Below are 44649 nucleotides of genomic sequence, written 5' to 3' on the forward strand. Positions count from 1 at the left end.
AACTTTCTCCCCTTTTGAGGTTCCATTTTCAATGACAAAGGTATCGCCATCGATAACGCGCTTTACCCTCGCTTCTTTTTCCTCTCCTTTAAAAGTAAAACCTGTCAATAAAAAACAGATCATACATCCACATACATAAAAATTACTTCGTTTTAGCATAAAATCCAGCGTTTGCCCAAAGGTAGTAAAATACTTTTTTAACAAAACAGTCAAAAAAAACGAAAATATTAATATTAAAAACACATAAATTTAATACAAAAAATACATCAAAAAATTATATAAAAATACAGCGATTTTTAACATAAAAAATAACACTAAAATATAATTTATTATAAAAGAAAAACAACAAAACAAAAACTTAAACAGTTAAACAACAACACAATATAAACATTAAAGCAAAATAAACACTTTAAAAACATTACAAATAAATCACTAAAAATTAATCGAAAAAATAACATAAAAACACATAAAAAAATCATGAAATTAACTCAATATTTATAATAAAAAATTATTTTTTTCTTTGATATTTCAAAAACATTCGTACATTTGAAATGTCAAACAACAACAGGATGAACAGAACATATACATATTTCTATTTTAACTTCTTTTATTTTAAAAATAAGAGCCGGGATTAGATTGTGTATAAATCATAAAAAATACAAACAAGAAGAGTCCCGGTTCAAATGATCGGGACTCTTTTTTTTGGAGACAACATAGCGAACAAAAAAACAATGAGTTTAAAAATTGCAATACAGGGAGCAAAGGCTTCATTTCATGAAGAGGCCGCATTTAAATTTTTCGGAAGAGAAGTTGAGATTGTAGAATGTGATTCATTTAAAAAAACTTGTGAATTGCTGAAGCAAAGAAAAGTCGACTATATCGTTATGGCGATCGAAAATTCAATTGCGGGAAGTCTATTACCGAATTATAATTTATTGAGAGATTACAAGTTCCATATCACTGGGGAAGTTTACCTAAACATTCAACAGAATCTCATGGTATTGCCAGGCGTTAAATTAAAGGATATTAAACACATCGAATCGCATCCAATTGCCATTCGCCAATGTGAAGAATTTCTTTCTGAACTTGAAGGTGTACGTATAACTGAGGGATCTGATACCGCTGCAACTGCGAAAATGATTGCGGAGCGAAAATTAACGGATACTGCTGCAATTGCTGGGACATTGGCCGCTGAAATTTATGGTCTTGAAATATTAGAAAAGAGAATCGAAACCAATAAAAAGAACGCAACGCGGTTCCTCGTATTATCTAATGAAGTTGTCGAACATAAGAATGCCAATAAAGCATCATTATCATTCCAAACAGGAAATACAGTAGGATCTCTGGCGACTATTTTACAATGCTTTGCCGAACAGAATATCAACTTGAGCAAAATTCAGTCAATGCCGGTAATCGGAAAACGCAATGAATATGATTTTTTCGTTGATGTAGAATGGAAAAAACAAACAGACTACGAAGCAGCAATACGTAAAGTACTCAAACATAGTGTCAATTTCAATATTATGGGTGAGTATGTCAAAAACGAAAAACTATAATTAACAATTTACGCATACAATATTAAAATAGATAATCAAACTTAACATGAAAAATACATTAGACATCACTCCTTTAAAATCTTGGTTGGACACAGGAGACAAACCTTTAATTATCGCAGGCCCTTGTAGTGCTGAAACAGAAGAGCAGCTGGTATCGACAGCGCATTTGTTGGCAAATACCGGAAAAGTAAATATTTTACGTGCTGGTATCTGGAAGCCACGTACTCGTCCGGGAGAATTTGAAGGTATCGGTTCAATTGGTTTGGAGTGGTTGAAAAGAGCGAAAGAAGAAACAGGTTTATTAACAGCTACTGAAGTTGCTACTGCAAAACACGTGGAAGAAGCTTTGGCTGCTGGTGTGGATGTACTATGGGTAGGTGCACGTTCAACTGCCAATCCATTTACCGTGCAAGAAATTGCTGATGCTTTACAAGGTGTAGATATTCCAGTATTTGTTAAAAACCCTGTAAACCCAGATTTATCGTTGTGGATCGGTGCATTGGAACGTATCAACCGTGCTGGAATCAAAAAATTAGGTGCTATTCATAGAGGTTTCTCTTCTTACGAGAAAACAGCATTCCGTAATGAACCGATGTGGGATTTAGCGATTCAGTTAAAAACTGCTTGTCCTAATCTACCGATCATAAACGACCCAAGTCACATTTGTGGAAACCGCGAATTGTTACCATACATCGCACAAAAAGCAATGGATATGGATATGCAAGGATTGATTATCGAATCACATATTGATCCATCTGTCGCTTGGACTGACGCAAAACAACAAGTAACGCCAGCTGCATTGGCCGAGTTGATCGACCACTTGACGTTGCGTAAAGCAGCTTCTGACAATCCTTCATTCGAAGATAAATTAGCAGAATTGCGTAGCAACATCGACAAATTAGATGATTTGATCATCCAAAAAATTGGTGAACGCATGAAAATAGCTGAGAAAATCGGGGAATACAAACGCGATAACAACGTGACAATTTTGCAAGTTAACCGTTGGGATGAAATTGTTCAAAAACGCACAAAATTAGCGGAAGCGCTTTCTTTGGGTAGCGAATTTGCGACGAAATTCCTAGAATTAATTCACAACGAATCTATCCGCAAACAAAATGCGGTCATGAATACTCAGGAGCAACCAACAGCAGAAGCATAATGAATCAACAAGTCATCACGCTGACGCATCCTTCAAAAAAGATACAGGGCACGGTCCAACTCACAGGTTCAAAATCTGAGAGTAACCGTGCTCTTATTATCCAATCGTTGAGTAAAGGACAAGTTGAAATAGCCAACCTCTCTGAGGCTGCAGATACGGTTACCCTAAACCGCGTATTGCAAATCGCATCAGAACCGCAACCCGGTTATAATACGATTGACATAGGTCCTGCGGGAACGGCAATGCGCTTCCTTACAGCTTACCTCAACCTTGTTAAAGGCAATTTCATCCTGACGGGGACAGAGCGTATGCAACAGCGTCCAATCGGGATATTGGTCGATGCTATGAAAGAAATTGGCGCCGAAATCCATTATGAAAAAAAGGCGGGGTATCCTCCTTTGAAGATTGAAGGTGGATTATTTCAAGGAAAAGACCGTGTTAAGATCAAAGGAAATATCAGCAGTCAATACATATCGGCCTTGCTATTAATTGCTCCGGCATTAAAAAAGGGACTTACGTTAGAGATTGAAGGCGAATTAACTTCCAGACCTTATGTATCCATGACCTTAGATATGCTTAAAAGTGTCGGGATCCAACATGAATGGACGGAGAATGCGATTAAAATTGCACCGCAAGAATTCGAAAAGCAAACCATATATGTCGAGCCAGATTGGAGCGCAGCATCCTACTGGTATGCTATTGTAGCACTAGCCGACGCAACGGCATCGATTGTATTGCCAGGACTAAGACAACATAGTTTACAGGGCGATATTGCCATCACAGACATTATGGAGCATTTTGGTGTTTATTCGAGCTTTGAATCGGATGGATTGCATTTAAATAAAAAAGAAATCAATTCAGACAAAACGTTGTTCGACTTTAAAGAATGTCCTGATCTCGCGCAAACAGTAGTCGTTGTCGCAGCGGCTTTAAAACGTGATGTTTCCTTTACAGGCCTAGAAACCTTAAAGATTAAGGAGACCGACCGTATCGCTGCGTTACAGACCGAAATCGCAAAGTTCGGTGCTGAATTGATCGAAGATGGTGATACCTATCACCTGAAAACAGCACAGGTATATCAGCCTGAAGATGTGACCTTTGACACTTACGAGGATCACCGTATGGCGATGGCATTTGCACCGCTGGCTTTAGTTTTTGACCAAATCAAGATTGCTGAACCGCAAGTTGTAGAAAAATCATATCCTGATTTTTGGAAACATTTACAAGCGCAAGCTTTTGTAATTGACTAACATATTAAAAACAGGGATTAACATCAACATTAATCTCTGTTTTATTATTCAATCTCCCAGATAGCCTTTAGCCTGGGACAGAAAATTGTGATGTAATCTATTAGGCCATATACGAGTTACAGATCCATAAATTTGTAGTCAGTCTGGTGCTTTAGAATTGCATTTAAAGGCAAATTTATCTAAGTTTATTGAAATTTAATTTTTATGGCAGGAAATTCATTTGGCGATTTATTCAGAATTAGCACTTTTGGCGAATCACACGGCAAAGCTATAGGTGTAATTATTGATGGTTGCCCTTCAAATATAACAATAGACGAGGAATTTATCCAGTCTGAGCTCGATAAACGTAAACCAGGTCAATCTAAGATCACGACACAAAGAAAAGAAAGTGATACCGCACAGATTTTATCTGGCGTATTCGAGGGGAAATCAACGGGAACACCAATAGCAATTGTTATTCCAAATGAAGACCAGCGTTCGAAAGATTACACACATATCAAAGATATCTTCAGACCTTCCCATGCTGATTTCACCTATCAGATGAAATATGGTATCCGTGACTATCGAGGCGGTGGACGATCTTCGGCGAGGGAAACCGCTGCCCGTGTTGCTGCAGGTGCAGTAGCAAAAAGCTTCCTGAATCAATTTGGCATAGAAATCTTTGCCCACGTTTCGGGGGTAGGCACTATCGAGGCACCAAATGTAGATACCAAAGATCTAAAAGCTTTGCTTGAATTACGGGAAGCTAACATTGCACGTTGTGCAGATCCAGCAACAGCAAATGAAATGGTTGAGTTTATCGACTCGGTCAGAAAAGCGGGTGACACAGTTGGCGGACGTATTTCGGCTGTCATCAGACATGTCCCTGTTGGTTTAGGCGACCCGGTCTTTGATAAGCTCCATGCGGACCTTGCAAAAGCAATGATGAGCATCAATGCTGTACATGGTTTTGAATATGGTTCAGGTTTTGCAGGTTCGGAGTTGCGAGGTTCCGAACATAATGATATATTTGTAGCAGATGACCATGATTTAAATCGAGTGCACACACATACCAACTTCTCTGGAGGGATTCAGGGAGGGATTTCAAATGGTATGGATATTACTTTTAAAGTAGCATTTAAGCCTGTTGCCACTATCATGAGAGATCAAGAAACAGTGGATATCCATGGCAACCCTGCTATTGCAAGTGGCAAGGGAAGACATGACCCTTGTGTTGTTTCGAGAGCAGTAATTATTGTGGAAGCTATGGCAGCACTTGTAATCGCGGATCATCTACTTAAAAATCAAAGTTACAAACATGCTGCAAGATAATTATGTCGTAGGTGTTGATATTGGAGGCACACATATTTCTGCCTGTATCATTGACACAAAACAATGGAATATATACTTAGAAAACGTGGCCAGAAACCACGTTTTTTCTCAAGGAGATGCTAAAACGATTTTACAAACCTGGGCATCAGCTATACGCGATATCATAGCCACTTCTCCTGCTCCTATTCAGTTCATCGGCATTGCTATGCCGGGCCCCTTTGACTACGAAAATGGAATATCTAAAATACAGGGACAAAGCAAGTATGACAATCTTTACAATAAAGATGTCAAAACTCTTTTAGCTGAAGAATTGGGACTTTCGCCTACATCTATTCACTTTATCAATGACGCAGCAGCCTTCCTACAAGGTGAAATATTCGTACAGAACTTGCAAACAAACAACCGGATATTAGGAATTACGTTGGGTACTGGACTTGGATCTGCGGTATGGAATAAAGGTGAGAAGGCCTTTGATGCCGCCCTATGGAACAGTCCTTATGAAGATTGTATTTTCGAAGAATTTCTTGTCACACGGTGGTTCGTCAAACGTTTCAAAGAAGTAGCAGGAAAAGATGTTACGGGACTTAAGGAGATTTTAGATAATCATCGGGAAACTGAGGAATTTCAAGTCATCAAAGATGAGTATGCTAAACATCTATTTGATTTTATGCAGTTCTTCGCAGAGAAACATTCTTCTGAAATATTTATAATCGGTGGCAATATCGCTAAGGCGCTACCTATTTTCATTGGTGACCGAAAAGAATTTGAAAGATTTCAAATTTACACCGCAATACTTGGTGAAAAAGCAGCTATGATTGGTGCTGCGAGTATATTCAATTAAGAAAAGAATCATCCCACTCGTTGGAATATTTAGCTTAGCCAAGCAAAAAAGTATCCATCTATTAAAACATAGATGGATATTTTTCTGGATTAGCTTCATGCATAATTGCATACACTGTCTCGACAACATCGTCAGAAGATGGCTTCGAGAAATAATCTCCATCGGAACCATATGGTGGGCGATGTGCTTTTGCAGTCAGTGTTCTCGGCTGACTATCCAATAGATAGTAGCCATTTTGCTTCTCTAAGATCTCTTGTAAGATGAAAGCTGAAGCCCCGCCTGGCACATCCTCATCTACAATAAGTAGTTTATTTGTTTTCTTCAGCGATTCGGCACAAAGTTTTCCTTTGTCAAAAGGCTGCAATGTCTGTGCATCAATAATTTCGATAAATATCCCCAAGCGCTCCAGTTCCACGGCTGCTTCTTCAACAACACGTAAAGTTGAACCATAGGATACTACAGTAATATCGCTTCCCTCTTTAACACATTCAGCATAACCGATTGGTACCGTAAATTCACCGACGTTCTCTGGTAGACGCTCTTTTAGACGATAACCATTCAGACATTCGACAACAATAGCCGGTTCGTCAGAGCGGAACAACGTATTATACATGCCTGCTGCCTGTGTCATATTACGCGGCACACATACATGCAAACCTCTCAAGGATCCTAAAATTACTGACATCGGCGAGCCCGAATGCCATATACCTTCCAATCGATGGCCCCGTGTACGAATAATTAATGGCGCTTTCTGACCAGCAAAGGTGCGATAACTTAAACTTGCCAAATCATCACTTGCTACCGTAATTCCATAGATCAGGTAATCCAGGTATTGGATCTCAGCAATTGGACGAAGTCCTCGGATTGCCAAACCCAATCCTTTTCCTATAATTGAATTCTCCCGAATACCGGTATCAAATACGCGATGCACGCCAAGCTTTTCTTGTAAACCTGCAAAACCTTGATTCACATCTCCAATCTTACCGACATCCTCTCCAAACGCTAATAGTCTTTCATCACGTCTAAAGTTCTCTTCAAAACATAGATTCAAAACCTCACGTCCATCAACCACTTTAGCTTCTTCACTATAGACTGCAGGTACGACTGTCACATGAGCAGGTGAATCTACACCATCTGTAAATAATTTTGAATTATAACGTTTCTCATTCAGTTCCTGCTTCTCTTTATACCAATTTAACAATTGCTGGCGCCCATCGCTATGCTGACCTTTAAGCTCGTGCAATACCTTGCGAACCTGGCCGTAAACCTCTTTCAAAGAAGGCTCAACCATCGATTGTAATTTCTTTGACGCAAAATCAGCCCGCTCATTTGGAATACCCTGAAGTAAATCAATGGCTTCCCTAGCTTCAATGCTCAACGTTTTAATATAATCGGCCCAAGCCCGTTTTTGTTCTTGACGAACATGGTCTTTGGCATGTTGATCCAATTGATCCAATTCCTCTATGGTAGCAATACCAGAACTTAAGATCCATTCTTTCATTTTCGCTAGACAATCGAAGTCAGTTTCCCATTGTAATCTATCTTGCGATTTATACCGTTCGTGTGAACCTGAAGAAGAATGTCCTTGCGGCTGCGTCAATTCGGTCACATGAATCAAACATGGAATATGCTTCTCGCGAGCAATATGGGCAGCCTGTTCGTACGTTTCACATAAACCCGCATAATCCCATCCTCTCACTTTGAATATCTCAATTCCGTTTGTCAGCTCTTCCTTCTGAAAACCTTTGAGGACTTCTGAGATATCTCCCTTTGTTGTTTGAATTTCATTGGGCACAGATATCCCATATCCATCATCCCAAATAGAAATCACTGTTGGAATCTGATGAACACCTACGGCATTAATAACTTCAAAAAATACACCTTCAGAAGTCGCTGCATTTCCGATAGTACAGAATGCAACTTCATTTCCTCTATTTGAAAAATAAGATAGGTAGTCTAAATTTCTATTCTGCTTATACAACTTAGAAGCCAAGCCCAAGCCCAACAATCTTGCCATCTGACCACCGGTGGTCGAAATATCTGAAAACGAGTTTTTCTGAACCATTTGATCCAACCAGTTCCCTTGGTCGTCCACAACACGAGTCGAAAAATGGCAGTTCATTTGCCTTCCTGCAGAAGAAGGATCTGCCTCGACATCGGGATGGGCATATAATTGAGAGAAAAAATGGTAGACATCACTGATGCCAGAAGCAAATATAAATGTTTGGTCACGGTAGTACCCCGACCGCCAGTCCCCATTTCTGAAAACTTTAGCCATCGCGATTTGTGCCAATTCTTTTCCATCGCCAAAAATACCAAACTTAGCCTTACCTGTAAGCACTTCTTTACGTCCCAATAAACTCACGTAACGACTTTCTAAGGCAGTTCGATAATCATTCACAATAATCTTTTTGAACTCGTCAAAGCTCAAAGTGGAAATAGATTCATTGTTTTGGTCAAATGCAGTATCAAACATATTCTTTTTTGTTTCAACAAATTTAACAAAAATATTATTCTATATAATTGGTGTTTATCAAATAAATTGATAATCAATAACTCAGATTTGAAATAGAATATTCTAATTTCTCAAATTAGTACTTTTTGACAAAAAATCCTAATTTTTACAGATTTTTAATTCCTATAAGCAGGCAAAAACACCATTGTCCTTTTTAATTTTTATTTTTGGGTTTTACATTCATTATTTTGAATTTTTCAGCACTTAAACTCGATAAAATCCTTGTCGCTAATCTTGAAAAACAAAAGCTTTCTTCGCTTACACCTATTCAAGAAATAGCTATCCCTGCCATTTTGGAAGGTAGAGACTGTTTGGCGATTGCCCCAACCGGCACGGGAAAAACGGAGGCTTTCGTCATCCCTATTATTCAGCGCTTACGAACCAAGATTACCGCAGACCACTTATCGGTCCTTATACTCCTTCCTACACGGGAACTCTGTATACAGACCAAACAGCGCATATTAGGCCTTATCGATGGTATGGATTTGACTATCGCTAGTTTCTATGGTGGGGGAACTTATGAAAGTCAACTTGAAGTTTATCCGAAAGCCCAGATGATCCTCGCTACTCCAGGACGCTTGTTGGATTTTATTGAACAAGGTATTATCGATCTAAAAACGATAGATACATTGGTGATCGATGAATTCGATCAATTGTTGGATCTCGGTTTCACGAAAGAACTCAATAAAATTATTGGCACATTGCCCGCTGAGAGACAAACCATTTTCAGTTCGGCAACGAAAACCGTTGAAATCGAAAAAATTGTTCGAAAGAGATTAAGTAACCCTGTCGAGATCAATCTAGAAGCAAAGACCAAAAAAGGCCAAATAGAAGAATCTGTACTCTATGTCGATAAAAATGATAAAAAGAATCTTCTCCGTTATCTCCTTGAGAACCGTGTCTCGCGGCAGGTAATTGTTTTCACGCGAACAGTTCATGCAGTCGAACGGATCGCAACAGATCTAGATCGACACGGCATTTCTTGCTCGGCATTATATGGCGATAAATCACAGCAAAAACGAGAAGAGATTATTGATAAGTTCAGACAAAAAGAGGTACGTGTATTAATTGCGACGGACCTCTTGGCTCGAGGTGTAGATTTTCCAGACCTAGAGGCTATCATAAACTACGAGATTCCAGATAGTCCTGAGCTCTATACGCATCGAATTGGGCGAACAGGCCGTTCGGAAGCGGCGGGAAAAGCGTTTACCTTTTGCGATGCAGAGGACAATGAAAAGTGGATAAAATTACAGTTATCCTTAAAACGGCAAATTAAAATTGATGATCAACATCCTTATTTATTGAGCTGGGAGAAAATGCTTTCCAGTAGCCAAAACAATCAACGAAAAGGCGCCTCGAAATCTAGAAAACGTCGTTAATTAATAAATATTCTTTTACTTTTACCAGCAAATCAAAAAATCACAATCCGAGATGAATACAATACATTTATTTGACGATAGCAACAATGCGAATGATAATCGATTGGGAGACCTTGAAAAAACGATTATAATAAATAGCCTAATGGAAGTTCCCTTTGAAGAGCGGGATGAAGAGTGGCGTGATATATTTCTGGCTAATATTGCTGAATGTACCTTAAAACTAGCAGAAACAGAAGTGGTTGTTGGGCCCGACGGATTTCCCTATTTTCAACTCGAAAGTGTTCCGAAGGATCAGAACTTTCAGGCTTTTGTCATTAAAAATCGGCTAAAGGATTTCGTGTTGCCAAAAGGTTTTGGTATTGCTATCAATACACAAAATGAAAACCCTGATTGGGTATTCACCTATGGCGACTTAGTTAACTACTTTTTAAACGGAGAGTTTTATACAGATGATAGTGTTTTCTCTAAGAAAAATGAACAAACGATTATAGGCAAAGATGAAGAAATATTAGTGGGGCAACCTGCCGAGACAATTCTTCCACAGGCTGTCCGCACCCAATTACGTGAATTTTTGGATTATTATGGCGTAAAGAACACAAAGGTTATGCTCCTTGCCCGTAATTATAAAGATGAAGAAAATGCTTCACAAGATTTGGCATTCAATATCGTTGCAAATCAATTCAGGACTGAAAAAGAATTTACCAATATCATGGAAGCAATAGGCTGGTTTCTTCCCAGACATTATTCCTATATCGGATTGGATGAATTTGCAGTAGACAATGGTTTTATGCCACTGTAAAAAAACAGAAACTAAATATATACAAACATAATTAACCCATGTTTCCATTTAACGTAAGAGTGTACGGAATATTGATCAATGAAAATCAAGAGGTATTGATCAGTGACGAAAGAACGGAAAATGTTTCATTTACCAAATTCCCTGGTGGGGGCTTAGAATACGGGGAAGGCTTATTGGATGCTTTGATCCGGGAATATCAGGAAGAATGTGATTTTGACATTGCTGTGGTTAAACATATTTACACCACAGACTTTTATGAGAAATCAAGCTTTAATGATAGCCAAATCATATCGATTTACTATCACGTAAAGAATACCTCAGCTATTCAGATCAGAACGACTACCAAAGCTTTTGATTTCGATCCTGATCAGAGACCTGAAGATAATAAGCTCCAATCTTTTCGATGGGTACCAATTGAATCGGTATTAACGGCAGATTTGACCTTCAAAACAGATCAAATCGCCTGGGAAGAATTCTTAAAAACAGTCAAATAATAATAATTTTTCAATTTTCATCATTTTTATTTGTATTTAAAAAATAAAGACATATCTTTACGTAAACCAATGGAAATACTTGATTTTTTTAAAGTATTGACCTTAATAATTACATTTTATTATTTATTTGACATCTCGCATGTGACGAGGAATAAAAGTAGAGAAGCGTGGGATGGAGACATACATTGGTTTATTGAATTTGTAAATTCCTAGTCCTATAGGTTTTTTAATAGTTAGTGTGATTTTATGGCGATACTCCCCGTATCGCCTTATTTATTTGACAATCGTTTTCCAACCCTTATTTGAATCCCATATAAGAAGCAAAACAAAGATTTTTGTGTAAAACATCAACATTTTTAAAGCCAACTTGTGTTAATAAGTTTAGTTGATATATCAGCGATCTTGGTGTATCCTCGTGTTCGATATAGTCAAAAACATGATCACGATACTGCTCATCCTTCAGGTTAGTTAAATATTCACCATATTTTTCCCTGTAAATTAATTTTTGAAGCTGTTCATTATTTTGCTCGATCAAATCAAAAATCCACAAACTTCCTCCGGTTCTCAATAAGCGGAACAGCTTGCTAAACGCATTTTCCCAATCTTTATCATCTCGAAGATGATGTAAAACGGATGTTGCGATAATGACATCAAATTTGTTTTCCTCTAAAGCTGCGACACGAAAGTCACCTTTAATCAACTGAATTTCTCCGTTGGTTAATTTTCCAACGCGTTCCTTTGCTCTATTTAACATTGGCTGGCTCAGGTCCAACAGACTAACATTTGGATTAGACTCCAATTTTTGCAATAGTTTTACGTCGTAATTGCCAGCTCCGCATCCAATATCCAATATATTTTGAGCGTTTGGATAAAGACTGACAATGGCATCCGTAATAAGCTCCATGTTCCATACCGCATCCAATGTGGTTGCTTGACCTGTTTCTAAATTTGAGAACCGCTCGACATCATTGTCAAACCGTGTTTCAATCTCTTGTAGCGTCGCTTTGTTCATCTGTAAATTGTTTATTCTCTAAAGTTCAGATAGATTCCCCCGCACAGCAGTATCTTACACTGTCTGGTCGGCGGTATTTCATCCATTAATTTTTAATAATTTAAAGGTAGGACTAACTGGAATTCATTAAAAATATTTATTTTGTCATCAATTCATACCAAAAAAGTATCGATGGAAATCCGACATCTCATTTATTTCAAAACAGTAGCCGAAGAGCTTCATTTTGGCCGAGCAGCAGAACGCTTATTTATGTCCCAGCCCCCATTAAGCCGGCAGATTAAAGATCTAGAAGACGAATTAGGTGTTATTCTTTTCTTCCGAACCAACAAACGCGTCGAGCTAACGGAAGCAGGTAAATACTTTTTGGAGGAAGTTGTGGAGATCCTACAAAATATCGAGCACAGCAAAACGATCACCAAACAGATCCACAACAATATCTCAGGAGAATTCAAACTGGGCTATATTAGTTCGACACCTAAGAAAATGCTTGCTACGGTATTAAAGCAAATTCAATTGAAATTTCCATACTTAAGAGTTAGTCTTTTCGAAACATCGACGCAGAAACAAAAATTAGCACTCGAAAACGGAAAATTGGATCTGGGTATTATGCGTGCTCCAATTTATTCAAGTGAATTGCTTACCACCCCCCTTTTCGAAGACCCTATGGTTATTGTAGGTCATTCACAGGTGAAATTTAATGCGATCAACTTTTTTAATGAAAGTTTCATTTCTTTCAATCAGAAATACGCATCGGAATATCACAGACTTGTTATTAACACCTGTAATCGCATGGGCTTTGAACCCAAAATTGTACATCAGAGCAATTCGATGTCTTCCATCCTTGAGTTGGTGTCACAAGGTTTGGGCCTCGCAGTCGTCCCTTCGTCCACCATCAAACAATACCCGCATTTAAACCTAAAAATAATGAAGCTTGAGGATATGGATAGCAAAACAGAAGTGATCCTGGTATCTAATATAAAAAGTAAAAACAGTGCATTAGGCGAATTTATAGCCTGTATCCAGAAAGAGTATCTTGATTTTAATGCGTCCTAAAGTGGCATCGATTGAAATTCCAGCATAAAAAAACGGAGTCAGCATGTTGCTGACTCCGTTTTTTTATGGGTTGAAGAGCGATATTACCTCTTCTCAAATTTATATGCTAGAGTTGCCATAAAACTACGCGGTGGAATCGGATTCACACTATAGTTTTCATGGATATAATAGTTAAACGCGTTGGTGATATTGGATAATTTACCCAAAATACTCCAGTTTTTATACGCATAACCAGCGGAGAAATCTATGGTTGTAAATGGACTAACGGAGATCAAACGATTAAGACCATCGCGTACGTTGATCTTTGTATTATTCCAACCTGCATTACGTCGACCTGTATAAAATGCGGAAAAACCTAATTTCAATCCCTTAACTGCCCCGTTTTGAATGGTATAAAACACGGTTCCATTAGCCGTATGTGCTGTAGTTCCTACCAAACGTACATTTTCTTCGTTTCCAGAAATTTCAGTCACTTTCTCCTTACCATCAACGATGGTTGTATAACTTGAAATTGGATTGGTTTCGGTATAACGCATATAATTATAGGAATAACCGGCGATAACATTCAACCCTGGAAGTAAGGTTCCAGTAACATCAACTTCCAATCCGCTTGAAGCCGTCTTTCCAGAAAATTCTTTCATATTTGCATCGCTATTGCTTGTTCCATTCGGAAGTACCAATAATTGTTGGGCAAAGCGATTGTTATTAATTCTATACCAAGCAACATTTGCGGATAACCTACCATTGAAAAAGTCATTTTTCACACCTGCTTCATACTGATCGATGATGGAGGGAGCCAAGGGTTGATAATTTACATCGTATCCCGAATTCGATGTAAAGTTATTTGCATAGGTAACGTAGACACTCGATGAGCGGATCGGCTGATAGATCAATCCAAATTTAGGTGACCATGCTTTGTCCACTTTTGCGCCGATCGGATTTTTTTGACCATCTAGATTAATAATCTCTTCCGATTGATTCGTCGCATAAGTATACTTTTCCGAATTCGGTGTACGCTGATACGTGTATCGAATACCTGCCAATACTTTAAATTGTTCAGTAACTTCTATTAAGTCCTGAAAAAATGCACCGTAACGGAAGATATCCGTTGTTGTTTTGGTCAATAAATCTGCTTGTGGCATATCTGTCCGAAGTCCATTTCCCGAAACCAAATGCCGCGCAGTTTGTGAGGGATTAAAGACATAAATAGAATCGTAGGTTGTTGTAGGCACATACTTATCAAGCTTCTTATCATAGACTTTAATATTGTTCGATGCATCAATATTATAGGCATACGCATTTGAATGCGATTGATCGGCATCTGCTCCCACCAGGATCTTATGCTTGATAGATCCTGTTTTTACAGTTCCGGTTAGATTCAATTGCTGGTTGGCCGTAAACTCATTTGATTTGGACCGGGTTAAACTCCGCGGAGCAATTCCATTTTTATTCGCTTGAATCCGATCTGATCCATAATAATCACGATCGTATGTTTGGTAACTTGCTATTGCGTTTAAATTCCATGAATCATTAAACTTATGGTTCAAATTGATCTGCCCGTTTGAGGTATTTGTTCTGTTGAAAGCAAAAGGCACATTCATAAAAGTGTTTCTTCCAACTTCATTATTCAACTTTCCATCCACGGTCCCCATTCCAAAGTCCGGAGTAAAATCACTTTTTAAGTAATCGAATGTAAAGTTGAGATCAGTTTTATCGGATATTTTATATAAAACAGAAGGATTTACATAAGTACGTTTTGATGTGACCTGATCCCTAAAGCTACCCGCTTTTTCATAAGTTCCGATAACGCGGAATGCAACCTTATTGGAAATCGGACCATACACATCCACTGTTGGTTTATAGAAGTCATAACTTCCTACGCGCATTGAAGCCTCGCCTCCATAATAAAATTTAGGCTTTTTCGTAACCAGATTTACAACGGCCCCACCAGATACACCGCCATATAACAAAGCAGAACTTCCTTTTAAAATCTCTACAGATTCCAAGGTACTCGCCTCAATCGAACCTCCATTATTGGTTCGCGCACCATTTTTAAATATATTATTCCCGCCTAAGCTATAGCCCCTTGCGTAAAAATTTTCGTTGACCCCACCGCGATTCGCTCCCATCGCGACACCGTTTGCATTTTTTAGCGCATCACTCAGGCGATTAACCTGTTGATCTGCAATAACCTGTTCGTTTATAATTTGTACACTCTGCGGCAAATCCCGATCAATAATACCTGCTTTACCGACATTAACTGTTTTACTGTTATGCGAGTTGTAACCTACCACTTCCACTTGTTCCAATTGAGATTCAGAAATATTCAAAGAAACATTAATGGCTGTCGCCTTTCCATTTTTAACCTCGATAGTACGTTCCTCAGCTCCATTTCCGATACTTTTGATCCGAATAGTATAGGTTCCATCTGGAAGATTAGAAAAATGGAAACTTCCATCACCGGAAGTCGAAGTAGACCTACCTAAAGAAACTATGGTTACTGTAGCCGATTCAATTGGTGCACCATCTTTGGTTTTAACACGGCCATGTATCCCCTTACTCTGCGCCGACGCATCCAAATGAATTGCTCCTACCAATCCCAGACTTAAAACAAGCCCTAGAAAAGTTCTTTTCATGTTAATAAATTGTGAGTTCGTAAAAATTATTTGTCGGCGCAAACATACGATATTATTCCATTGTTTAGAATAGTTTTAAATAAAAACAACTTATAATTATAATAAATGAATGATTCAGCTTGATAGCATCTATGTTGCAAGGATTCATTGTAACTATTTCTATTAATCATAAGGATTTCCTTACATTTATGTCGTAATTAACATCCCAACTAATCAATTCAATGAAAACGCATAAGCTCCTACTCTACGCTTTTATTTTTTTATTCTTTCCCTCATTTTTGCTGGGTCAGCAAACACAGGTTGATCATGATCTCACAGCAATTATGCGTCGGTATAATGCCGTAGGGCTCAGTGTGGTCGTCGTCAAAAACAACAAAATTGAGTATCACAAAAATTATGGTTACAAAAACTTGGAAACCAAAACGGCTCTCGGAGAGAATGATCTCTTTAGAATTGCTTCTATTTCAAAGTCATTCACTGCAACATCATTAATGCAATTAATAGCAGATGGCCGATGCAAGTTAGACGACGACTTCGGGGATTTGATCGGTTTTCCAATCAGAAACCCCAATTATCCAGAAAAAAAAATAACACTCCGGATGATCCTTTCCCATACGTCCAGCGTCAATGATAAAAACGGTTACTTCAACCTAGATGTCATCAATCCATCCAAAAACCCAAATTGGAAAGATTCCTACAATCTTTATGAACCCGGCACACAATACCAATATTGTAATCTCAATTTTAATATGGCTGGTGCCGTTCTCGAGAAACTGACCAATACACGTGTCGACAGCTATATTGTTAACCATATTCTCAAACCGCTCAACTTATATGGTGGTTACTGTATAGACTCCTTGGATCAGAAAAGATTGGTTTCGTTATATGCCTTTGATGAAAAGGGAAATCCCCATGAAGCCACGTCGGGAAGAACTCAATCAATATATCCTGGGCTATAGCACTCCTGTGCTTTCTCCGACAGGTGGAATGAAAATATCTGCATTAGATTTAGCCAGATACATGATGATGCACATGAACTACGGCCATAGTCAGGGAAAAAACATCATCAGTAAAAAATATGCGAAGATTATGCAGACAGCTGTAAATAAAGAATCAGGCTATGGATTAGCGATTATGAACAATGTAAAAATTGTCCCCGGTGTTACCCTGACAGGACATACCGGTTCGGCATATGGACTATATAGTGCCCTGTTTTTCAATCCAAAGAAAAAATATGGATTTATTGTGATAACTAATGGCTGCAATATTCCCGATAGCGATGACTTCAACCCTTTGCTTAAAGACTGCATAGGAGCCTTGTACGATGCATATATCAAATAGGCAACAGCTTACATCAAATAAACAAAAGCCAAACCCATAAAATCCAACCTTGTTGCTGAGGCTTATGGGGAAAACCAGAGGCCCTCCGATCGAATGGACAATAACAAAAAAAAGCTGCAAAATCTGCAGCTTTTTTTTGTTATTTTTACTGTTTCTTGTTTTCTACCCAATTTACAATAGACGGATCCAGCGGATTCGTCGCTGAACGGAAACGATGTACAAGTTTACCGTTCTCATCGATCAAAAACTTTTCAAAGTTCCATTTGATTTCACCTTTAAAATCTGGGTTCTCCTGAGCGGTCAAATACTTAAACAGAGGTGATATTTGATCTCCTTTCACATCGACCTTTTCGGCCATTAGAAAATCAACACCATAATTTTGTTCACAAAACTCTTGAATCTGCGCATTTGAACCCGGTTCCTGTTGTCCAAAATTATTTGCCGGAAAGCCAATAATGACGAGCTTATTGCCAAAGGTTTTGTGCAATTCCTCCAGATCTTTGTACTGTTTTGTGAAACCGCATTTTGAGGCAGTATTCACGATCAATATTTTCTTTCCCTTGAAATCGGACATTTTCACTTCTTGCCCATCAAGTGTCGTAAACTTAAAATCATAAAAATTGGGATTGCCAAATAACATTGACATATACACCATAATAGTTGCAATAATCATATTTAATTATTTTAAAGACTTAACAATGAATTACTCTCTCTTTCCAGTACCGCATCAAAAAGCTCGTTGATAGGAGATTTTAAAATGGTACCTACCTTTATCTGATGTGTTTCACAGACTTCCCGTAAAATTAAATCAAAACTATAAGCAATCGAACCTACAAAGTGACAGGCATATTTATTATAGTCCGGATAGGTCAAAATCGAAGCTTGAACAAATTCTTCGAATCCACTCTTTACCAGATCAATAATAAAGGGATGGGTAATGTTATCGGACATGAACGGCGCAAACGATGCTAAGAAAGCATTGGGACGTTCTTTTTGATAAACATTTTTGATGACGATCTCTTTATTGATTCTGTATTTGTTCGCAAATTTTTCGTTCAGATCTTTCGGCATACGGCCATATAGAAAAAGTCTAACAAGATTTTTTCCAAAATATGCCCCCGAGCCCTCATCACCTAATACATAGCCATTTCCATTATGCGACGGCATCAGCTCCTCTCCGTCAAAAAAACTCAAATCAGACCCCGTCCCTAATGTCGCTACATAACCTTTTTTATTACCACAGGTTGCTAAGGCACTACCAAAAAGATCATTCTCAACAGAAATGTAAGCATTTTCGAATAAGGGTGTCAATGCATTTGAAACCATTTCCCGACGATCAGGCGTAATGCATCCTGCACCAAAAAAATACAACTCAGTAACTTCATCGGCGTAGGGAATAATCTCGGGTATCTCCTTAATAACACGTGTGATTTCCTTTTCATTCACAAAAAAAGGATTGAGTCCATTTGTACTGAATGAGATAGGCGCACTATCTGGCAATTCCAACTTCCAATCCGACTTTGAAGAGCCGCTATCAACAACTAAGATCATACAAATTCTTGATTATTTTCCCCCTATAAACTACTGTATCAAACTTAGCAAAAATTCTGATAAAAAACAGATTTTTTGCTTCATCTCCCCAGCCCAATAAAATCCGGTATTTCATCCAAAGCAGCAATTATGCCTATCGATTTATACCACATTTCTTAAATAAATTTGTGTATATTGGAGGGTACCATTAGCGTGCTCCGTCATTGTTCTTTTTTCGCCAAAAGAACAATGACGGAGCACGCTGATTCATAATTGTAGAACCAACAATCTATTTTTTTGTTTGGTTAAGCGTACGATACTTTTAATTTTGTAAGCTCATACTAAAATCATCTTTCATGGACAGTGACCATTTCAATATACCCGAAATACATTTTGAGGTATCATTTTCAGAAGCACAAGCTCATTATATCGAAGTAAAAATGAGCATCGCAAAGCTCAACCAGCCTTATGTCGATCTAAAAATGCCCGTATGGTCTCCTGGATCTTATTTAATTCGTGAATATGCTAAAAACGTAGAACGATTTCGATCATTTGACAAAACAGGAAATACAATTGCCTACCAGAAAATTTCAAAGAACACCTGGCGAATACCCACAGAATCTTTGGATCAGATCGAAGTCATCTACGCGGTATACGGTTTTGAAGTTTCTGTGCGCACCAACTTTTTCGATAGTGACCATGCTTTCATTGTGCCTACGGCAACTTTCTTTCATATCGATGGCCGTATAGACAATCCTTCGACGGTCAGCATAGTACTAAAAGATTCGTGGGCAAGTATATCAACTGGACTCGAACAAATTGAAGAACGTAAGTTTTATGCGCCAAATTTTGACGTATTATACGATACGCCCATCGAAGCTGGTAATCAGGATGTCTGGAAATTCCAAGCTGCCGGTGTCGAACATGAATGCGCTATGGTCGGAGGTGGAAGCTATGATAAAGAACGCCTGACGAAAGATATCACACGTATCGTCGAAGAGGAAACCCGCATCTGGGGTTCGAACCCCAATGAGCGATATGTCATTATTACCCACAACTACCAATCTGGAGGTGGAGGTCTAGAACATCTCAATTCAACAGTATTGGGAGCCTCGAGAAATGCCTATCTAAATGAGACAAGCTACAAAAACTATCTGAGTCTCGTTGCACATGAGTATTTTCACCTATGGAATGTGAAACGCTTACGTCCAAAAGCATTAGGACCGTTTAATTACGATGCCGAAAACTATACCACAGGCCTCTGGATCATGGAAGGATTCACTTCGTACTATGATAATTTAATTATTAAACGCTGTGGATTCTATGATGAAAAAGAGTATCTCGCTTTACTAGCCAACGATTTCAACATTGTATTAAACCGTCCTGGGCATACGATACAGTCTGCTGCCGCCTCAAGTTTCGATACCTGGATTAAATATTATCGGCCTGATGAAAACTCGATGAATTCAGGAATTTCCTATTACAACAAAGGTGCAATGCTGACAGCATTGTTGGATATTAAAATTATTGCCGCTACAGAAGGTAGGCTAAAATTGGATGATGTTATCCGCGAGGCTTATGAGGAGTTCTACCTAAAACTTGATCGTGGATTTGAAGAAAACGAATTGAGAAGCCTTGCTGAACGTATCGCAGGCACTTCGCTGGACGATATTTTCAATGCTGCCCATCAGGACGGAGAACTGGAATACAACGATTATTTTAATCTAGTCGGTTATGAAATTGTTGATACCAATGTTAATAACAACACGTTGACACTAGGCATTACAACCAATAAAGTGGATGGGTTAATTTCGGTAGCGACAGTGGAAAAAGATTCTGGTGCGTATGATGCCGGATTAAGTGTAAAAGACGAACTGATTGCAATTAATAATAACAGGCTCGATGTTAAGGACAAGGAAATTGATTTCATTGTTCAACATGCCAAAGAAGGGGAAACATTAAACTTCCTGGTGGCAAGAGATGGTTTAGTACGAGAAATCCCGGTTCAAATCAGAAAGAGCAATAAAAAGGTATACGAAATCCGTCCGCTCAAAGAACAAACCTTTCTACAGGAATTGCTAGGTAAAATCTGGATGGCTTAACACGGAAATATTATCATTAAAAAAGAATAGCGGGAAATCCCGCTATTCTTTTTTAAAATTTATATCTTACCGAAAAACCGATCGGATCAAATAATTTGATACTGGATTCGTTTAGAAAATCGAAATAAGGTTTTACATCCAATGAGATTTGAAACGGTGCCTGCGGAATATTATATTCAATACCTACGATACCGTCAATACTTAGATTAAGCTGTGAATCAAACGAATGACGCTGACCATCTATAATTTTGTCTTTCTCCTTATAAGAACCGATACTGCCACCAAAACCATAATACCAATTAAACCCAGCAGTCAATGGTTTATAGATTTCATATAAGCCCACAACGCGGAAACGGCGAAAATCAGAATTGCTCTGAATACTCATAATACCTTCCAATGCATGGTCCGAGTTAAGCGTGTGACGATATGTAATTCCCTGAGCAGACCCGAATCGTCCACCAATAGCACCCCTATTGTCCAACTGAGCCATAGCTCTATTGGATAATGCTCCAAACATCAGCATTCCACCGACAGCCAAAAATATTTTTTTCATAAAAATCGTACGCTTTTTTTTGCTTTACATTTTTCCAAACATAGATAAATTGCTTTTTATATGCAATATAATTGCAGTGCACATAAAAAACTATTTACCAGAACTTCCCCTACGAAGGACCTTTTCAATAGGGTAAATATCCATTACAGCTATAACGAAACAATGTTTAATTTGTTATGACAATAATCCCAAATTATCCAACTTTATTTCTGTATATTTAGGTCATACAGCATGTAGTAGTAACCAAATAAACTCAAGTGATATGGGCAGAATTTTTGACTTTATAACCTTATATAAAGAAAAATACGCAAAGGACATCATGGTGGCAGGGCGAGATGGAAATGGCCAGTGGAAGACGTATTCTACCAAAGAATACACCGACGCAATTGACACCTTAAGCAGGGCGTTACTGAAACTAGGTCTCAAAAAAGGTGATCGGGTAGGGATCATGTCCGGCAACAGACCCGAGTGGAATTTAGTTGATTTTGCCTGCAATCAAATCGGTCTTGCAACTGTCCCCCTCTATCCCACTTTATCCGCACAGGATCTTTCGTTTATTGTAAATGACTCGGATGTCAACGTACTATTTGTCAGCAACAGAGAATTGACCGACCGTATTGAACAAGCCATCAAGGAGCACGGTATACACCCACAACTGTATACATTTGATGCCATTGAAAATTATACGCAGCTAAAAACATTCATCGAAACAGCAAAAGATGACACAACCGACCTCGCTCCACTTCGAGAGGCTGTTACAGAAGATGATCTATTGACACTGATCTACACTTCAGGTACTACAGGACGACCTAAAGGCGTATACCTGTCCCACAAAAACGTATACAGCAACGTCTTGGCATGCAATCATCTCATCCGATCGGATTTCAAAACGGCACTTAGCTTTCTTCCGCTATGCCATATTTTTGAACGCATGGTGGTATATATGTACTATTCGAAAGGAATCCAGATCTATTTTTCCGAGACCTTAGACAATGTTGTTGCCGATATCAACGATGTCAAACCGGATGTATTCACCACCGTACCCCGTGTCCTGGAGAAAGTATACGATAAGATTATTGAAAAAGGGAAAGCCTTAACTGGATTAAAAAAGAAAATTTTCTTCTGGGCTGTTGATCTTGGCTTGAAATTTCAAGAACCGGAGCACAATGGATCGCTTTACAATCTAAAACTTGCGATCGCTAGAAAACTGATATTTTCGAAATGGCAAGAAGCTCTTGGCGGAAATATTAAGATCATTGTATCCGGTGGAGCAGCTCTTCAAGAGCGTTTAGCGCGTGTATTCTGGGCCGCTGGACTTAAAGTACTTGAAGGGTATGGCCTGACTGAAACATCTCCGGTTATTGCTGTAAACTCCTACTTACCCAATGGGTTGAAATTTGGGACTGTAGGCAAACCCCTGAAAAACTTAGAAGTTAAAATTGCTTCAGATGGTGAGATTCTTGTCAAGGGCCCTAGTATCACGACAGGCTATTATAAAAATGAAGAAGCCACAAAAGAAGCTTTTGACGATAATGGATTTTTCAAGACAGGCGATATTGGAGAAATTACATCCGATGGTTTCCTAAAAATAACCGATCGAAAAAAGGAAATGTTTAAGACTGCAGGTGGTAAATATATCGCGCCCCAATCCATTGAAAACAAACTCATGGAGTCTACATTAATCGGACAAGTCATGGTTTTTGGAGAAAATAGAAAATTTCCCGGAGCCTTGATCGTTCCTGCATTTGATGTGCTGTCCAAATGGGCAAACCAAAAAGGTATTACCAGTGGTTCAAACGAAGAAATCATCAAAAATCCGGAAGTAATCCAAAAATATCAAGAAGAAATTAACCGATTATCTACTAACTTTGGACATTGGGAAATTGTCAAGAAATTTATTCTTCTTCCAAAGGAATGGACAATCAACGACGGTCAATTGACGCCAAAATTGAGTCTAAAACGAAAAATTATTTTAAAAGAGAACGAAGGAGCAATCGACAAATTGTATCAGGAACAAAACCAAGAGTAACAATTTGCACGATTATTGGAGCTGATCATCTTATTATGAAGCACGTTACACTACGAGATTTATTTACACTCGCCTACTGGAAAAACATTTGGCATGTCTTAATTGATGCCTTTAATGGATTCAATGATGACAAATGTATGAAGAAGAGTGCTTCATTGGCTTATTATACCGTCTTCTCCATCGGCCCACTTCTTATGATTGTTATCTGGTGTATTGGATTTTTCTATGGAGAACATCTTCAAAGTGGATCTTCAGCGCAAGATCAGGTGCTGGAGGAAGTCATGGTTCTTTTTGGTCAGGATGTGACCACACAGATCCAGTCCTATCTTCAGAAGATAACTTTCGAGAATAAATCTAATATGGGGATCACGATAGGTATCGTTACATTGATTCTGTCGTCCACAACCTTATTCGTTGATATACAGGATTCAATAAACAATATCTGGAAAGTAAAACCGAAACCAAAAAAGGGATGGCTAAAATTAATCATCAACAGGCTGATTTCTTTTTCCATCGTGATTGCCCTTGGTTTTTTGCTAATTGCCTCACTCATGATCAACGGAGTTATCGTTGCTGTGACCAATTTAGTCATGACTTATTTTCCTTTTATTCCGATTGCACTCATTTCATGGGTCAATACGGGCATCACATTTTCGGTCATTGTCATTTTATTTGGCTTTATCTTTTCCTTCCTTCCGGATGCTAAAGTAAAATTCAGAGACATGCTTGGTGGAGCTATCTTTACAGGCTTACTTTTTATGTTAGGCCGGTACGGCATTTCAATCTATCTGAATCTTTCCTCCACAGCCAGCTTTTACGGAGCTGCGGGATCAATAATTGTTATGTTATTATGGATCTACTATTCGGCTGCAATATTGTATTTTGGCGCAGAATTCACCAAATTTTATGCGATCAAATTTGGTGCAGGCATTATTCCGTCCACATTTGCAGTAGCGGTTGAACAAACGGAAAAAGTTAAAAAAACGGGTAGCGATGCCGAAGCACATGTTGGAGAAACTATTCAGGTCTTAAAATAAGCCGTCTATTTTTTTTCTTTTTTACCGCTAATGGAACCATCGATGCCAATGACATTGATGACTTTATCCCCAATTTGCGTAATATCGGATTTTAATCCCACCATAACGGTAAAAATATTCACAGGAGTATCCTGTATCTTCCTAAAATTATGGAGATAACCAAGCTCAAGACCTAAAAAGAAACCGTTAAATTTATAATCTGCCCCTGCACCTATTTTGCTGGAGAAATTCAGGTGATTTTTATTTTCCATCTTAATAAGCTTTTGGTCTGCGAGCACATTTGCCCTTGGCTCACTCGTCAATCCTACACCAGGGCCTACAAAACCATAGATATTCAATAATCGCATCTGCTTCCTAATGCCCCCCGAAAATGAAAGGGTATAGAAATTGGTATTTGCATCTTCGATACGATACTCAAAATTCGGATCGACCAATCGCTGCTTATACTTGAATGAAAGTGTATAAAGTGTGGGGGATACGAAAAACATTGGATTTTTCAGGGAGATATCCAAACCAATACTACCAGAAAACTTTGGCGAAAGTATATCTTTGGTTTTTCCGATCGGAAAGCCCATTCCCGTTGTTCCCCAATAGTAAACTTTTCGATAATGTATCGTATCAACACCGCCCTGAGCCCGCGCGAAAGTCCAACACAAAGAAAAAAGAAGAAAAGTAAAAAAGAAATGTTTCATTTAAATGCGTTCAATATTGAATAACAACAATATTAAACGCATTTTGTTCAGAAAAACCGTCAGGCTACAGGTAACTTTTTGATTGTGGTCCTTGATTGAATAGTAAATCGATAATGCTTAAATCGGGATAAAATCCATTTTTATCAGAAAAAACCTGATAATATTCTTTTGGATCACGCAATACACTTTCTTTTTTAGGATGGATCAGGTTACGGAAATCGATCATTTCCGAAGGCGCAGCAACATATTCTTCTGTAAACCCTACTGTTCGTTTAAGTTTGATCGATTTTAGAATGAGTTCTAATTGAGCAACATTAAAGTCTACCAAATACGCAAACTTTTCCTCATAGAACCGTATAAAATCATCTTCATAATATTCAAAATATGCAGAGCTACGGTAAGCTGTCTGGATACTCAGCCAGTGTAAACGCTGCCAGTCAAACTCATAACTTATCCGAATATCTTTCATAGGAACACGTTCTTTATTGCCATGTTGAATGGGTACGATCAAATCCTGCACACCATTTGCTGAAGCAATACGGGCCCGCGTACGATAACTCTGCTTTTGAAAATGCTCATATTTTTCGATGATCAAAGGAAGATTATGCTCTTGTATCGTATGAAAATAGGATATTGGTGGAAGATAACATGCCGGAAGTAATAACTGCGATTCCATAAAAACTGATGATTTTTGTTATAAGTGACGCAAAAATAACTTAAATTAAGGATATTTGTAAAGAACACTGGGAATTTTAGCTATAGCATGAAACAAAAAGCGTTAAACGCATTAATCTATATCATCTCTCTTCTCCCCTATTGGTTTCTATATTTGATCTCCGATGGGCTTTATTACATACTCTACTATATTATTGGATATAGGAAGAATATTGTATTTCAGAACTTAAAGAATGCTTTTCCAGAAAAAACGGATAAAGAACGTCTGGTGATTGCCAAAAAGTTCTATCGTTTTTTCCCGGATCTCCTTGTCGAATCGATCAAATTGAAAACGATTACTGCTGAGGAAGTCAAGAAAAAGATGACTTTGGAAGATGTAGAAGAATTGACGAAACACCTCGAAGCGGGCAAAAACGTGATCGGGGTAACCTCACATTACGCCAATTGGGAGCTGGGTATTCACCGTTTGAGCTTAATTACAGACTTTCCTACGCTAATTGTATACAAGCCACTCAATAACAAAGATATTGATACAGTGTACAATGATATGCGAGGAAGGTTTGGCGCCGAAATGGTACCAATGAAACAAATACTCCGTCATATCGTAAAGTTGAAAGGCCAGCCCAATATCAGTATACTCGTTGCCGATCAAACACCGCTGTATTCGGATTCCGATTATTTTATTAATTGGCTAAATCAGGAAACATTGGTCTATACAGGAGCTGAAAGACTGTCTAGAATAAGTAAAGCACCTGTGGTCTATTGCTATATCGGAAGAAAGCCCAAAAGAGGGCAATATTTCTGTAAATTCGTTACTTTAATCGAAGATCCAAGTGGTTTTGGAGAGCATGAAATTACCGATATACACAATCAATTTGCTGAACAGCTTATTCGTAAAAACCCAGAATATTGGTTATGGTCACATAATCGCTGGAAAAGAAAACGTAGAAAATGAGTGAATTACCAAAAGTAGCTGTCGTTATCCTCAATTGGAATGGCCGATTTTTCCTGGAAAAATTTTTACCATCCGTATATAACAGTTCGTATCCGAATGTCGAATTTGTCATTGGAGACAATGCCTCCGATGATGATTCAATTTCATTTGTGAAACAATACTATCCGACGATTACTATCCTTGAAAATGACAAAAACTATGGCTTCGCAGGAGGTTATAACAAAATACTGCAGCGTGTAGATGCTGATTACTATGTACTCCTCAATTCGGATATTGAAGTGAGCCAAAACTGGATTGAGCCAGTGATTGAATACTTGGAAAGAAACCCTTCCCTGGCAGCAGCACAGCCCAAAATACGCTCATTTCATGACAAGCAGAAGTTCGAACATGCTGGAGCGGCCGGAGGTTATTTGGATTACTTTGGCTTTCCTTTCTGTAAAGGTAGAATACTACATGAAGTAGAAGATGATGCGGGACAGTACGATAATGAATCCGAGATTTTCTGGGCATCTGGAGCTGCACTTTTTATTCGCTCTGACGCCTGGAAGGAGGCAGATGGCCTTGACGAAGATTTCTTTGCTCATATGGAGGAAATCGATCTATGTTGGCGATTAAAGAAAATGGGCTATGGCATAGGCTATTGTCCGAAATCTATTGTTTATCATGTTGGTGGGGGAACCCTCAATGCAAGTAATCCCAAAAAGACTTACCTCAATTTTAGGAATAACATGGTCATGCTGCAAAAAAACCTGCCGCTAGGCAAAGCAATATGGATTATTTTCATTAGGCTTTGGTTTGACTTTGCAGCCCTTGCTAAGTTTCTGATCGACAGGAAACCCAAGGATGCCTGGGCAATCAGTCGTGCACATCAGTATTTCTTCTTGAATATTTTCAAAAATGCTAAAAAACGAAAAAAATACAAGGTGAAAGAAAATACCAAAGGGCAGTACACAAAATCGATTATCATTGATTTTTACACAAATAACAAACATAAATTTTCTCAGCTAAATTCAGAGGATTTCAAATAGCGTATTATTTCCCTGTGACATAAAATGCAGAAAAACGCATTTTCAAAATAAAGCAGTCATTACGACAAGATTCTTTATTTATTTTATTTAAACGTACTTTTTATTTGTAATTTTGCAAAATGTTGGTGATGGATATTGAAAAAAAGATAAAAGACTTAACGGCAGAGCTCAACCATTATAACTATCAATACTATGTATTGGCGAACAGTGTTATTTCGGACTACGACTTCGACCTTAAATTAAAGGAACTCGAAGCGCTGGAAGCTCAATATCCCAACTTTGCCGACCCCAACTCCCCTACACAGCGTGTTGGTGGAGACATTACCTCCCGATTTCAAACGGAAAAGCACCGCTGGCCAATGCTTTCATTGGGCAACACATACAATCAGGAGGAATTACTTGACTTCGACCAGCGAATCCGCAAAATCATCGGCGATCAGTTCGAATATGTTTGTGAATTAAAATTTGACGGTTTATCCATCAGCTTGACTTATGAAAATGGCTTACTAAGTAAAGCCGTTACGCGCGGTGATGGTACACAAGGCGATGTTGTCACAAACAATGTTAAAACCATTCGTTCTATCCCGATCAAACTCAAAGAAGGAGATTATCCAGATCAATTCGAAATACGAGGTGAAATATTCATGCACAAATCAGCTTTTCTCCGCCTAAATAAGGAACGAGCCGATAATGAGGAGCAAACCTATGCCAACCCAAGAAATTTCGCTTCTGGAACCATCAAACTCCAAGATTCTGCTGAAGTTGCAAAACGCCCATTGGACTGTTTCCTTTACTTTTTGTACTGCGACAACAGAACAAATCTATTTCACGACCATTGGAATAGCTTAAACCATGTCAAAGACTGGGGATTTCACGTCAGCGAGCATAGCAGAAAATGCAGCACGTTAACCGATGTTTTTGCATTTATTGACTACTGGGATGTCGAACGTCATAACCTAGGCTATGAAATTGATGGAATCGTTATTAAAGTAAATGATTATGCACAGCAGGAGGAACTTGGCTTTACTGCCAAAAATCCACGTTGGGCAATATCCTATAAATTCAAAGCAGAGCGTGTAGAAACCACATTGAACTCGATTAGTTATCAAGTTGGACGTACCGGCGCTGTTACACCTGTTGCCAATCTTCAACCTGTACAACTGGCAGGCACAACGGTAAAACGCGCTTCCTTACACAATGCAAATGAAATCGCACGTCTCGACCTGCACGAAGATGACACTGTCTTTGTAGAAAAAGGGGGCGAAATTATACCTAAAATAATTGGGGTAAACCTCGAGAAAAGATTAGCAGAATCAACAAGTTTTGTCTACCCCACATCTTGTCCGGAATGCGACACAGCACTTATACGACAAGAAGGGGAAGCCGTACACTACTGCCCTAATGAAACTGGATGCCCGCCACAAATTGTTGGCAAAATGCAGCATTTTATCGGACGAAAAATGATGGACATCGAAGGAATGGGAGACGAAACCGTGGATACTTTCTTCAAGAAAGGTTTGTTACGCAATATCGTTGACATCTATGGCCTAAAAGACCATCAAGATGACCTGCAACAACTGGAACGTTTCGGTCAAAAATCAATCGATAACATGCTCAACGGCATCGAAAAATCCAAAGAAAAACCTTTTGAAAAAGTCTTATTTTCGCTTGGAATACGTCATGTCGGCGAGACGATTGCAAAAAAATTAGCCCAGCATTTCAAAAATATTGATGCACTCGCGCAAGCCTCGACAGAGGAAATCGAAGGAGTACAAGACATTGGACGCCGTATTGCGGAGAGTGTCAAAGAATACTTAGACAATCCAATTCATCAACAACAGATTGTTGCACTGAGAAATTATGGCTTAAATTTCGAAATTGAGGAAAAGGAGATCATCCTTGCGAGCAATTCACTTGAAGGGAAAACCTTCCTGATTTCCGGTGTATTTGCAGACCATTCACGTGAAGAGCTAGCAGCAGTAATTGAAAGCAATGGCGGAAAGATGTTATCTTCCATTTCTGCCAAATTAAGCTACCTCGTAGCGGGAGATAAAATGGGACCGTCCAAACTGGCGAAGGCAGAAAAATTGGGCATCCCGATGATTAATGATAAAGAACTATTTGAGCTCATTAATCCCAAGTAAGTTTTTTAATTAAATTTATATAAATACAAAAACAAGATGAACGAGCTTCACGGCGCAGGAGTAGCATTAGTCACTCCTTTTAACTCAGATGAATCTGTTGATTTCGAAGCATTAGGTCAGCTAATTGACTTGCAAATCAACGAAGGTATGGATTATTTGGTTTCTTTAGGTACAACTGGAGAAGTTGCCACTTTAACCAATGATGAACGAAAGCGTATCTGGGATTTTACTGTCAAGCGCGTGAACGGTAGACTTCCTTTGGTTGCTGGAATTGGTGGTAATAATACTGCCGAAATTGTGGAACAAATTAAGAACTTTGATCCAACAGGCTTCTGTGCAATTTTATCCGTATCTCCTTATTATAACAAACCAACACAAGAAGGCATTTACCAGCATTACAAGGCTGTTTCAAACGCCTCTCCACTTCCGGTTATTTTATACAATGTGCCTGGGCGTACGGGCAGCAATATAACAGCACAGACAACATTACGACTGGCCAATGATTTTTCCAATATCGTAGCCATCAAAGAAGCTTCTGGAAATTTTGCGCAATTCAGCGAAATTCTACGGGATAAACCTACAGGATTTCTATTGATCTCCGGAGATGATCCGGTTACCTTGCCGATGATGTCTCTTGGAGCTGCTGGTATCATTTCAGTGATTGGAAACGCATTACCGAAAAAGGTCGCCACATTAGCTAAGTTATGCGCTGAAGGCAATTATGCGGAAGCTAGATCGATCCATAATGAACTCCTTGACATTACAGATCTGTGTTTTATTGAGGGAAACCCTGCTGGTGTAAAATATATTTTACAGGAATTGGGGATCGGAAAAGATCAATTACGACTTCCTTTAGTCCCTGTTAGCGAGAAAATACAGACAGCTATCAAAGAAGAATTAAAGAAATTGAACTAAAATATAGCCTAGTTCGGTTGAGAAAAGTTTAGATCCCTCCAAAGGATCTAAACTTTTTTATTTCAAAGCTTTGCAACATAACAATATAATAACTACCTTTGCACTTCCACAAAAGTGGAATTTTAAATAACAAAATTAATTAACACAATGCAACAGTACGAATCTGTAATCGTTCTTACCCCGTTGCTTTCTGATGATGCTGCGAAAGAAGTAATCGCAAAATTCAAAAACATCTTAACAGAAGGCGGAGCCGAGATTGTCGCTGAAGACAATTGGGGTTTGAAAAAATTAGCGTATCCAATCCAGAAAAAAACTACTGGATTTTATCACTTAACTGAATTCAAGGCTCCAGGTGAATTAATCAATAAATTAGAGGTTGAATACAAACGTGATGAGCGCATTATGCGTTTCTTGACTGTAAGCTTAGACAAACATGCTAAAGCATACAACGAGAAAAAACGTAGCGGTGCATTCAACAAAAAAGCTGAAACTAAAACTGAGGAGGGCGCAAACTAATGGCTAACGAAAATATCCAATACGTAACTGCTCCTAAAGTAGAGGACAACCGTAAAAAATACTGTCGTTTCAAAAAGAATGGTATCAAATATATCGATTATAAAGATGCTAACTTCTTGATGAAATTTGTAAATGATCAAGGTAAAATCTTACCTCGTCGTTTAACTGGTACATCTTTGAAATTTCAACGTAAAGTAGCTCAAGCTGTTAAACGTGCTCGTCACATCGGCTTATTACCTTACTTAGCTGATGCAATTAAATAAGGAGGACGATAGAAAATGGAAGTAATTTTAAAACAAGATATCAAAGGCTTAGGTGAGCAAAACGATATCGTTAATGTAAAGCCAGGTTTCGGTCGTAACTACTTAATCCCGCAAGGATTTGCTATCCAAGCGACTGAATCTGCAAAGAAAGTTTTAGCTGAGAACATCAAACAAGCTCAGTTCAAACAAGAAAAAATCAAAAAAGACGCTACTGAATTAGCTGGTAAATTGGAAGCTATCAAACTTTCAATCGGTGCTAAAGCAGGTGAATCTGGTAAAATCTTTGGTAAAGTAAACAGCATTCAAATTGCTGATGCGTTGAAAGCAAAAGGTTTTGATGTAGATCGTCGTCGTATCACTTTCGAAGTAGAACCTAAAGAATTAGGTGAATACATCGCAAACTTAAACTTACACAAAGAAGTGAAAGTTCAAGTTCCTTTCGAAGTAATTGCTGAATAATTCAGTTTATTTAGTCAATAATAAAAAGCGGCTATCCTTTCGGATAGCCGCTTTTGTTTTTACCCATACTTTAGCCAAAAAAAACTCGCGTTACGGAGAGCAACGCGAGGCATAATCTAGGGTATTTGAAAGGGAAAATCTTTGTCAATTTCTATTTTTTTTCAAAAAAACAACTCCTAAATCATCGAGTCAAAAAAAATAATATCAAAACCGAAAGATCGAAACAAATTCTTTTCGAAAACCAATTTCAATACTCAAAAGAAGTAAAAAATATTGATTTTTGCAAATAAAATTGATTTTTTATCAAAAAATAAACATAAACACACGAAAACTAACAATAAAATCATATTAAAACACAAAAACAATAAAAATAATACACATTACACTATTAAAAAACAAAATAAACACACAAAAACACACTAAAAAAAATAAAATACAGATATAAAACATTAAAAAATCGAAATAAAATCAAAAAAAACGAAAGTTTTAAAACAAAAAAAAGCCTGAAATAGAATATTTCAGGCTTTTTTTGTTATTTAGCTAAGTTATGCTAATTGTTTTTCTAATTTCTCGTTCAATACTGATTTTGGAACAGCTCCAATTTGTTTATCAACAATTTCTCCATTTTTAAAGAACAATAGAGCTGGAATATTACGAATGCCATAACGAACAGAAATCTCTGGATTTTCATCCACATTTACTTTTCCTACAACAGCTTTACCTTCATAATCCTTAGCCAGTTCTTCAACCACAGGACCTACCATACGGCAAGGACCACACCATTCTGCCCAAAAATCAATTAATACTGGTTTGTCTGCTTTTAAGACAACTTCTTCAAAGTTGCTATCTGTAATTTCTAATGCCATAATCTTTTAATTTTATAAACCGAAGTTATATCTTTAATACTATTTAATTGCTAAAATCAATAAACAAAGATAGCAACAACTACCAATGTATTTGTAATCTTAATTACACAAATTCCAATCCAAACTAATTCAATCGGTAATTTATCCCTTCAAACTTATCTATACAGTCCAAAAATTCATTTGTTAGGTTTATTTTCAGACTTTTAGCTGGCATTTCGACAGATATTTCATCTTGGGGATCCCAAATTTTAAACTTTAATTGACAATTTGGCACAACCCCCTCAATCTCATTTTGCGCCAGTATATCTTTGATTCCGTCAAGAAATGCTTCATTCAACTTAGGTAAAGGAATATTGATCGTAAAACTCTTCGCCATCTTCTCACGAAGATCCGAAAGTAACTGTACACTACGCAGCTCAAAGCCCCAATTTCCAACCTGCCTGAAACGCTCCTGCACCAAACCCCGCAATTGCACAAAATAGCCTTCTTGCAAATACCCCTTTAACTTGACGTACTCTTCGCCAAAAACTGCCATATCATAAGAATCACTATAATCTTCTATGATAAACGACGCAAAAGGCTTACCAGTCTTCGTTAATCGATGGTTTGCCGATGCGATAATACCACCGATCACCAATTCTTTATTCTTGATTCGATTAAACTCAAGCAAAGTCTCTTCATCGACCTCTGCCGCCTTAACTTTATTGATCAATGCCAAATCTGAAACCGAATTCTGACAAAAATGTTCTATCTCAAAGCGGTATGTATCTAAGGGGTGACTGGTCAAATAAATACCGATAACATCTTTTTCATATTTAAGCTTTTCAATCAATCCCCATTGCGGGCAGGGTGCCAAAACAGGTTCCGGCAATTCTGCAGCACCACCTACACCAAACAAGCTCGCCTGGGCCGAACTTTCATTTTCTTTAAAACGCTGGCCGAATCGTATCGCCTTTTCCATCCCTGTAGAACTTTCATCCGAATGAAAATACTGTGCACGATGCGTATTATCGAAACTATCAAAACCACCAGCATAAGCCAGACTCTCGAAAGCTTTCTTGTTGACCGCACGAAGATCAATCCGTTTGGCCATATCGAAAACAGACTTATACAATCCTGATTGTCGAGTTTGCACGATAGCATCTACTGCTCCTGCCCCGACACCTTTAACTGCACCTATCCCAAAACGAATAGCTCCAGATTCATTTACTGTAAACTTATAATAGGATTCATTCACATCGGGACCAAGTACCTCTAATCCCATACGCTTACATTCCTCCATAAAGAATGTCACCTGCTTGATGTCATTCATATTGTTAGAAAGTACTGCAGCCATATATTCCGCTGGAAAATGCGCTTTCAAATAGGCTGTTTGATAAGCAACCCAAGCATAACAGGTAGAATGGGATTTATTAAATGCATAACTTGCAAAAGCCTCCCAGTCGGTCCAGATCTTCTCCAAAACTTTTGCATTATGTCCTTTCTCCTCTGCCTGCGAAACAAACTTAGGCTTCATTTTATCCAGTACCGCCTTTTGCTTCTTACCCATGGCCTTACGCAAAACGTCGGCATCACCTTTCGAAAATCCAGCTAACTTTTGAGACAAAAGCATTACCTGCTCCTGGTATACCGTAATTCCATACGTTTCTTTCAAATATTCCTCACAGGCATCCAAATCGTAAACAATAGGATCTATACCATGCTTACGCTTAATAAAACTTGGAATATACTCAATTGGACCCGGACGATAAAGTGCATTCATCGCAATCAAATCGGCAAATACCGTCGGCTTAAGGTCTCGCATGTACTTCTGCATTCCAGGAGATTCATACTGAAACACCCCGATGGTCTCTCCACGTTGAAAGAGCTCATAAGTAAGCTCATCGTCGATAGGAAATTGATCCGGATCCAGCACGATACCATGGCTTAATTTGACATTTTCGACTGTATCTTTAATCAGTGTCAGTGTCTTTAAACCCAAAAAGTCCATTTTCAGCAAACCGGCACTTTCAACAACGTGGTTATCGAACTGCGTCACATAAAGATCCGAGTCTTTTGCCAAAGAAACAGGAACGAAATTAGTAATATCGTCTGGCGTAATAATAACACCACAAGCATGGATACCTGTATTTCGGACGGAACCCTCCAAAACCCGAGCCTGTCTGATCGTTTCAGCCTCCAATCCAGCACCATCAGCAATAGATTTCAATCTATTAACAGCTTCAATTTCCTCAGTTCTCAGCTTTTCCTTTAAGCCGGCATCATCTAAAGTAAAAATCTTGGATAATTTAAGATTCGGAATCAGCTTGGCAATCTCATTGGCATCACCCAAAGGTAAGTCCAATACACGCGCTGTATCTTTGATGGATGACTTCGCTGCCATTGTACCATAGGTAATAATCTGGGCAACCTGACTAGCACCATATTTATTGATTACATATTGCATGACACGTCCACGCCCCTCATCATCAAAATCGATATCAATATCGGGCATGGATACACGGTCGGGATTCAAGAAACGCTCGAAAAGCAAGTCATATTTAATCGGATCGATATTGGTAATTCCCAAACAATAGGCCACCGCTGAACCAGCTGCAGATCCCCGTCCTGGCCCCACGGAAACTCCCATATCTCGGGCTGCCGCAATAAAATCTTGAACAATCAAAAAGTAACCCGGATACCCCGTTTTCTCGATGGTAGCCAACTCAAAGTCTAGACGCTCCCGAATATCGTCGGTTATTTCCTCATAACGCTTCCCTGCCCCCACATAACAGAGATGGGCCAGATATTTATTTTCACCACGTTTTCCACCATCTTCAAGATCGGCTTCCACCTGAAATTCTTCGGGTATATCAAATTTAGGCAAAAGGACATCGCGGTTTAACTTAAATATCTCTACCTTATCGACAATCTCCTGAATATTTAGAATCGCTTCAGGCAGATCATTAAACAAAGCCTTCATTTCGTCTGAAGACTTGAAATAATACTCCTGATTCGGCAAACCAAAACGAAACCCTCGTCCCCTACCTTTAGGCGTTGAGAGCTTCTCACCATCTTTCACACACAGCAAAATATCATGTGCATGCGCATCGCCTTTCTTCTCGTAATATGTATTATTGGTCGCAACAACTTTAACCTCATATTTACGGGAAAACTTCAGCAACGTTTGGTTCACACGATCCTCATCTTCCTGACCATGACGCATCAATTCCAGGTAAAAATCATCCCCAAATTGTTCTTTCCACCACAGCAAAGCTTCTTCCGCCTGGCTCTCACCAATATTCAGTATTTTATTCGGGACTTCCCCCTGTAAGTTACCCGACAGCGCAATAACATCTTCCTTGTATTGAAGAATAAGATCTTTATCAATCCGCGGCACATAATAGAAACCTGAGGTATAAGCAAAAGAAGCCAGTTTAGCCAGATTATGGTACCCGCGTTTATTTTTCGCCAATAACACAATCTGATAACCATTATCCTTCCTGGACTTATCTTTGTGGTTTTCACAAACAAAAAATTCACAACCAACAATTGGCTTTAAAAGCTGACCAGTAGGTTCCTCCCCATTCTCAACTGCCTCCGCATTTTGCGCTTCAACTTCTTTATTATGGCCTATAACGCGAGAAACGAACTCAAAAGCCCCCATCATATTTCCGTGGTCCGTTAATGCAACAGCAGGCATATTATCTTTGACCGCTGCCGAAACTAACTTATCGTACGACATCGTCGACTGCAGGATCGAAAACTGAGAGTGGTTATGTAAATGGGCGAATTTTGCACGCTTTAAAGCTGCTAACGCGTCCGCATCAACGACAACCTTGACTTCATCTGGCTGAGACCGTTTTCTAATTTCATCAGAGGCCGCTTTTAAATTGATATGTCGAAGTCCTGTAGTAGGTACAGGGCCTGGATTTTTGGTTTTAAAATCGACGAAGTAACCTGTGTCTACCTGAAGTTCTTCAGGAGTGAATACCTCTCTTCTGACAAGCTCTAGAAAACAACGTGTTGTCGCCTCAACGTCGGCTGTTGCATTATGTGCCTCAGCAAACGGCACCCCAAATAAATAGGAATGCAGCTCGGTCAAATTGGGTAATTTAAAACGTCCACCGCGACCGCCTGGAATTTTCAGGAGTTCAGCTGTTACTTCCGTACAGGTATCCAATACAGGCATATTAGCCATATTGGACGCAACACCATAACGGTAAAATTCACAGCCCATGATATTCAAATCAAAACCAATATTTTGTCCAACAACAAACTTGGCTTTATTCAATGCCACATTGAATTTCTCTAGGACCTCCTGAAGCGGCAATCCCTGTTCTTCTGCCAATGCAGTCGATATGCCGTGTATTTTTTCAGAGTCATAGGGTATATCAAATCCATCTGGCTTAATCAAGAAATCGTGATGTTCGACCAAATTTCCCATCTCATCATGAATCTGCCAAGCCAATTGAATACAGCGAGGCCAATTGTCCGTATCGGTAATTGGTGCGTCCCAACGCTTAGGCAAACCCGTCGTTTCCGTATCGAAAATAATATACATAAAATTCTAACCCTCTTTAATACAATACATTAAATACAAGATAATTTACATTTTTTTGAACTTGAAATTTACGAAATTATTAGAGAAGATTGTGTCAGATTTTTGCGAAAATCCACTAAAGAAAATCTGGCGTTACACGATACCTTGCAGTTGTTTCGCTTTAACAAGAAACAGCATCATAAACTCCGTGATCTTCCTCTTTTTATGCGCATCGAAAAAGTCAATATCAGGCCAAATTATCAAGCCCTCGAGCTCTTTTTTATCATGTATATCAAAAGATCCAACAGTATATCAATTTCAAATTAATAGCTTTCTTAACACGTATTTCATAGGGACTTTATAGGGACCTCATTCGGACCTCATTCGGATGAATACCTATAATCTCCCTATTAATCCCCTTGCATTTCCGATTTTTTTTCCTTTTAATCATGCGATTGATATTTATTGCTCTCCCCCCAGTGTGGTAAAATTTTCATCTAAAACCGCAACTTAGCATCTACAGACCTACTGTCTTCCATTTGGGCATACTTATCCTCAATACAATTAAAAATGAGATAAGCCTATGGGAGATAAAACACCGCAGATTTAATATTGTAATAGTTACACTATCCCAAGTATTTAGTATATTTGATTTTGACCCAAAAATCCATGATTAAAGCTATCTTTTTTGACATCGATGGAACTTTGCTAAGTTTCAAAACACATCAAGTTCCCGAATCTACTCAACAAGCATTTCAATTATTAAAAGAAAAAAACATCAAGGTATTTGTTTCAACAGGAAGGTCCTACAATCAGCTGGGGCATATTCGTTACCTCGATTTTGATGGATATATCACCTTCAATGGCGGGTATTGCGTCACGAAGGAACAGGAAGTCATTTATAAAAATAACATTCCTCAAAAAGACATTCGCTCCTTATTGGATTATGCTAAAAAGCGTGAAGACCTGACTTTTTCATTCATGTCTGAAAAGGAAATTTCCTTGAACCAGGTTACACCGGAGGTATTCCAAATGTACCAGCAGGTCAATGTCCCCACCCCACCAGTTCGGGATTACGAAAAGGATTTTGATCTTGACTCAGTTATGCAGGTCAATGTTTTCATCAATCCTGAAGAAGAAGCTGAATTCATGGAAAATGTGATGCCAAATTCGGTTGCTTCGAGATGGACGCCCGTTTTTGCTGATGTCAATCCGATGGGGCAAAGCAAAAAAATTGGAATAGATGTTTTTTTAGATCATTTCAATTTCATCTTGGAAGAAACCATGTCATTTGGCGACGGCGGAAATGATATTACCATGCTAGCGCACACCCATATTGGAATTGCTATGGGTAATGCAAATCCCGAGGTAAAGGAAATTGCAGATTATATAACAGACAGCGTTGATGAAAATGGTATCTGGAATGCATTAAAACACTTCAATATCATCTAAAGTTGGATAGTTAAAGTTATTCGAGAAGTATTGCTGTTGCTATTCATCAGCAAATTATGTTTCTCCGGAAAAAGATAGTCCAATCGCTGTCGAAAATCACGTATCAATGTGCTACTAAACTGACTTTCCAGATAATGGTTCACGCGATAGCTAACTTCCAGCATAATCAGTTTGGATGAGCCCGATAATCGGATCCGAACTGGATGAGAAGACATCGTATTATAACCATTTTCAACAGCATGCTGTACCACAGGAAAAAGAATAAGCGGCGGCAACATAATTTCATCCTGAAACTGTAGCTTATTTTCCCATTTGACTGAAAAACCTGCTGGAAGAAAACGCTCAGCCAACTGCAAATATTGGTTCAACAAGTTAAGCTCTACCTGTATAGCCTCAAATCGGTCAACATGAAGCTTAAGCAACTGCTCTTGAAAAGCAAAATAGTCCACTGGATCCGTTTTGTCACGTTGTATAAAATGCCCTATCAAAAAACTGTCCAGCTGACTGTTCCTAAAAGACAACCTATCCGCCAGTGCTAAAAGCTCTTCATTTCTTACACTCTTTTTACCCAAAAAACGATTGATTATACTCGACATTTCTTAAATTGCTGTAGATTAGAAACACAAAAATAAGGAAACATTATGTCAAATATTGCAATAGTTATTGAAGAAAGAGCCGCTGACATAGGCAATTTCTTAGTTGGGCGACTTCTTCCTTTCAGGCAGAAACGTATGGTCGGCCCTTTTATCTTTATCGACCACATGGGACCTGATAACATTGCCGAACCGCACTTTATGGATATTGCTCCACATCCGCATATCGGGTTATCCACATTGACTTATCTATTCGAAGGTAGCATTATGCACCGTGACAGCTTAGGAAATGCCGTGGAGATCAAACCAGGAGCAGTAAATTGGATGACGGCTGGTAAGGGCGTCACACACTCCGAAAGAACTCCCGAACAGCTGAGATCTACCCCGCACGACCTACATGGGCTGCAGATTTGGGTGGCCCTACCAAAAGAACTTGAAAAAATGGACCCTAATTTTGTTCACATAGAAGAACCGCAACTTCCACATTGGACCGAAGACGGTGTATCTTATCGTTTAATTGCAGGTGAAATTAAAAACCATCGTTCCGAGGTTCCCGTATATAGTCCATTATATCTTATTGAAATCAAAGCAGAACAAGATGCGACCATTAAACTGGGCGATCACCTATATGGCGAAAGTGGATTATATATCCTTCATGGAACTGTTCATGCGGAAGGCCAGGAATTCGGTCCAAAACAGATTTTAGTTGCCAAGGATGCAAAACTATGTGAATTCGAAATGAAGGCGGGTACTTCAGTTTACATTTTTGGTGGCGAACCTTTTCCGGAACAACGATATATCGACTGGAACTTCGTCGCTTCAGACATTGAAACTTTAAAAATAGCGCGCGAAAAATGGGAAAACCATGAATTTCCAAAAGTACCTGGAGATGACGGCTATATTCCAATCCCACCTGTAAATCCCACTTTAGGGCAGAAAAAAAATCAATAGCAATATCCTGAACCGATAACAACGTGGACGTATAAATTGAAAAAGTCGCACACGTTGAAAGACACAATAGGGAAAAATAAAAATGCTGGAAATCAGACAACGACTTCCAGCATTTTTACTTAACCGATATGAAAGCCGACTAATGGGCTATCCCGCTCACACCACCGGAAACAACGAGTTTCATGGCATCTGTTGGAGACATATCTAATTTTTTCACCTTATCTGCACTAATAATGACAACCTGCCCTGCAAAAGAGTAGGAATATGGAAAATACACCATAACTTCTTCTTCAAGCCCAATGCTTTTTAAATCATGCTGCGTTAAGAAACCTATCTTTTTCAGACCAAACTCATTCACCGTCACCAGGACAGGTTCATTAAATTTCTTTGCATCACCAACAAAGGCCTCCGTAAAATCTTTAATCGAAGAATATAATGTATTTAAAAGTGGAATCCGCTGGATCTGATGATTAATCCACACTTTAATTGGGTCTGTCACAAAATTTGTAAAAATAAGCCCCGCCAGAACCAATACCAAAATAACGGTCAGAATACCTATTCCTGGAATATACAAGGGGTGCCCCCTATCATCCTCCAAAAAATGTTCAGTTAGATTCAATGCCGAATCAACTGATGCAACAATCCAAACTATTAAAAAAATAGCACCAGCTAGAGGAACCACTACCAGGACACCTCGTATCAAATAATTAATAAATCCTCTGATTAATTTGCTAAACATGAATTGAAAATCAAATATTATTCAAAAATGCAGAATATCCTTTATTATTCATAAAAATATACTCTTTTTACGCGTTGGGAAATACTCGTCAGCAGTTCATAGGGAATCGTCCCTATAGCCTTCGCCGCTGACTTTATATCAGGATAAACGATAACTTCATCTTCCTCTCCAACTTCCACATCCGTTACGTCCAACATACACATATCCATACATATATCACCTATAGTAGGGACTAAAAAACCGTTTATCAACATTTTACCGACACCGTTACCAAAACGCCTATCGTAACCGTCTGCATAACCAATTTTAATTGTCGCAATCTTACTGTCTCTATACAGGACGCCGTGCCTATTATAACCTACGGTTTCACCTGCTGGGAGGTATTTAATTTGTGTCACATTCGTTTTCAAGGTACTTGCCTCCCTAATGGGTAAATCATGACGCTCAATATCGATACCATAGAGACCTATCCCCAACCTCACCATATCAAAATACGCATTCGGCCACAGTTCAATACCCGATGTCGCTGCAATATGACGTAGAAAAGAATATCCTATACCACTTTCGAGACGCTTTGTAAACTCATCCAGCAGATCAATTTGTCGCTGTGTAAATTCCTTATCCTTTTCATTACCTGCAGACGCTAAGTGGGAAAATGCAGATTTAACCTCTAAAATCGCTTCCGCACGTAACACGGCTATTAAACGATCGACCTCGTCAGGCATAAAACCCAACCGATGCATACCTGTATCTATCTTAATATGAATCGGAAAAGAAGCTATTTGTTTCGTTTTCAAAAAATTCAAAAAGGAGAACAATATTCTAAAGCTATAAATTTCCGGTTCAAGGTTATACTGAACAATGGACTCAAAAGAACTTTCATCAGGGCTCATCACTACAATAGGTAATTTTATGCCCGCACCACGCAAATCAACTCCCTCATCCGCAAAAGCAACCGTCAGATAATCCACCCGATTGAATTGCAAAAGATTTGCGATCTCGAAGCTTCCACTACCATAAGAAAAAGCTTTGACCATGGTCATCAGTTTCACTTGTTTCGGCAGCAGCTGTCGATATACGTTCAAATTATTCTCGAGTGCATTCAAATTGATTTCAAGCACTGTATCATGTGATTTTGCAACTAAAAGCTGACTGATACGTTCAAAATGAAACTCACGTCCTCCTTTCAATAATACCGTGGCATTTTCAAAAGAAAGCGACCTAATATCGGCCAAGAAAGCAGTTGTATCGCTATATGAAATAGAAGGCACTTCAAATTGTGCAGCCACTTTAGGCAACACTTCACCTATCAATATCAATTTATCCAAACGATACTCACGAAGCAAACGTTTCAGCTTGGACAAACTTTTTTCATCTTCGATATGGACACCAGGGATATCCGACAATATCAACATCTTGAACGGATGCTGTCCCTGCTGATTTAAAAACTCCAGGGCTATCTGCAGCGCATCTAGATCATTACTATACGAGTCATCGATAATTGAGCTATTCTTTTTTCCTTTTTTTAATTCAAGACGCATCGCCACTGGCTGCAACTCTTTAATCCTCGATGCGATCACTTCATTTTCATAACCAAAACGTAGCATCACCGCTACACAATTTATCGCGTTCTCAACATTTCCTTTATCCACAAATGGTACTTCAACAGCAAAGGTGCGACCGGTATAATAGAACGTGACCATAGTAAATCGGTCGTTAACCTGTTTGATGGAGTATACTTCCAAAGAAAGGCCCTCATCAAGCCCCCAAGAAAATTTTCGTGGCCTATAAGGCAATTGAATATTTTCGAGGTAACTATTTGGAAAAATCATGGTTTCAACATTTTTAAAAAGCTCGAGCTTTTCATAAATCTTTTCCTCCTTAGATTTGAAACCAGCTTTGTGGGCAACACCGATGTTGGTCAATAGTCCTATAGTTGGTTTTATCATCTGCTCAAGGCGCAGCATTTCCCCCTTTTCTGAAATCCCCGCTTCGATTAGAGCAAGATTATACTGATCGGACAACCCCCACAAGGACAACGCCACACCAAGTTGAGAATTATAGCTCTTAGGACTTCGGTAAATCTTATATTCAGGAGACATAAGCTGGAAAAGCCACTCTTTTACAATCGTTTTACCATTGCTCCCAGTAATTCCAATGACAGGATAATCAAATTTCTGACGATGAAAAGTTGCCAGCTCCTGCATAGCAACTAAACTATCCGCTACCCAAAGAATATTAGCTTCCAAAAGCTCCATTTCCTGTCCCTCATCGACCTGAAGCACAAAACTACGAACTCCTTTTTCGTAGGCTTCCCGGATATACCGATGACCATCTCTGTTCTTCTGAAGTGCAAAAAAAATCCCGTTGTCCGCCTGGGCAATTTTACGGCTGTCATAAAATAAATGCTGGACAAAAGAACTGGGATCCGTGATAAATGTGCGACTGGGATGTAAAATCTGGGCGATTTCCGATATTTTGTACATTCTCCTGATATATTTTGATTGTGTCAAAACTGAACATTTTTTTAGTTATTTCATATTATTTTTGAAATTTTGACAATATGTTTGACGAAGAAAAAAGAAACAAGAAGATATTAACGCAGCATCAGGCGCAGTTGAAAGCGGAAAGCTATTGCGTCTATCAAGAACGCGCACAGCAAGAAGTACGCGATAAGCTCTACAGCTGGGGACTAAACGAAGAAGAAGTCGAAAATGTATTGGCCAATTTGATCAGCGATAATTTTTTAAATGAAGAACGCTTTGCTATTGCCTACTGTAACGGAAAACTCCGCATGAAAGGCTGGGGTAAAGTAAAAATCAAGCAGGCACTCAAAGCAAAAAGGGTATCCGAACAATTGATAAAAATTGCATTTAAGCAAATCGATCTAGATGAATATGAACAAATCTTAAATCATATCATTGACAAAAAACTCCGCGAAATTAGTGGTAAGAACCACTATGCAGTTAAAAACAAAGTTTATCAGTTTGCACTATCCCGCGGATTTGAAAGTGATTTAATTTTTTCTACACTGAATTCAAAGGAGTTATAAAAAACACAGAAAGAAAGTAAATAAATATTTTGCAATATTGAATTTTCGCTCTATATTTGCATCACCAAAAAGGAACGCAAGGTTCTTTTAAAAATTGAAATAAAATTCCAATGCGAAAATAGCTCAGCTGGTAGAGCACAACCTTGCCAAGGTTGGGGTCGCGAGTTCGAATCTCGTTTTTCGCTCACCTGCCTAGGTGGTGGAACTGGTAGACACGCAGGACTTAAAAT

Annotated in this window: 37 protein-coding genes and 1 tRNA gene; 25 read left to right on the forward strand and 13 right to left on the reverse strand. The window is 38.6% G+C overall.

Annotated elements, in window-relative coordinates:
• The first annotated feature begins 731 nt into the window (after positions 1–731).
• The 5 genes from ACHWSC_RS14495 (at position 732) to ACHWSC_RS14515 (ending at position 6117) form a co-directional block, all read left to right on the forward strand.
• Positions 732–1556, forward strand: a complete 825-nt coding sequence (locus ACHWSC_RS14495) for a prephenate dehydratase (protein ID WP_046671823.1) — start codon at positions 732–734, stop codon at positions 1554–1556.
• Between the two features lie 46 nt (positions 1557–1602).
• Entirely contained in the window at positions 1603–2715 is a 1113-nt protein-coding gene (locus ACHWSC_RS14500) for a chorismate mutase (protein ID WP_046671824.1), read from the forward strand.
• Entirely contained in the window at positions 2715–3965 is a 1251-nt protein-coding gene (aroA, locus tag ACHWSC_RS14505; RefSeq protein WP_145328702.1) for a 3-phosphoshikimate 1-carboxyvinyltransferase, read from the forward strand. Before ACHWSC_RS14500 ends, aroA begins: the two co-directional genes overlap by 1 nt.
• Before the next feature lie 204 nt (positions 3966–4169).
• Positions 4170–5276, forward strand: coding sequence for a chorismate synthase (gene aroC, locus ACHWSC_RS14510; protein ID WP_075993987.1), 1107 nt, complete (start codon positions 4170–4172; stop codon positions 5274–5276).
• Positions 5263–6117 (forward strand): ROK family protein, encoded by an 855-nt coding sequence (locus tag ACHWSC_RS14515; protein ID WP_088162772.1) that lies wholly within the window; start codon positions 5263–5265, stop codon positions 6115–6117. Before aroC ends, ACHWSC_RS14515 begins: the two co-directional genes overlap by 14 nt.
• Positions 6118–6178: 61 nt before the next feature.
• Here the strand turns inward: ACHWSC_RS14515 and ACHWSC_RS14520 are convergent, their stop codons facing one another.
• On the reverse strand, positions 6179–8593 hold the full coding sequence (locus tag ACHWSC_RS14520; protein WP_088162773.1) for a thiamine pyrophosphate-dependent enzyme: 2415 nt from the start codon (positions 8591–8593) through the stop codon (positions 6179–6181).
• Between the two features lie 227 nt (positions 8594–8820).
• Here ACHWSC_RS14520 and ACHWSC_RS14525 point away from each other — a divergent pair, with 227 nt between their 5' ends.
• The 3 genes from ACHWSC_RS14525 to ACHWSC_RS14535 are packed head-to-tail and all read left to right on the forward strand — an operon-like array spanning position 8821 to position 11304.
• Entirely contained in the window at positions 8821–10011 is a 1191-nt protein-coding gene (locus ACHWSC_RS14525) for a DEAD/DEAH box helicase (protein ID WP_394677237.1), read from the forward strand.
• 52 nt (positions 10012–10063) lie between these two features.
• Positions 10064–10810 carry a hypothetical protein gene (locus tag ACHWSC_RS14530; protein ID WP_120333371.1) on the forward strand — a complete coding sequence of 249 codons (747 nt, stop codon included), beginning with the start codon at positions 10064–10066 and terminating at the stop codon, positions 10808–10810.
• A 38-nt stretch (positions 10811–10848) separates the two neighbouring features.
• Complete coding sequence (locus ACHWSC_RS14535) at positions 10849–11304, forward strand: NUDIX domain-containing protein (protein ID WP_394677238.1); 456 nt, start codon at positions 10849–10851, stop codon at positions 11302–11304.
• 298 nt (positions 11305–11602) lie between these two features.
• Here ACHWSC_RS14535 and ACHWSC_RS14540 read toward each other — a convergent pair whose 3' ends face one another.
• Complete coding sequence (locus tag ACHWSC_RS14540; protein WP_394677239.1) at positions 11603–12316, reverse strand: class I SAM-dependent methyltransferase; 714 nt, start codon at positions 12314–12316, stop codon at positions 11603–11605.
• 171 nt (positions 12317–12487) lie between these two features.
• Here ACHWSC_RS14540 and ACHWSC_RS14545 point away from each other — a divergent pair, with 171 nt between their 5' ends.
• Positions 12488–13369: a LysR family transcriptional regulator gene (locus ACHWSC_RS14545; protein WP_075993993.1), complete on the forward strand. Its 882-nt coding sequence runs from the start codon at positions 12488–12490 to the stop codon at positions 13367–13369.
• A gap of 83 nt (positions 13370–13452) precedes the next feature.
• On the opposite strand, the gene ACHWSC_RS14550 is transcribed toward ACHWSC_RS14545, so the two are convergent.
• Positions 13453–16005, reverse strand: a complete 2553-nt coding sequence (locus ACHWSC_RS14550) for a TonB-dependent siderophore receptor (RefSeq protein WP_394677240.1) — start codon at positions 16003–16005, stop codon at positions 13453–13455.
• Positions 16006–16226: 221 nt separating this feature from the next.
• Here ACHWSC_RS14550 and ACHWSC_RS14555 point away from each other — a divergent pair, with 221 nt between their 5' ends.
• On the forward strand, positions 16227–16964 hold the full coding sequence (locus tag ACHWSC_RS14555; protein WP_394677241.1) for a serine hydrolase domain-containing protein: 738 nt from the start codon (positions 16227–16229) through the stop codon (positions 16962–16964).
• Entirely contained in the window at positions 16918–17346 is a 429-nt protein-coding gene (locus ACHWSC_RS14560; protein ID WP_394677242.1) for a serine hydrolase, read from the forward strand. The genes ACHWSC_RS14555 and ACHWSC_RS14560 overlap by 47 nt, the downstream gene beginning before the upstream one ends.
• Before the next feature lie 145 nt (positions 17347–17491).
• On the opposite strand, the gene ACHWSC_RS14565 is transcribed toward ACHWSC_RS14560, so the two are convergent.
• Together ACHWSC_RS14565 and ACHWSC_RS14570 are read right to left on the reverse strand one after the other, a co-directional pair.
• Positions 17492–18019 (reverse strand): glutathione peroxidase, encoded by a 528-nt coding sequence (locus ACHWSC_RS14565; protein ID WP_394677243.1) that lies wholly within the window; start codon positions 18017–18019, stop codon positions 17492–17494.
• An 11-nt stretch (positions 18020–18030) separates the two neighbouring features.
• Complete coding sequence (locus ACHWSC_RS14570; RefSeq protein WP_088162780.1) at positions 18031–18897, reverse strand: N-acetylglucosamine kinase; 867 nt, start codon at positions 18895–18897, stop codon at positions 18031–18033.
• A gap of 335 nt (positions 18898–19232) precedes the next feature.
• Here ACHWSC_RS14570 and ACHWSC_RS14575 point away from each other — a divergent pair, with 335 nt between their 5' ends.
• Positions 19233–20978: a M61 family metallopeptidase gene (locus ACHWSC_RS14575; RefSeq protein ID WP_394677244.1), complete on the forward strand. Its 1746-nt coding sequence runs from the start codon at positions 19233–19235 to the stop codon at positions 20976–20978.
• Between the two features lie 52 nt (positions 20979–21030).
• On the opposite strand, the gene ACHWSC_RS14580 is transcribed toward ACHWSC_RS14575, so the two are convergent.
• The gene (locus tag ACHWSC_RS14580; protein ID WP_120333413.1) at positions 21031–21531 is read right to left on the reverse strand and encodes a hypothetical protein; all 501 of its coding nucleotides are present in this window, start codon (positions 21529–21531) and stop codon (positions 21031–21033) included.
• Between the two features lie 262 nt (positions 21532–21793).
• Here ACHWSC_RS14580 and ACHWSC_RS14585 point away from each other — a divergent pair, with 262 nt between their 5' ends.
• A complete protein-coding gene (locus ACHWSC_RS14585; protein ID WP_394677245.1) occupies positions 21794–23560 on the forward strand; it encodes an AMP-dependent synthetase/ligase in 1767 nt (588 codons plus the stop codon).
• Positions 23561–23595: 35 nt separating this feature from the next.
• Complete coding sequence (locus tag ACHWSC_RS14590) at positions 23596–24597, forward strand: YihY/virulence factor BrkB family protein (RefSeq protein ID WP_394677246.1); 1002 nt, start codon at positions 23596–23598, stop codon at positions 24595–24597.
• 5 nt (positions 24598–24602) lie between these two features.
• On the opposite strand, the gene ACHWSC_RS14595 is transcribed toward ACHWSC_RS14590, so the two are convergent.
• Positions 24603–25289 (reverse strand): hypothetical protein, encoded by a 687-nt coding sequence (locus ACHWSC_RS14595; protein ID WP_075994001.1) that lies wholly within the window; start codon positions 25287–25289, stop codon positions 24603–24605.
• A gap of 64 nt (positions 25290–25353) precedes the next feature.
• On the reverse strand, positions 25354–25965 hold the full coding sequence (locus ACHWSC_RS14600) for a WbqC family protein (protein WP_120333361.1): 612 nt from the start codon (positions 25963–25965) through the stop codon (positions 25354–25356).
• Positions 25966–26052: 87 nt separating this feature from the next.
• Between ACHWSC_RS14600 and ACHWSC_RS14605 the strand changes: the two genes are divergently transcribed.
• From ACHWSC_RS14605 to rplI, 7 genes are all read left to right on the forward strand, one after another.
• On the forward strand, positions 26053–26919 hold the full coding sequence (locus ACHWSC_RS14605; RefSeq protein WP_394677247.1) for a lysophospholipid acyltransferase family protein: 867 nt from the start codon (positions 26053–26055) through the stop codon (positions 26917–26919).
• The gene (locus tag ACHWSC_RS14610) at positions 26916–27947 is read left to right on the forward strand and encodes a glycosyltransferase family 2 protein (RefSeq protein ID WP_394677248.1); all 1032 of its coding nucleotides are present in this window, start codon (positions 26916–26918) and stop codon (positions 27945–27947) included. The genes ACHWSC_RS14605 and ACHWSC_RS14610 overlap by 4 nt, the downstream gene beginning before the upstream one ends.
• Positions 27948–28066: 119 nt before the next feature.
• Complete coding sequence (gene ligA, locus ACHWSC_RS14615; protein ID WP_394677249.1) at positions 28067–30091, forward strand: NAD-dependent DNA ligase LigA; 2025 nt, start codon at positions 28067–28069, stop codon at positions 30089–30091.
• A gap of 36 nt (positions 30092–30127) precedes the next feature.
• Entirely contained in the window at positions 30128–31006 is an 879-nt protein-coding gene (gene dapA, locus ACHWSC_RS14620) for a 4-hydroxy-tetrahydrodipicolinate synthase (protein WP_394677250.1), read from the forward strand.
• A 147-nt stretch (positions 31007–31153) separates the two neighbouring features.
• Complete coding sequence (gene rpsF, locus ACHWSC_RS14625) at positions 31154–31522, forward strand: 30S ribosomal protein S6 (protein WP_046671750.1); 369 nt, start codon at positions 31154–31156, stop codon at positions 31520–31522.
• Positions 31522–31785: a 30S ribosomal protein S18 gene (rpsR, locus tag ACHWSC_RS14630; RefSeq protein ID WP_028071347.1), complete on the forward strand. Its 264-nt coding sequence runs from the start codon at positions 31522–31524 to the stop codon at positions 31783–31785. Before rpsF ends, rpsR begins: the two co-directional genes overlap by 1 nt.
• Positions 31786–31800: 15 nt before the next feature.
• A complete protein-coding gene (gene rplI, locus ACHWSC_RS14635; RefSeq protein ID WP_046671751.1) occupies positions 31801–32244 on the forward strand; it encodes a 50S ribosomal protein L9 in 444 nt (147 codons plus the stop codon).
• Positions 32245–32789: 545 nt separating this feature from the next.
• Here the strand turns inward: rplI and trxA are convergent.
• Positions 32790–33110 carry a thioredoxin gene (gene trxA / locus ACHWSC_RS14640; protein WP_046671752.1) on the reverse strand — a complete coding sequence of 107 codons (321 nt, stop codon included), beginning with the start codon at positions 33108–33110 and terminating at the stop codon, positions 32790–32792.
• Between the two features lie 124 nt (positions 33111–33234).
• Positions 33235–37653: a DNA polymerase III subunit alpha gene (gene dnaE / locus ACHWSC_RS14645; RefSeq protein WP_394677251.1), complete on the reverse strand. Its 4419-nt coding sequence runs from the start codon at positions 37651–37653 to the stop codon at positions 33235–33237.
• Between the two features lie 648 nt (positions 37654–38301).
• On the opposite strand from dnaE, the gene ACHWSC_RS14650 reads away from it, so the two are divergent.
• Positions 38302–39084: a Cof-type HAD-IIB family hydrolase gene (locus ACHWSC_RS14650; protein ID WP_394677252.1), complete on the forward strand. Its 783-nt coding sequence runs from the start codon at positions 38302–38304 to the stop codon at positions 39082–39084.
• On the opposite strand, the gene ACHWSC_RS14655 is transcribed toward ACHWSC_RS14650, so the two are convergent.
• Positions 39081–39680 (reverse strand): hypothetical protein, encoded by a 600-nt coding sequence (locus tag ACHWSC_RS14655; RefSeq protein WP_394677253.1) that lies wholly within the window; start codon positions 39678–39680, stop codon positions 39081–39083. The two genes, ACHWSC_RS14650 and ACHWSC_RS14655, sit on opposite strands and share 4 nt — an antisense overlap.
• 45 nt (positions 39681–39725) lie before the next feature.
• On the opposite strand from ACHWSC_RS14655, the gene ACHWSC_RS14660 reads away from it, so the two are divergent.
• Positions 39726–40628 carry a pirin family protein gene (locus ACHWSC_RS14660; RefSeq protein ID WP_394677254.1) on the forward strand — a complete coding sequence of 301 codons (903 nt, stop codon included), beginning with the start codon at positions 39726–39728 and terminating at the stop codon, positions 40626–40628.
• Positions 40629–40767: 139 nt separating this feature from the next.
• On the opposite strand, the gene ACHWSC_RS14665 is transcribed toward ACHWSC_RS14660, so the two are convergent.
• Together ACHWSC_RS14665 and ACHWSC_RS14670 are read right to left on the reverse strand one after the other, a co-directional pair.
• Positions 40768–41367, reverse strand: coding sequence for a DUF502 domain-containing protein (locus tag ACHWSC_RS14665; protein ID WP_088162794.1), 600 nt, complete (start codon positions 41365–41367; stop codon positions 40768–40770).
• Between the two features lie 44 nt (positions 41368–41411).
• On the reverse strand, positions 41412–43853 hold the full coding sequence (locus ACHWSC_RS14670) for a bifunctional UDP-N-acetylmuramoyl-tripeptide:D-alanyl-D-alanine ligase/alanine racemase (RefSeq protein ID WP_394677255.1): 2442 nt from the start codon (positions 43851–43853) through the stop codon (positions 41412–41414).
• A gap of 77 nt (positions 43854–43930) precedes the next feature.
• Here ACHWSC_RS14670 and ACHWSC_RS14675 point away from each other — a divergent pair, with 77 nt between their 5' ends.
• Together ACHWSC_RS14675 and ACHWSC_RS14680 are read left to right on the forward strand one after the other, a co-directional pair.
• On the forward strand, positions 43931–44419 hold the full coding sequence (locus ACHWSC_RS14675; RefSeq protein WP_075994013.1) for a regulatory protein RecX: 489 nt from the start codon (positions 43931–43933) through the stop codon (positions 44417–44419).
• Between the two features lie 112 nt (positions 44420–44531).
• Positions 44532–44604: transfer RNA gene (locus tag ACHWSC_RS14680), tRNA-Gly, on the forward strand.
• Positions 44605–44649 lie beyond the last annotated feature (45 nt).

This window comes from uncultured Sphingobacterium sp. (genome assembly GCF_964277905.1).
GTDB classification, from domain to species: Bacteria; Bacteroidota; Bacteroidia; order Sphingobacteriales; family Sphingobacteriaceae; genus Sphingobacterium; species Sphingobacterium siyangense.

Bases quoted from the DNA above. Each gene is read 5' to 3' on its own strand.
- ACHWSC_RS14495 (WP_046671823.1), top strand. From the start codon at position 732: ATGAGTTTAAAAATTGCAATACAGGGAGCAAAGGCTTCATTTCATGAA.
- ACHWSC_RS14500 (WP_046671824.1), top strand. From the start codon at position 1,603: ATGAAAAATACATTAGACATCACTCCTTTAAAATCTTGGTTGGACACA.
- aroA (WP_145328702.1), top strand. From the start codon at position 2,715: ATGAATCAACAAGTCATCACGCTGACGCATCCTTCAAAAAAGATACAG.
- aroC (WP_075993987.1), top strand. From the start codon at position 4,170: ATGGCAGGAAATTCATTTGGCGATTTATTCAGAATTAGCACTTTTGGC.
- ACHWSC_RS14515 (WP_088162772.1), top strand. From the start codon at position 5,263: ATGCTGCAAGATAATTATGTCGTAGGTGTTGATATTGGAGGCACACAT.
- ACHWSC_RS14520 (WP_088162773.1), bottom strand. From the start codon at position 8,593: ATGTTTGATACTGCATTTGACCAAAACAATGAATCTATTTCCACTTTG.
- ACHWSC_RS14530 (WP_120333371.1), top strand. From the start codon at position 10,064: ATGAATACAATACATTTATTTGACGATAGCAACAATGCGAATGATAAT.
- ACHWSC_RS14535 (WP_394677238.1), top strand. From the start codon at position 10,849: ATGTTTCCATTTAACGTAAGAGTGTACGGAATATTGATCAATGAAAAT.
- ACHWSC_RS14540 (WP_394677239.1), bottom strand. From the start codon at position 12,316: ATGAACAAAGCGACGCTACAAGAGATTGAAACACGGTTTGACAATGAT.
- ACHWSC_RS14545 (WP_075993993.1), top strand. From the start codon at position 12,488: ATGGAAATCCGACATCTCATTTATTTCAAAACAGTAGCCGAAGAGCTT.
- ACHWSC_RS14550 (WP_394677240.1), bottom strand. From the start codon at position 16,005: ATGAAAAGAACTTTTCTAGGGCTTGTTTTAAGTCTGGGATTGGTAGGA.
- ACHWSC_RS14555 (WP_394677241.1), top strand. From the start codon at position 16,227: ATGAAAACGCATAAGCTCCTACTCTACGCTTTTATTTTTTTATTCTTT.
- ACHWSC_RS14560 (WP_394677242.1), top strand. From the start codon at position 16,918: ATGAAGCCACGTCGGGAAGAACTCAATCAATATATCCTGGGCTATAGC.
- ACHWSC_RS14565 (WP_394677243.1), bottom strand. From the start codon at position 18,019: ATGATTATTGCAACTATTATGGTGTATATGTCAATGTTATTTGGCAAT.
- ACHWSC_RS14570 (WP_088162780.1), bottom strand. From the start codon at position 18,897: ATGATCTTAGTTGTTGATAGCGGCTCTTCAAAGTCGGATTGGAAGTTG.
- ACHWSC_RS14575 (WP_394677244.1), top strand. From the start codon at position 19,233: ATGGACAGTGACCATTTCAATATACCCGAAATACATTTTGAGGTATCA.
- ACHWSC_RS14580 (WP_120333413.1), bottom strand. From the start codon at position 21,531: ATGAAAAAAATATTTTTGGCTGTCGGTGGAATGCTGATGTTTGGAGCA.
- ACHWSC_RS14585 (WP_394677245.1), top strand. From the start codon at position 21,794: ATGGGCAGAATTTTTGACTTTATAACCTTATATAAAGAAAAATACGCA.
- ACHWSC_RS14590 (WP_394677246.1), top strand. From the start codon at position 23,596: ATGAAGCACGTTACACTACGAGATTTATTTACACTCGCCTACTGGAAA.
- ACHWSC_RS14595 (WP_075994001.1), bottom strand. From the start codon at position 25,289: ATGAAACATTTCTTTTTTACTTTTCTTCTTTTTTCTTTGTGTTGGACT.
- ACHWSC_RS14600 (WP_120333361.1), bottom strand. From the start codon at position 25,965: ATGGAATCGCAGTTATTACTTCCGGCATGTTATCTTCCACCAATATCC.
- ACHWSC_RS14605 (WP_394677247.1), top strand. From the start codon at position 26,053: ATGAAACAAAAAGCGTTAAACGCATTAATCTATATCATCTCTCTTCTC.
- ACHWSC_RS14610 (WP_394677248.1), top strand. From the start codon at position 26,916: ATGAGTGAATTACCAAAAGTAGCTGTCGTTATCCTCAATTGGAATGGC.
- ligA (WP_394677249.1), top strand. From the start codon at position 28,067: ATGTTGGTGATGGATATTGAAAAAAAGATAAAAGACTTAACGGCAGAG.
- dapA (WP_394677250.1), top strand. From the start codon at position 30,128: ATGAACGAGCTTCACGGCGCAGGAGTAGCATTAGTCACTCCTTTTAAC.
- rpsF (WP_046671750.1), top strand. From the start codon at position 31,154: ATGCAACAGTACGAATCTGTAATCGTTCTTACCCCGTTGCTTTCTGAT.
- rpsR (WP_028071347.1), top strand. From the start codon at position 31,522: ATGGCTAACGAAAATATCCAATACGTAACTGCTCCTAAAGTAGAGGAC.
- rplI (WP_046671751.1), top strand. From the start codon at position 31,801: ATGGAAGTAATTTTAAAACAAGATATCAAAGGCTTAGGTGAGCAAAAC.
- trxA (WP_046671752.1), bottom strand. From the start codon at position 33,110: ATGGCATTAGAAATTACAGATAGCAACTTTGAAGAAGTTGTCTTAAAA.
- dnaE (WP_394677251.1), bottom strand. From the start codon at position 37,653: ATGTATATTATTTTCGATACGGAAACGACGGGTTTGCCTAAGCGTTGG.
- ACHWSC_RS14650 (WP_394677252.1), top strand. From the start codon at position 38,302: ATGATTAAAGCTATCTTTTTTGACATCGATGGAACTTTGCTAAGTTTC.
- ACHWSC_RS14655 (WP_394677253.1), bottom strand. From the start codon at position 39,680: ATGTCGAGTATAATCAATCGTTTTTTGGGTAAAAAGAGTGTAAGAAAT.
- ACHWSC_RS14660 (WP_394677254.1), top strand. From the start codon at position 39,726: ATGTCAAATATTGCAATAGTTATTGAAGAAAGAGCCGCTGACATAGGC.
- ACHWSC_RS14665 (WP_088162794.1), bottom strand. From the start codon at position 41,367: ATGTTTAGCAAATTAATCAGAGGATTTATTAATTATTTGATACGAGGT.
- ACHWSC_RS14670 (WP_394677255.1), bottom strand. From the start codon at position 43,853: ATGTACAAAATATCGGAAATCGCCCAGATTTTACATCCCAGTCGCACA.
- ACHWSC_RS14675 (WP_075994013.1), top strand. From the start codon at position 43,931: ATGTTTGACGAAGAAAAAAGAAACAAGAAGATATTAACGCAGCATCAG.